Origin of the sequence: Nonlabens antarcticus, assembly GCF_015356755.1 — a bacterium.
Lineage (GTDB): Bacteria > Bacteroidota > Bacteroidia > Flavobacteriales > Flavobacteriaceae > Nonlabens > Nonlabens antarcticus.
Genome location: NZ_JADFCO010000066.1, coordinates 288,357 through 346,027 on the forward strand (window position 1 = coordinate 288,357; position 57,671 = coordinate 346,027).

Genomic DNA, 57,671 nt, shown 5'->3' on the forward strand with positions numbered 1-57,671 from the left:
AAACTGCTACCTTTTTACCTGAAGCTATTAATTGCTTGCCTAAAGATTCAATAAAAGTGGATTTTCCAACGCCTGGAACACCTGTGATTCCTAAACGAAAGGATTTTCCAGAGTGGGGAAGGGCCTTGCTCAAAATTCCTTTCGCGAAAGCGGAATCATTTACAGCGGTACTTTCTACTAATGTAATGGCCTTACTTAACGCGCTAATTTTCCCATCCTTTAAATCACTGTAAAGTGCTGAAATGTGAACAGTGCTTTTCGTGCGTTTGAGAAAGGGATTAATGTGGGGAGAATCCAATGGCGGTTTATTAAGATCTAAAGATCGCAAATCTTATGGTAAGTTGCGAATAAGGTTGTGCCTATTGCTGGCTTACATCTGGTTGATGGTTGCGATAATTATTACTGTTATCGAAATCAAGGAGCATATGAAAAGGGGCATGGTAAATTTGTTTTTTATTCTCCTAATCATGAAATAAATACTGAAGGGTAATGAGAGAAATGTGACAGCTATTAGCGGCAAGGTGATAATCTCACCGATGACTTGAAGCGCTTGCGGGCCCCAATTCATAGAAGAAGCAACTACCAACAAACAGAAATAGAATAAAGCGAACACATTGACAATAAAAATAATCTTGTTCAGTTTTGAGCTATTCATAGTTCTCGTTTAATCTATTATATTAAAACTTTTAGTAAAATTAGACGTCCTACATTTATTATCAGATATGATCCTGGGTAATTTATATCATATTATCATACAGTCAATAAAAAATAGTTAGCAGATTGAGTTTTATCAGTAACAATAGTTTCACAATACCCTTAGTGTCAATACTGTTTTTCATTACAGCCAATTCATTATATGCTCAAAGCTTGAAAGGAACTTTGAGTGTAGAAAATATTCCAGTCCAATATATTGTTGTTTCTAACATTTCAAATGGAACTGTAACATATTCAGATCAAGAAGGCTATTTTGAAATTAAAGCACAAGTATTTGATACTGTTTCATTCACATCAATATTCTATAAAACAAAAACCATCGTCCTCAAGGAATACCATTTCGAAGAAAAAATACTGATTAATTTGACGGAAAGTATAAACAACCTAGCTGAGATAACCGTAAATACTCAAAAATTTGACAAAGAAGAGTATAATATGATTCTTGCTAAACAACTAGCTTATGACATTGATAAAAATATGCAAGCCTATGAAACACCGTCAAATGGACTGGTAGATGTTGTAAAGATCATAAAACGGATTAACAAATTGTCGAATAAAAAACAGAAAAAACCGATACAGGAAGAAAATTACGCGTCTTACCCAGAGTTGAGTTCCCTTTTTGAAAAAGCTGTTTTTTTGAACAATAAGAAACTAAATGAGCTACTGATAATTAAGGACGATAGAGTTTCATCATTCTTGGATTTTTGTACTGAAAAAATTAATAAAGAATTACTCAAAGAGAACAATCAATTCCTGTTGCTGGATAGACTAATTACCTTGTCACTTGAATTTGATAGGAATTAATGAATCTAAGTATTTGTTGTATCTAGTGTAATTATACATCAATACCTTTTCTTAGATCTAACCATACTTGATCTTTATAGTCTACTTATCGCTGTCGTAATGTCTGTAGAAATTGATAAGTAACGATATCAAGAATACAGAGACATGCAGACGTACATCGGCACGAAAGTAGATGGAGTTAATCCTTTCACGATCAAAAAAAAGCCTGAACTCTCGTACAGGCTTTGTATAATTATTACGCTTTCGCGAAAGCGAACAAGAACTAATTCTAATGCTTCTCTAAAACCCATTCTCCCTTATTGATCAAAGGAATAGCAGCTTTGTATTTACATTCCTTAGACTCACCTGTCATTACATTCTTGATCGTTACCTGATCGTTGCGACCTATTTTAGGTTGGTCACGAGTAATGGTTTCCGTGATAGGTTGACGTTGCTGTTGCTGACTTGCTCCAGCACCTACAGCTCTAGATTTTGCTGCTTGCTCGTCGCTGTTTAGAATTTCGTCTTTACTGGTAGTTGTCTTTTCTGCTTTTTTCTCTCTTGCCTCTTGAATGGCTCTAGAATCTTGAGTAGGAAGTTCACCTTTAAACATAAATCCTACCACCTCTTTATTCACCTTATCAATCATTTCCTTAAACAATTCAAAGGCTTCAAATTTGTAGATCAGTAACGGATCTTTTTGCTCGTGAACGGCTAACTGCACACTTTGCTTCAACTCATCCATTTTACGCAGGTGCGTTTTCCAGGCTTCATCTATTATAGCAAGAGTGATATTTTTTTCAAAATCAGTTACTAGAGAGCGTCCTTCTGTATCATAAGCTTCCTTAAGATTTGTAGAAACATTCAAAGTCTTCATTCCGTCTGTAAATGGAACCGCGATGCGCTCATAGTTGCGCTCATCATTTTCCACAACGTTTTTAATCACAGGAAAAACCTCAGTCGCTGTACGTTCCATTTTTACCTTATAATGGTCGTAGGCTGCTTTGTAAACAATGGCAGAAATTTGTTTCTCTGTCTTACTCTTGAACTCCTCTTCTGTAATCGGACTGCTCATCGAGAAGTAGCGAATCAACTCAAAATCAAAGTTTTTGAAGTCTTGTGATATCTTATTAGATTCTGAAATGTTTTCTGAAATATCATAAATCATATTGGCGATATCGACCGCTAAACGCTCGCCAAAGAGTGCATGGTATCTACGTTTATAGATTACCTCACGTTGCGCGTTCATTACGTCATCATATTCCAGCAAACGTTTACGAACTCCAAAAGCATTTTCCTCTACTTTTTTCTGAGCACGCTCGATAGATTTAGAAATCATGGAATGCTGGATCACTTCGCCTTCCTTCATTCCCAGTCTATCCATGGTTTTTGCCATACGTTCAGAACCGAACAATCGCATCAAGTTATCTTCTAAGGATACATAAAACTGCGAACTTCCTGGATCTCCCTGACGACCGGCACGACCACGCAGCTGTCTGTCGACACGTCTGGAATCGTGACGTTCTGTACCGATAATAGCAAGACCACCAGCAGCTTTAACTTCTTTAGATAATTTAATGTCTGTTCCACGACCTGCCATGTTTGTAGCGATCGTTATTTGTCCAGGATTACCAGCTTCCGCAACGATTTCTGCTTCACGTTTGTGTTGTTTAGCATTCAATACATTATGGTCAATTCCAGAACGTTGAAGTGTGCGACTCAGTAATTCTGAAATATCAACAGAGGTTGTACCTATCAAAACTGGTCTTCCAGCTTCTTTTAGTTTTGTAATTTCATCGATAACAGCACCGTATTTCTCACGTTTGGTTTTGTAAACTAGATCTTGACGATCGTCACGAGCAATAGGTCTATTGGTTGGGATTTCCACAACATCGAGCTTATAGATCTCCCAAAACTCTCCTGCTTCAGTTACCGCAGTACCAGTCATACCCGCCAACTTTTTATACATACGGAAGTAGTTTTGCAATGTAATGGTAGCAAAAGTCTGTGTAGCATCTTGAATGGTAACATTCTCTTTAGCTTCAATTGCCTGGTGCAGTCCATCGCTGTAACGACGGCCATCCATAATACGACCAGTTTGCTCGTCAACGATCATTACTTGCTGCTCACTAACCGTTTTTATCGCTCCGGTTACTGAGTCTCTTGTTTTTTTGTCCTTAGACATCACCACATACTCCGTATCACGCTCAAATAAGGTATAAGCTTTCAGCAGCTGATTCAACGTGTGAATGCGCTCAGATTTTATCGCAAATTCACGGAAAAGATCCTCTTTGCGTTCTGCTTCTTCCTCTTTAGAAAGTCCAGATTTTTCGATCAAACCTATTTCCACACCTACTTCTGGCATGATGAAAAATTCAGGATCGTCGGCTCCCGATAAGAAATCAAGACCTTTGTCAGTTAATTCTACTTGGTTGTTTTTTTCATCGATCACAAAATACAAATCTGCATCCACCGTAGGCATTTCACGGTTGTTGTCTGCCATGTAATGGTTTTCGGTTTTCTGCAGTAGCGATCTAATTCCTTCCTCACTCAAGAATTTGATCAACGCTTTATTCTTAGGTAATCCACGGAATACGCGCAATAGTTCTAATCCTCCTTCTTTTGTATCTCCTTCTTGAATAAGCTTTTTCGCTTTCGCCAAAGTCTGCGTCAATTCTTTACGCTGCACATTTACGATATCATCGACAGGACGTTTTAAAGTATCAAATTCTTGACGATCTCCTTCTGGAACTGGTCCAGAAATAATCAATGGAGTACGTGCATCATCAATAAGAACGGAATCCGTCTCATCTATTATCGCATAATTAGGTTTGCGTTGTACTAAGTCTGCCGTGGCATGTGCCATGTTATCACGCAGGTAGTCAAAACCGAATTCGTTATTTGTACCATAAGTTATGTCTGCTAGATAGGCACTGCGTCTCTCTGGAGAATTAGGCTTGTGGTAATCGATACAATCGATGCTCAATCCATGAAATTCAAACAATGGTCCTATCCACGCACTATCACGTTTAGCCAGGTAATCGTTCACAGTTACTACGTGAACACCATTACCGGTCAAAGCGTTTAAATATACAGGTAGGGTTGCAACAAGGGTTTTACCTTCTCCTGTTTGCATCTCTGCAATTTTACCCATGTGCATTGCCGTTCCTCCTATGAGTTGAACGTCATAATGGATCATATCCCAAGTGATGGGTTTTCCGGCAGCATCCCAGGAATTTGACCAGACGGCGTGATCTCCTTCAAGGCTTACATAATCCTTGTTAGCACTCAATTCTCGATCCCTAGAACTCGCAGAAACCTTTAGTTCTGTGTTGTGGAAAAAACGTTTTGCAGTTTCCTTCATCACGGCAAAAGCTTCTGGCATAAGATCATTAAGAACAGCTTCCGCTTCTACATAGGCCTGATCTCCTAATTTATCAATTTGTTCATAAACCTCTTCGCGCTTATCAATATTCTGTTCTGCAATTGCATCTTCTTTCAATTGTGCAATTTGTCCTAGCGTATTCGCTTTTGCCTTAGCGATCCTCTCCTTAAACTCAATGGTTTTATGCCTCAGTTCATCTAAAGTCAACGCTTCCATTGCCGACTCAAACGTCAGAGTTTTGGTTGCGGTAGGTTGTAATTCTGCGACGTCTTTCTTTGACTTGTCGCCTACAAATACTTTTAAAACGGAATCTAATAGTCCCATGAATGGTAAATAATTGATTAATAGTCTAATAAGTTAATTAAACTGCTCTTGTAAAGTTCTTAAATTAAAAGCAAAAAAAAAGCCTCTCACGAGACTTTTATAGGGTTATGATGTCTAATATTCATCCTCATTCCAGAGGTAATCATCGTCAGTTGGGTAGTCTGGCCAGATTTCCTGGATAGACTCATACATATCTCCTTCATCCTCAATGGCTTGTAGATTTTCTACAACTTCCAATGGCGCTCCAGTACGGATCGCATAGTCGATGAGCTCATCCTTTTCTGCTGGCCAGGGTGCATCACTCAAATAAGAGGCAAGTTCTAGTGTCCAATACATAATTTTACTCGTTTTATTATTTTGCAAAAATAGACGTATTGCTGAATCTTGCAAGTTTTTTTGATAATTTAAGTTTCAAGATTTAAAAGAGCGGTTAAGCTTCTGGAAATCAATTGTTTTTGCAAAATTGTGAAGTACGTATTTCCATCTTATGACCGCCATATTTTTGAGTAATGTTGTACATATTTCAAAAGGCGCAGTCTAATGTTTTTTAGGAATCCACTTGATCTCTTCTGCTTGTAGATCTTTTGACAATTTGCGTGCCAGCACAAATAGGAAGTCAGAAAGACGGTTTAAGTATTTGATCACTTGTGGATCAATAGGTGAATTTTCATTAAGTGCTGATGCTAAGCGTTCTGCACGACGACAGACTGTTCTTGTGATGTGACAAAATGACACAGAGGGATTCCCTCCAGGCAATACAAAATGGGTCATAGGCGGTAGGTCTTTCTCCATGTTATCCATATTGTCTTCCAGACTAGTGATGTCAGTATCTAATATTTTAGAAATATTAAGTCGCTCTTTTCCGTTTTTGAGCTTTTCTTTCTCAGGTGGTGTTGCCAGTATGGCTCCTATCGTGAACAATCGGTCTTGAATCTGGATAAGAAAGGATTTAATCGCGTCATCAACGGGTTGATCCCGCATCAAACCTATCCAGGAATTTAATTCATCCACGGTGCCATAGCTATCAATGCGTAAATTATGTTTAGAAACTCGCGTTCCACCGAAAAGTGAAGTCTCGCCGCTGTCGCCGGTTTTTGTATAAATTTTCATCGGGTTGTATTAAGTATTAAGTATAAAGAAGTTTTGTGGAGATATCAAGTTAATCGTAAAAATCTAATTGCCAATTATTGATTTGCTGTCGCAAATCGTGATTGTTAATTGCCTTTACCAAATCTCAGATCCCTGATTCCGAATCGCGAATCCCAAATCCCAAACAGAGCGTAAACGTACTTTGCCTGCGGCATGCATTCCTCTTGCAAGAGCTCGTCGGATGCAAGAAAGAAAACAAGTTTTATTTCACTTATTTTAAGGTTGTTGAACTTGCCGTATTTACCGTCTTCCCTGCTAGTGAAGATAAGAGATGGGTGTTCTGGGGAGTTAAAAATAAATTTGAATTTAGGACTATAACAAAGCTACTATCAACCTCAACATATCCGTCCCCCCACAAAGCCGAGATCCTCCTTTCCCATTTCTAGGAAAGGAGTTTTTTCCCTCCTGTGGAAGACCCATTGTTCTTTGGCTTGATTTCCTCTAAAAAAAACCATCGTTTGAAAGTAGAGAAACAAGCTTTATCTAGTTTGTTTTAAGGTTGTTGAAACTATCAGAATTATCGTCTTCCCTGTGAAGTGTTACGATGAGTCAATCGCAGTGGAAGGTGGGGAATGTGAGTTTGCTAGTTTGCTGAAATAAACAATTCATTTCCGATAGAAAGTTCGTTTTACTTAAACCTTAAACTACAAACCAGAAGCCGCTTCCTGCTCCACAGCATCCCAGTATTCATAGGCACGTCTTAAGTGAGGAATTACAATGGTTCCACCTACTAAGGTCGCTATAGAAAGCGCTTCTATCACTTCTTCTTTACTTAATCCAGCCTTGTGACTTTCTTCTAGGTGGTATTTCACACAGTCATCACATCGCAAAACGGTGCTGGCGACCAGCCCCAATAATTCTTTTGTTTTCTTATCTAAAGCACCAGCCGTGAAAGCGTTTGTGTCCAGATTGAAAATTCTTTTGATAATTTTATTGTTGTCTTCCATGATGGCGTCATTCATTTTGGCGCGGTAGGAATTAAATTCTTCTACTATGTTGTTACTCATTGCTGATTATTGAGATTGTTTTGCTAATTTTCTTTTTGCTCGTGCTTCTCGGCGCAATACAAATTTTGAGATATAAATACTAATCTCATATAATATAAGGACAGGAATTGCTACTATAACTTGGCTTGCAATGTCTGGAGGTGTAATAATGGCAGCGACTATCAGTACAATTACTAATGCAAACTTGCGGTACTTGCGCATTCCTTCTGGAGTGGCCAGTCCTATTTTTGTTAGGAAGTAAATAATAATAGGAAGCTCAAAGAGAATACCGCTGGCAAGGGCACTGGCCCTGATGTAAGCAATATAACTCTGTATACTGGGTTGGGTCTGGACAAAATCACTTAGTTGATAAGTCAACATAAAGTGGACCGACAATGGCGCGATGACATAGTACCCAAAAACGACCCCTATAAAAAATAGAATGCTACTCACGATAATGAAACCGCTGCTATACTTGCGTTCTTGGTTTTTTAATCCTGGAGAAATAAAGCGCCAGAACTGCCATAATACGTATGGAAAAGCAACAACAAAACCTACAGTAATAGAAGTCCAAATATGAACACTGAACAAATCTGACATTTCTCGTGACTGCAGAATAAAGTTGAATTGTGGATCACAAAACTCACTCTCGATACCAAAGAACCTACCTATTCTACAGAAGAATTCGTAGGTAACAAAATCTTTTTTAATAGGCCCAAACATGACCGTATCAAAAATAAACTTACGTGCAAAAAAGGCTGCCGTGGCACCCATAAGAATACCTATGATGGAGCGTATCAAACACCAGCGCAGTTCTTCCACGTGGTCTAAAAAAGACATTTTATTTGGGTCAACTTTTTTACGTGCCATCTAAACGATTCCTTCTCTAATAACATCATGAATATGCACGACACCATAATATGTACCACTTTCATCAACAGCAATCAATTGAGAAACGTGTAGTTCTTCCATGAGTTCGCGGGCTTGTATTGCCATAGAATCTGCAGTTATGGTTTTGGGATTGCTACTCATGATGTCTTTTGCGACCAGGCTATCAATGTCCTTGTAACTTGTGAGCATGCGTCTCAAATCTCCGTCGGTAATGACGCCTAAGACTTTCTCACTTTCCACAACAACTGTCATTCCCAGCATATTTTCAGAGATATTCACGATCACTTCTCGCATAGAAGTTTCCAGGCCCACTTGCGGTTTACTACGTTGCTGCGTTAAATCACCTACTCTTAAATATAATTTTTTACCTAAAGCACCGCCAGGATGATATCTAGCAAAATCTGCATCTGTAAATCCTTTAAGTTCGAGAAGGCTTATTGCAAGTGCATCACCTATGACTAATTGCACTGTGGTACTGGTAGTAGGAGCAAGGCCATTGGGACATGCTTCTTCTTGAATGGGAGCATGCAGCACAAAATTAGCTTCCGTTCCCAGAAAGGAATCCCGATTACTGGTGATGGCAATTAATTTATTACTGAAATTTTTTATGAGCGGCACCAGTACTTTGATTTCCGGTGTGTTTCCGCTTTTAGAAATGCAAACGACTACGTCATTTTCTTGAACGATTCCCAGATCTCCATGGATGGCATCTGCGGCGTGCATAAATATAGCTGGTGTGCCGGTTGAGTTCATCGTTGCTACGATTTTCTGTGCGATGATAGCACTTTTCCCTATCCCAGTAACGATGACTCTGCCTTGCGAATTGTGGATGTGTAGTACCGCTTTCGCGAAAGCGGAATCCACCACATTTTCCAGCTCCTTAACAGCATTTGCCTCAATACGGATGGTGCGTTTTGCGACTTCTAAAATCTTATCTGCGGTACTCAATGGCATTTCAAATTTTATGTATTTGTATAAAACGAATTTAATCGTAAATTGTAGCATACAAAGATAAACAAAAAGAGAGCAGCCGTATGGCATTTAAGCATTCTGGATTACAGGAAAACCTGAAGAAATACTTCGGTTTTGACCAGTTTAGAGGACTTCAAGAAAGTGTAGTAACCTCATTATTAAACAAGGAAGACGTATTTGTGATTATGCCTACCGGTGGTGGGAAATCGCTATGCTACCAGTTGCCTGCATTAATGCAGGAGGGTACCGCAATTATCGTGTCGCCATTAATCGCATTAATGAAGAATCAGGTGGATGCGATACGTGGTATTTCTGATCATGATGGCGTTGCACACGTACTTAATAGTAGTCTTACCAAAGGAGAGATCCAGCAGGTCAAAGAAGATATTGTGAGTGGTGTGACTAAATTATTATACGTTGCTCCTGAATCATTGACAAAAGAAGAATATGTCGAATTTCTCAAGGAGCAAACGATTTCTTTTCTAGCAGTGGATGAAGCGCATTGTATCAGCGAATGGGGACATGATTTCCGTCCAGAGTATCGAAACTTGCGCAGAATTATCGATCGCATAGGTGATAATATTCCGATAATAGGGTTGACGGCAACCGCAACTCCTAAAGTCCAGGAAGATATTCTCAAAAATCTACAGATTCCCAACGCGACTACTTTCAAAGCGTCCTTTAATAGACCCAATCTTTATTATGAAGTGCGGCCCAAAACAGATCAAGTAAACTCTGATATTACTAGGTTTATCAAACAAAATGAAGGTAAATCCGGGATTGTCTACTGCCTTTCTCGCAAGCGTGTAGAGGAGTTGTCGCAGATCTTACAAGTAAACGGAATTAAAGCGGTGCCCTACCACGCCGGTCTCGACGGAAAAACCAGAGCTCTACATCAGGATAAATTCTTGATGGAAGATGTGGATGTGGTGGTTGCAACCATCGCTTTCGGGATGGGAATCGATAAGCCAGATGTAAGGTTTGTGATCCATAATGATATTCCTAAAAGTATAGAATCCTATTATCAAGAAACCGGTAGAGCAGGTCGCGATGGTGGTGAAGGCCATTGTCTGGCTTACTACAGCTATAAGGACATTGAAAAATTAGAAAAATTCATGTCAGGTAAACCTATTGCAGAGCAGGAGATAGGACATGCACTTCTTCAAGAAATGGTAGGTTATTCTGAAACCAGTATGAGTAGGCGTCAGTTTATTCTGCACTATTTTGGTGAAGAATTTGACCCAGCAACTGGGCTGGGTGGTGATATGGATGATAACATGCGCAACCCTAAACCACAACGAGAAGCTATTGATGAGGTTAAAAAACTCATAAGCGTGGTAGATGCTGCTGGAGAGCGTTATAAATCTAAGGATATAGTGAAAATTCTAGTAGGTAAAAGCAATGCCATGATTGCTAGTCATAAGTTGGATACTCATGAATATTTTGGTAGTGGTGATAATCATGAGCCGGCATTCTGGACAGCTTTAACCAGACAGGTTCTGGTAGCGAGATATTTGCGCAAGGACATTGAATCCTACGGAACACTCAAAGTGACAGATGCAGGACGGGATTTTCTAAAAACAGGAAATTCCTTTATGATGAGCGACGACCATACTTATAATGTGGATTCTAATTCTATAGTAAGTGCAGGCAATGAAGCTGCACTTGACGAGAATCTTGTCAAAATGTTGAAGATGCTGCGCAAGAAAGTTGCAGATCAGAAGAAAGTACCACCATATGTAGTATTTCAAGACCCTTCTATTGATGATATGGCAACAAAATATCCTATTACTCTCGAAGAGTTGGCAAATATAAATGGAGTAGGAGAGGGAAAAGCAAAGAAATTTGGTAAGCAATTTGTGGAATTGATCTCACAATATGTAGAAGATAACGATGTAATGAGAGCTGACGATCTTATCATAAAATCTACGGGAACTAAAAGTGGGAATAAACTTTATTTCATAACAAGCATCGACCGTAAGCTTTCTTTTGAAGATATAGCAGATGCTAAAGGTATGGAGATGGTGGATCTAATCAAGGAATTAGAAACTATCGTTTACAGCGGTACAAAGCTAAACGTAGGTTATTGGGTGGATGAAGTTCTTGATGATGATCAACAAGAGGAGCTTCATGAATATTTCATGGAATCTGAAAATGATAATATACGTGCTGCAATGGACGAATTTGATGGCGATTATGAGGAGGAAGAAATCCGCTTGTATCGATTGAAATTTATTAGTGAGGTGGGGAATTGATTAACGATGAGAGATGGAGCAATTTTTGATTTTTAGATTTATTTTTTTGGAAGCTGATTGTTCAGTACTGATTTTGTGAGTCTGATACAGGTTTTAGATAGCCTCATATTTACAAAAATATATATATTTCCAGCGGCTAGGATTACTTCTTTCGATGAAGTCTAACACTATGTCGCTAGTGAACCAATCACCATATATGGTTCTCATCTTTCATTGAATAAATTCTTATTTTAATTGAGAAGATAGAGACAATACAGTATCAAAAAAAAACTCAGTTCAAGACTGGCTTCAGTTTTAATGCAGACCTCATTACTTTCGACAATTCTCCAGCGGAGTAAGTAAAATTTGATTTGATTTGAAGTTTTATTGAAAATATTTCTACAGCTAGGACGAATATTTTTTAGTGAAGGCTCACACTATTTGTCGGCGAATTAAAACTTTTTCTTGATTCTTATAAAAAACGAGAGTCGGGAAAGGGAACTCGCCAGTATAATCATGATACCATAATTGTATTTTAAGTATAGCTCATTATAAGTGTAACTCGTTAATTGACAGCTCCTACCAATCCTACCAAAGTAAACCTCTTAAAAGCTCCTTTCCTAAGAATAGTATAGGTCGATCTCGAAAGACTCAACCATTCGGGAAACGAAAAGGTTGAAGTAATTCAGAATCCAAATCCATTTGAGAATTTTAAACATAAACTGAAAGTTCCGACTGCCACTTCAACTGAGTGGGTAAAATTTCCTTTTGAAACTTGACTTTAATGTCTTTAGGAATTCCATTCCTCAAGATCCTCCATCCAGACTTTCATATTCGTCTTTTTCTGGATGGTTCTCATATGATGGGATTCCTCTGGAGTGACCAGAGAGATAACGGTTCCAGGATTTTCTGCACGACCGGTTCTTCCTATTCTGTGGATGTAATCTTTGGGCGATCGTGGCAACTCGTAGTTGATGACAAATGGTAAGAATTCAATATCAATACCGCGAGAAAGTAAGTCGGTTGTGACTAGACATCTCACGTCACTCTCTGGATCCTTGAATTGGTTAAGGTGATCCTGTCGTGTTCCCTGAGCTTTTTTTCCGTGGATGGCTTTAGAGGTGATACCGTTTGTGTTTAGTTTGTCATTTACATGTTCCACTTGGTAAGTGGAAGAACAGAAGATCAAAACCTGCTGCATGTTGTGCTCTTCAATCAATTGACGCAACAGTACCCCTTTTTTCTCATCGATAACACGGTAACCTATCTGCTTAATGAGAGAAAGATCTTCATCAGGCACGGGAAGATTAATAACTACTGGATCCAGTGTCAAATGTTGAATGATCTCTGTAACTTTAGGGGATAGGGTCGCAGAAAATAGTAGTGTTTGAATCTTACTGGGCAATCGTGTAAATACCTGATTCATTTCCTCACGGAAACCCATGGACAACATCTTGTCGGCCTCATCAAGAACAAGGATTTTTGTATTTGCAATCTTAACGGCATTCTTTTCTATCAATTCTATCAAGCGACCTGGAGTTGCTACAAGAACATCCACAGAATTCATATTCATCATCTGGGGATTGATACTCACACCACCATAAACCGCCATCGTAATTAGCGGATTCTTGAGCGCTTTTGAAAAAAGGATGATTGCTTCACTTACCTGCACCGCAAGTTCCCGTGTAGGAACCATAACTAATGCTTGAATTTCCCGGTTTTCAGAAGGCTGGTTCTTAAGCCGATCAAGTAACGGTAATACATAGGCTAATGTCTTTCCAGAACCCGTTTTTGCAATTCCCATTACATCTTTTCCTGCGAGAATAGAAGGAATAGCCTGTTCCTGAATAGGAGTAGGTTTAGGAAATTGGTTTTTCTCTAGATGGCTAACTAATGCGCTAGAAAGTTTGAGTTCTTTGAAGGTCATATGAAAAATTGAAGCTGCAAAGGTAGCGAGTTAAATTACCAATGATTACCAAAGCCGCCATAGATCGTTTGTTTGTAAACCAGCGTATCGTAAATTTGTTTTTTTAGAAAATTATCATGAAACTTTCTGCCAGTTACTATCAGCACAACGACGTTGTTTTTCTTGCCAAAGACTTGATAGGTAAAACCATAATTTCCAGAGTAGATGATCAACTAACCAGCGGTATCATTACAGAAACTGAGGCATACCGCGGCGTGGATGATAAAGCATGCCATGCACACCTTGGAAAATTTACAGAGCGTACTAAGGTGATGTATGAACCTGGCGGTGTTGCCTATGTGTATTTATGCTATGGCATTCACAACCTTTTCAATATCATCACAAACACAGACCAGCAGGCAGACGCGGTTCTCATACGAGCGGTAGAGCCCGTTGATGGCATCGACCTAATGCTGGAGCGTCGCGGTAAGTCAACACTAGAAAAGTCTTTGACTTCTGGACCCGGTAATTTCAGTAAGGCGTTTGCCTTAGACAGATCGCATTATGGGGAAGATCTTACGGGAGATTTAATATGGATTGAGGATGATGCAGAATTTCGCTTTCGCGAAAGCGAGATAACTGCCTGCAAAAGAATAGGAATCGACTATGCAGCGGAAGACAAAAACCTACCGTGGCGTTTCTATCTGAACACTTCTAAATATGTGAGCAAACGCTAATAGTAGAAATACGCAGGACTGTAAGGCAAAGTTGATTTCCACAGTGTTATTAGGATGAACTAACATTTTAATCAATAGTCGCTTAACGTAAGCATTTCTATCGATACTCAGGATTCTCAAAAGCCCATTTGTTGCCTTTGCTCCATTGCTCTGTGGAATTACCATACGCAGAATACCCGTTATTCGTTTTGAGCAGGTGGGCGAGGTGCATAATATTATAAGTCATAAAAGTAGTATTGCGCTGTGTGAAATCGTTGTCCAAACCCACTTTCCCATCGTCCCCATAACTGGGTCCCGGGCCCGCTTCTCCTATCCAGCCAGCATCTGCCTGTGGTGGGATGGAATAACCTACATGCTGCAGGGAATATAAAATACCCATCGCACAATGTTTGATACCGTCCTCATTTCCCGTGATGATCGTCCCGCCGACTTTGCCGTAGAATTTATACTGTCCCTTTTCATTAGTTAGGCCACTCAAGGCATAGAGCCGTTCAATGAGCAACTGGGTCTGAGACGATTTTTCACCCAACCAGATGGGAGTTCCTATAATAAGTATATCGGCATCCATTACTTTTTTAGAAATGTCGACCCATGCGTCTTTGTCCCAACCATGTTTTGTCATGTCTGGTTGCACACCGCTGGCAACATCGTGGTCTATAAACCGCAGGTGTTCCACGGCGACACCTTCTTTTTCCATAATATTTGCACTGACATCCATCAACATTCTTGTGTGACTTTTCTCGGGAGATTTTTTGAGCGTGCAATTGATATAAATGGCTTTAAGTTGGGAAAAATCTGGAGTGTTCATGGGTGTTGAATTAAAGTGTATTCCTAAATGTCGGAAATCTGGCCGGTTATCTGTGTAGCTTTCTGTCAAAATTCACATTTAAATGACAGCTTGTCACTGGGAATGGTTTGGTACTTGATTTGACCATTGAGACTGAGGACGTTTCCGCTTTCGCGAAAGCGAACTAAACATCAATCTTAAAAACACGATTTATAAATGTCACAAGAAGGAAAAATTAATGTAGCGGTGGAGAATATCTTCCCCCTCATCAAAAAGTTTTTATACAGCGATCACGAGATCTTTTTACGTGAGCTCATTTCAAATGCAACTGATGCCACCCTTAAACTGAAGCATCTTGCCCTGATAGGTGAGGCGAGTGTTGAGGTAGGCGAGCAACAAATTGAGGTGAAGATCAATAAGGAAGAGGGCACGTTACATATTATTGACCAAGGTCTGGGAATGACGGAGGAAGAGGTGCAGAAATACATCAACGATATCGCATTTTCTGGAGCAGAGGAGTTTCTGGAAAAATACAAGGACAGCGCAAAAGACAGTGGAATTATAGGACACTTCGGTCTAGGATTCTACTCGGCCTTTATGGTGGCAAGCAAGGTAGAGATCCTTACAAAATCTTACAAAGACGAGCCAGCGGTGCACTGGAGCTGTGATGGATCACCTAATTATACGATCGAGCCAGGAACCAAGGAAAACTTTGGAACAGAAATTATTCTGCATATTTCTGATGACGAGAAGGAATTTCTTGAAGAAAGTAAGATCACTGAATTGTTGACGAAGTACAACAAGTTCATGCCGGTGCCGATTAAATTTGGTATGAAAACCGAAACTTTGGAAAAGCCAGAAGGCGCCAAAGAAGAGGACAAAGCTCCTACTAAAGAGGTTGATAATATCATTAACAACCCATCTCCAGCCTGGACAAAACAACCAACGGAATTAGAAGATCAAGATTATAAGAATTTCTACCGTGAGTTGTATCCCATGCAATTTGAGGATCCATTGTTCCACATTCACTTGAATGTAGATTATCCATTCAACCTGACGGGAATCCTTTATTTCCCTAAGATGACCCAAGACTTGAATGTACAGAAGGATCGCATCCAGTTGTATCAAAACCAGGTTTTCGTAACGGATAATGTGGAAGGGATCGTACCAGAATTCTTGACCATGTTGCGCGGTGTGATCGATAGTCCAGACATTCCATTGAACGTTTCCCGATCTTACCTACAATCTGACGGTGCGGTTAAGAAAATATCCAGCTATATCACTAGAAAGGTGGCAGACAAATTAAAGTCTCTATTTAATGAGGATCGCAAAGCTTTTGAAGAAAAGTGGAACGATATCAAGATCGTTATTGAGTACGGAATGTTGAGTGAGGATAAATTCTTTGAGAAGTCAGATGCGTTTGCCTTGTATCCTACCGTTGATGGTTCCTATTATACATGGGATGAGTTGATGGAGAAAATCAAACCAACTCAAACCGATAAGGACGGTAAGACGGTTGTTTTATATACATCAAACAAAGAAGCACAGCACAGTTATCTAGCTGGTGCGAAGGCAAAGGGTTACGAAGTCCTATTATTAGATTCCCCAATCATCTCGCACTTGATGCAAAAATTAGAGCAATCTAAAGAGAACGTCACTTTTGCTAGAGTAGATGCAGACAGCGTAGATAACCTGGTTAAGAAAGAGGAAGAGCAAATTTCCAAACTTTCTGATGAAGAGAAAGAAGCGCTTCAAAAAAGCATCACTGAAACTATAGGAGATTCTAGCTATAGCGTGCAAGTAGAAGCAATGAGCAGCGATAGCGCACCCTTTATGATTACCCAGCCAGAATTTATGCGTCGCATGAAAGAGATGCAAGCGACTGGTGGCGGTGGCGGTATGATGGGCTTTGGTAATATGCCAGACATGTACAACCTTGTGGTTAATGGTAATCACGAGTTGGTTCAAGAGATCTTCAACGCTAAAGCAGGAAAGAAAAAAGACCGATTGATCAAACAATCAGTTGATCTAGCTAAACTTTCTCAGGGATTGTTGAAAGGTGAAGCCTTGACACAATTTGTAAATAGAAGTTATGAGCTGATCAAATAACGATTTGTATTTTTAGTATAGGAAAGCCCTCAATATTGAGGGCTTTTTTTATTTAAATGAAATTTAGAGATTACGTTTATAATAATGTGAGAAAAATCTTATGAGATATGTTAAAAATTAACATTTTGTGATTAACAAATGTTATTAGCTTCCTACAAAATAATGTTAGATATCGGAGATATGTGCTTTAACAATAAATTAACAAAAGAGTGCAAAGTGTTGTAATTACACTTGTTACGTTATTGTTTTATCTCGATTATTAGATTAGTAGACTAACGACAATTTGTTTTTCCTACAAAGACATGCCTATATTTGGATAACTTTAAGAAACACGCTTCCCTACAGTTTCTTAAAACGACAGCCCTCCCCTAAACTGTCATAATTGATCCCCTAGAATAAATTGACATATTGATTGTTCGATAGCAAAGCAGAAGCGTAAGGTCTGTTGTGTTAGCTCCTGAAAATGTATTTATTAATTCTAAATATTTTAATTATGAAGAGAGTAATTCTTTGTGTTTCGGCACTACTAGCAGGAGGATTTGCGTTTGCGCAGACTCCAAAAACCGTAACTCCACAATCAAAACAGGCTTTGGCACCCAATGCAGCTGTAGGAGGTAACCTTTCAACCATTGACCAAGTAGGGATTGGTAGTGATGGACTTGCAGTTCAAGAAGGAACTATGAATACATCATACATCAACCAGACTGGAACAAGTGCTTCTAACAGAAACCTTGCTATTGTAGCTCAATCGGGTAATGTAGGAGATCCTGGAATCGCAAGAAGTGGTTTTAAAAATTATGCAGATTTAACTCAAGATGGTGAAGGAAACCAAATGGGAGCTTTGCAATTAGGCGATAAGAATACCGCTTGGGGTAATCAATTAGGTAATGACAACGTTGCATTGATGGAGCAAGGAGCTGTTAACGCTCGTCAAGCTCAGAACAACTATGCTGAGGTTGCTCAAACTGGAAACGGCAATGAGGCTGAAGTTCAACAACGTTTTGATAACAATATCGCTTCTTCCACTCAAGATAATACCGGATTTGCTACTGGAAACAGATCTTATCAGGAACAAGTATCTGCTGGAAACCAAAGTAATGGTCATACTGCAATCTCAACACAACGTGGTGGGGATAACGAAGTAAGACAATTTCAAACGGGTCCTAATTCTGCAGTAGGTAACTATGCAGAAGCAAATCAAGGGGATATCAATGGAACTGATACGGCAACTGGTGCTTATGCTCAGCAAATTCAATCCGGATCTGGACAACAAGCTTATATCAATCAAAAGTTAGCTGGTGACGAGGCTTATCAAGAGCAATTAGGTGCAAACAACGTTGCTGTTGCTGATCAAAACCTAGGTGGAGTTGTTAGTGGAGGAGATAATTTTTCTTCCCAATATCAAGATGGTACTGGTAACGACGCTGAAGCAAATCAGAACGGAAACAACAACGAATCTTTCCAAGAGCAATTTGGAGTAGGAAACTCAGCTTTAACCGTTCAAAAATTCGGTCAATCTGCTGGTAACTATGCGCAGTCTATCCAAACTGGAAATGACAATGACTCTCAGATCAGACAAAATTCAAATGGTAACTTTGCACAAGTTGATCAATTTGGTTCTAATCACATGAGTATTGTTAATCAAAACCAATTGGGTACTCAATTAGGGAATGCTTCATTCAATGGTTCAAATACTGCATCTGTTCTTCAAAGAGATGCTAACGGACTTTCAAATGCTGTACAGACTTTATTGAAATCTAGATCTGGTCTTTCTCCAGCTGCTAAGACTTTGAGCAGACTATAATTAACGAGTGTTAATTGTATAAAGTAAGTTATGGTAGAATCGAGTACATATTTCTCGATTCTACCTATTACTTATTAAAAGGCAAACTAACTCTGAATTCCTATTATTCATCAATAGATTAATCTAAAACCCCACTAAAATGAAATATGCGCTTTCTATTTTTTTATTATTAGTGATGTCAACTATCTCATTAAGTCAGACTTATAACGATGATAAGGATTTAATTAATCAGAATACATCAACTAGTTCAAATGAACAAATTAATATAGTTCAAAATCAAACGTTTTTTAAAACGGATACACGCCGTCTACCGCCTACAGGAAATTCGGTTTTTATTGAACAAGTTGGCTTTAATAATACAGGATCAGTAGCTATAACATCAAATCAAAGTGATGTCAATCTTTTACAAATAGGATCAAATAACGAAGCTTTTATAAATTTAAGAGCTGGAATCATCAGAGAAAATGTTGCCCAAATAGGAAATGACAATTTATTTAGGGATTATAGTCTGCACGGTGCACAACTTCATACAGCAGACATTATTCAAAATGGAAGTTACAATGAGATTATCAGTGTGGGCAGAAATAGTCTTTCTGAACAGATCAAGGTTACCCAAAGTGGAATAGGCAAACAAGCCTACATTATTCATAATTAATGAAATATGTTATTATCATATTTCTAATTACAATGGGTTTTTCACAAGCTCAAGAATCCTTATACAATCAATCTGTAAAAGCAGAAATATTGATGGAAGATCAAGGAGGTTTTTTAAATATCACAGGAATGGCATCCAACCTGACAAATGCGGAGCAAAGTATTCGATATGAACTTGCGGTAATTAAAAAGGATACAGCAAGCAATAATAGTTCTAAAAATAATCAAACGGGAAGAGGAGTACTTAAAGCAAAATCGCAGGGAGTCCTTTCAACTACAAGTGTAAACTTAAATATCCCAGATATTTTAACCATCATGTTACTTATTTATGATCAAGATGATAATTTAATAGGTAAGGATTTGAAACGAATTGAGCCTAACACTTTTCATCTAGAAACTAAACAAGTAGACACATATGACGGTATCGAGATTAAAGGATTAGTTACGAGAAATTTAAGAACCGCACCAGCTAGAAAATTCTATGATTACTTTTTTAAAGAATATAAAAGATATCAAATTAATGGCAATAGGGTGGTCTCGATCAATGAAAAATTTGGTCAAGGTCGTAGCTCTAGAATAGAGGTACTTGTAGGAACCGAAATAGTATATCAATTTTTCCTTAATCCCACTGATGATTTTATAAAGGAAATGGGTGATTACTGTGTACGTCTTGTCTATCAACAATTTGAAAAGCTTAAGGCTATAGAAGCCTCCATTAATAACTAATAATTCAACAATGTTTAAAAAAATCACGACACTGCTCCCGTTGTTATTTGCTCTCTGTTTTATGACAGATCTTAGTGCTCAACAACTTGTTTACAGACCTATCAATCCAGCATTCGGAGGAGATACTTTCAATTATCAATGGCTCTTACAAAGCGCGGAAGCGCAAAATAGATTTGAGGACCCGGCTAATGCTGCGAGCCTAGATGATTTATCAGACCTAGATTCTTTTGCAGATGGATTGAATCGCCAATTATTAAGTCAATTGTCTAGAGCCTTATTGAATGCACAAATCAATATTAATGATGGATTACAGCCTGGTACATTTACTTTTGGAAATCTGGAAGTTGAAGTGTTGGAAACTCTGAATGGTTTGGTAGTTAATATTCTAGACACCAATACTGGCGATACAACTCAAGTAGTTATACCAAATAACTAGCCCATGGTATCTGCGAAAAAAACTTTACGGTCCTTAGGACTGTTCTCGATCTTATGCCTCATTTCAGGCTGCGGCTCTTATTTTAGCCAGCCGCTTGATACTCAGAATGCACGTATAGGTGAAACAACAGATGCGACTTATCTCTTGCGAACCCTACCACCACCAACTACAAGGGCTGTCGTTGGGGTTTATAAGTTTGAAGATCAAACTGGCCAGTTCAAACAAACGGATGCCGGATCAACCTTTAGTAATGCTGTTACTCAAGGTGGAACTACCATTCTAGTAAAAGCCCTGGAAGATTCAAAATGGTTTACACCTATTGAACGTGAAAACCTGGATAATCTTCTTAATGAAAGAAATATAATCAGTGCTACTCGTAAAGATTATTCTGTGCAAACGAATACACAACCGCAGCCACTGCCATCCTTGCTATATGCTGGTGTACTTATTGAAGGCGGTATCGTTTCTTACGATACAAATGTATTAACTGGTGGTGTGGGAGCCAGATACTTTGGTGCTGGTGGATCCAGTAAATACCGTCAGGATCGAGTTACCGTTTATTTAAGGGTAGTATCCACAAAGAATGGAGAAATACTCAAAACAGTTTATGTTTCTAAATCTATTTTCTCTCAAGCGATTGATGCAAGTCTTTTTCGCTATGTCAATTTTAAAAGATTGCTGGAAGCAGAAACTGGTTTTACTAGGAATGAACCAGGACAGTTAGCCGTTAAGGAGGCCATTGAAAAAGCTGTAGAAGCTCTTATTGTAGAAGGTGTAGAAACTGGTTTGTGGTACCCACAAGGTGGGGAGGAAGTTGCAAATAAAATGGTGCTAGACTACCGTACTGAAAAGGAGGTTGCAGAACGAACGGATGTTTACCAACGGGAACTACTAGACCGACGCAGTAGATTGCGACTGGATTTTGGGGTAGGAGGAACATACGCAAACAACGATCTTGCAAATCCATACTACGAATATTCTGCGACAGTAGGGGCAAAATATAACTTCACTCCGTTCATAGGCATAAAGGGACAAGCTAATTTCTATAGAATTAAAAATACAGGTACTCTAAACCGTCAATTTACCAGTGTGGATCTTAATGCCGAGTTTACCATATTACCTTATGAAAAGTTCAGTCCTTATGTATATGCTGGACCAGGACTTAATTTTGCCGATGGCTTTAATACTATTGATTTCAAGGCGCAAGCCGGAATAGGACTTGAATACCTTGTTTCTCCCAGTGTGGGGATCAAGGTTTATGGTGATTATAATGCAGTATTTTCAGATGAGATGGACGGCATTGTTTCGGGTAAAAGGGATGATCAGTACTATAAATTCGGCGCTGGTATCAATGTTTATTTTGGAAATAATCAAGCTAAAGAAAACTCACCCAACTTCATAAGAAGAAGGGAAGCTAAGGAACTCAAACGATTCAACAAATTAGAAAAACAGAATAGAGGCAGTAGGCAGGTGGCTGATACGCTTTTGCAAAAGCAAACTAATATTAATACTCAACAATAAGAATCATGAGAATTATAACATACTTCATCATTGTTGCATTTGCACTTATACTCTCAGGTTGTACGGAAGAAACCTTGGACGTAAACGGCAAAGGAACTATAAGTGGAACCGTAGTTCAAGACGAAAATTTCCAACCATTATCAAATGTGAAAATTTCCACAAATCCGAACACAAGTACTGTTTTTACAGACGAAGAAGGGAAATTTACCTTAAGCGTTGAAAAAGGAACTTATGCCGTGCGAGCTGAAAAGGACGGTTTTCTAGTAAAGTTTGAATCGGCAGATGTGGAGACAGACGAAGAAACCTTAGTAGTTCTTGAATTAAAAATATCAACGGCTAATAATAAGCCTCCGCCAGCAGCAACTTTAAAACTTCCTGTAGATAAATCAACTAATGTTCCCTTTGATGTCACCTTTGATTGGGAAGCGATGGATGTAGATGGAGACTCATTGGTTTATAATCTACAGCTGAGAAATGCCAATACAAATGAAATACAAAACTTTCCTGAACTTGAAACAAGCGAGTTTAAAACTACATTGAATTTTGGGACTACGTATTTTTGGCAAATTACAGCTAACGATGGTATTAATGATCCTGTTAATAGTATTATCAATAGCTTTACAACCACTTCATTTCCTTCAAATCGTTTTCATTTCGTTCGCAAACAAGTTGACAACAACCTAATTTTTAGTGGAGACGCTGCTGGTAATCTAGTGTCGTTGACACCACCATCCAAAAATAGCTGGCGACCTAGAGTAAATCGCACCGTTTCAAAAATTGCATTTTTAAGAAATGTAGGCGCAAATGTTCAAGTATTTACCATGGATATGGATGGTGAAAATGTCAAGCAAGTTAGTAATTCAGTTCCAGTAAGCGGTTTCAATCTGGATGAGGTAGATATCTCCTGGTCCAATAATGGAAATGCTATTTATTACCCAGCACTCAACAAGTTGTATCGCATCAATCCTGATGGCAGCGGGCTTAAACTTATTTATCAAACCACCAATGGCAATCTAATTACAGAAGTGGATTACAACAATGGAGTGATCGCTCTTAAAACAAATGATTTTAATGGCTACAATGTGAATATTTTTACAATCTCTGAATCTGGGCAGTTCCAACAAATGATTTTAAGTGGTCTGGATGGTGCTGCTGGTGGTATAGAGTTGAGTATTGATAATAATCGATTGCTTTACAGCAGGGATATATCTGGATTTGAAAACCCAGCCTACAGACAGATTGACTCTAAAGTATTCGTTTACACGTTCTCAAATAATACTAATGTGGAGTCTTCTATAAATAAACCTGGAGGCACTAATGATTTAGATCCTAGATTCTCTCCTACAGATGCTCAAATAATTGTAACTAACAGACCTAACGATGCCAATATGGGTGGAACGGTCCAAATATTAGATTCTGGAATTACCGATCCTAGAGTGGACTTATTTCAAAACTCCTTTATGCCAGACTGGGAATAGCAGCCTTTTATCTATGAAAGAGATGCGTATCTCTTTCTTCAAATTCGAATCTCTGAGCAAGATTCAATGAATATGGATAACTGAATATGGTACTTACGCGCATCAATATTTGTGGTGCTATTCCCTTACTGGTACAAAAAGAAAGCCAAGCTTGAGATTTAGGGAATCTCTGCTTGGCTTTTATTATTCTAAATATAATAGTAAATATAAGTACATACAATTACTTTAAGCGTAAAACTGGCTAATTTAACCATTATTGGCACTGATAAACAGATTATCGATCGTTTAAATGTTGAAATTAATGTTTTTGGTGTTGATGATAGTGCGTTTTTTAGACTAAAGATTATAACTATGAACGTCTGTGATTACCTAAAAGTCGATTTTCACACTTTCATAGGCACCTATGTCGGGTATATTAGATCTCAAAACGCCTAAGATATCTTTTGTAGAGCTAGTTGTAGGATTTGCTATACCATTTGCACCTCCATCATTATCAATTTGCAGCATGTTTAAAGTTGGATTTTTAAATAAAGGATCTTCATTTAATACCACGTTTTTATAAAGGGCTGTATTCATAAAATCATATTGTGGATTTGAAATAAAATTATCGAATTTATCGTCAAATTTTATTATCGAATTTTCAAATTTTAAGTTAAAGGGTTTATCTTCTATCTTCAATAAACCCAACTCCAGATTACGATCTCCGTAAATAATGCAATTGGTAAATAACGCTTGACTTAAAGGCTCGCTCAACCCTGAATCTGGAATGGTGTTAGAGATAAATAGGGTAGGTTCGTTTCTAAACCCGCTGTTCCAGTAATTTGTGATGGTGCAATTATTAAATTGGTAAGAACCGCCTAATCTAGCAACTAGAGCAGATTGACCCGCATTGTGTATGACTAGGTTTTCAGCTTCTATATTTCCATTTGTTGCCAAAAGTCCCACATTTGAAGAATTATAAATTTGACTGTTATTGATCTTTAAAGTAGCACCGCCAGAATCAGGGTTCTGGCTATCCATAAGAATGCCAATACTTGCATTTTTAATAGTAGCATGAGTTATTTCATGATTTTTACTTCCAGCAGTCAGCCAGATACCAAACCACTGTCCCGCGATATTATTAAACCCAGGCTCTAATCGGTCGCCTTCAAAGATGACCTCGTTTTCTAAATCTTTCGTATTAGACAAAGAGCCGTTAATTTTTAGAGAGGCCTCGTTAGCTGCAATAATGCCACTTTGAGAATGAAAGAATAAGCGGGAACCAGCCGCTATGTTTAATATCTTGGCTGGAGGGATTCCAGCAAAGCCATAGATGACGTAAGGTTTATCGCTGGTAAATTGCAATTGATCATCGTCTAAAAAGAATCCCGAAACTCTAATTTCATTATTTTCATCATCAGTTCCTAACAATAGGGTTTCTTCAATTCCTTGACTGTCGCGCTTAGGGAATAGGAAAACGGCATCTTTAACTAGAGTTACCAGTTGAATTTCTTGCAGATTCCCACCACGATCAAATTCAATGACATCCTCATAAAGAAACTCGGTTGCACTAGAGAAATCTTTGATATCCACAGTGGTTTCAACAAAAATATAGAGTGAATCGCGAGCTAATATTTCAACGTTTTCAAAAATTTGTCCTGGTACACCATCAACGGCCAGTCGGTATCTCGAATTGCTGCCTTGTGCAAGAGCTACGTTTTGGATCACTATATCTTTGCTGCTGCGATTATATACTTTGAAAGTTCTCGTGCTACTACCAATAGTATTGAAAACGGTATCTAAGAAAATAGTATCTTGAGAGAACTCTAAATTACCGGTGCTCTCGCTAAACTCAAAATCGTTGCGACAGGAAGACAAGGCTATAAATAAAATACTTGTTAAGCATGCGATGAATATTTGTTTCATGTTGCTATTTCAAATAAATCCCGCAGCTCTTGAGAAATGCGCACAGGTTTTCCATTCTTATCAATGGCACACCAGTCCGAAGTAGTTTTGGCTAAAAGCTTATTCGTATCCTTGTCGTAAATCTCAATAAAGCGCTCGTAGCGAACGTTTGTAGCGCGACCTACCTGAGTTTTTATAAGAATATTATCTCCCAGCATAGCAGATTGTTTGTATTCAATACAGTGCTTAATCATTACCCAGTCGTAAGTATGTAGCATATCTTCAGAAGCTACACTCGTCCAGTGGTGCATAGCGATATCATTTGCCCACTGCACGTAAACCACATTATTAACATGATCTAAATAATCAATTTCGTCTTTAGAAACCTTTCTGACAACTTCAAAAATGGGGAGCTTGGAATTCACTTATTTCTTAATTTCAATTTCAAACATTTTATTCCATCGCTTTCCTGTTACAAAAAGTCTATTGTTTTGTTTGTCATAAGCAATGCCGTTAAGTACGTTATCATCCTTAGACCAGTTAGGTATTTGATCCTTTAAATCACTCAGATTTATAACTGACTCCAGCGCACCAGTTTTAGGATTGACTATCATTACGGCATTTTCTTGATAGATATTAGCATAGATTTTACCATCAACCCATTCTAACTCATTGATTTCAGTAAAAGATTTTTTATTAGAAACGATCTGTATATACTCAAGTTCTTCAAAAGTTTCTGGATCTAGCTTCCAGATCTTGTCCGTTCCATCACTTTTGTACAAGAACTCTCCATCATTGCATAATCCCCATCCTTCTTTACTGCTGTTATATTTGAAACGATCAATTTCATTCAGATCTAGGTCATAAACGTAACCAAAACGTCCTTTCCAAGTCAATTGATAAACTTTATTTTTTAGAATGGTTAACCCTTCGGCAAATACGGTTTTAGGCAATGTATTTTTCTTTAGTATATCCCCAGTTTCAACCTGAGTAATGAGAACTTTTGACTCACCGTATTGACCTACACTTTCGTATAATTTACCCTCATGAAATTCAAGTCCTTGGGTGTAAGAAGAATCTGAGTGAGGATAAACATTTACCAGGTCATAGCCATAAATTTTAGGCGCTGTAGGATTCGATTTCTTAATTTCTGTGGACGTATGGGTAACTTTTCCATCCTTATATATAGTAGCTTTATAGGTTAGGACACCATACGGTTGGTCAGTCAGCTTTCGCGAAAGCGTGTTTCCCTCTACATTATCAATTACACGAGCATTCTGTCTCCATATAATGCTATCTGCACCTATGGATTGTGCATCTATCAGGGTAATTTTTACCGTGTCATCATCGTTCCATTGCTTTTTATCGTTAGAAATTTCTAAAGAATAATTACTACGGAATTTTTCTAAATCGGTTTTACAACTTGATAATGAGATTACTAGAATCAGTAAAAAAATGGAATTTTTCCAGTTCATGAGAATGAATTATAAAGTGGAAATATACTAAGAAAAAAGCGGCGTAGAAAACCTTGCAAGATCAGAACAAGACCTTATATTTGCACCGGGCAAGTCCTACACAACCAGCTCCTGCTGAACTCCTCCAGGGCGGGAACGCAGCAAAGGTAAGTGGTCGTAGCGGTGTGATGTAGGTAGCTTGCCTTTTTTTCTTTCCTTATAATTAAATGCTTGTATTCGATATTTAAAGGTTTATGAAAAAAGTTATTTTGGTTACTGGCGGTTCATCTGGAATCGGCAAATCAATTGCTGAATATCTCAACACAGCAGGCTACCAGGTTTACGGAACCAGTAGAAATCCAGAAAATTACGAAAGTATTATTCCATTAATAGCAATGGATGTTCAAGACGACTCTTCTATAGCTCTGGCAATTAAAACGCTACTCGCGAAAGAATCAACGATAGATATCTTAATCAATAATGCAGGTGTAGGCATTACAGGTCCTATGGAGGAAACTCCCATGGATGCTGTAGAGCATGCAATGAATACTAATTTCTATGGACCTCTCAGAGTGATTCAGGCGGTTTTGCCTGTGATGAGAAATCAACGATCCGGACGCATTATTAATATAACCAGTATTGCGGGATACATGGGGTTGCCTTATCGAGGGATTTATAGCGCTAGTAAGGGCGCACTTGAGATTGCAACAGAAGCATACCGAATGGAATGTGCGCATTTAAATATACATTTTAGCAATGTTGCGCCAGGAGATTTTGCCACAAATATCGCCTCAGGAAGGTTCCATGCACCGGTCATCGATGGTAGTGACTATGCTCAAGGTTATTCTCACACCTTAAAATTAATAAATGATCATGTGGACGAAGGCCACGATCCCATTGAGGTTGCCCATAAAATTAAGCAGATAATTGAAGCAAAAAATCCTGGTATACATTACAAGGTTGGAAGTTTCATGCAAAAGTTTTCCATAGTTTTGAAAAAAATCCTACCTGAAAAAACTTACGAAAAGATGCTCAAGAAGCATTACGGATTATAAAACGAACTATAGCTTGAATTCTTTCATTACTCTAAGTATTCGCTATCTAAGCCTTGTTTTGTTTTTTTCTTCCAGTATTTTCTCCGTGGCTCAGAATGTTTCTATCTTATATGATGAAACGGGAGAATTAAACCTACTTGACATACCGTTTGAATCCTTTGAAACGATAGAAAGCGGATATTCTAACGGTTTAAATCGTGGAGTTTATTGGTTGCAAATAGATGCAGTAGCTGAGGTTTCTAATTTCCAATTAGAAAACAATCATATTCATGATGTTCAAGTCTATCAAAGTTTTACAGAAGTAAAAACTTCTAATAATAACGGTTTTATAAGTTTTGTTTTAAAGCCCAGTACACCTGTATTTGTAAGGCTAGGCGTTCAAAAAGAGGCTTACTTCCCCTTTACTATCGCTACCCAAAATATCTATGAGCGGCTGAAAATTCAGAAAGCTGTAGGTTTAGGAATGTTTTATGGTTTTGCGCTTGTGGTCTTTTTGCTCAACCTAGGATTGTTTGTTACTTCCAGGGACAAGGCGTTTTTGTATTACAGTGTTTTTCTAGTGTTTATCCTTGCCGTCTTTGCTCACAGAGACGGATTTGCAGAGATTTTGGGAATGACACCTGCAGTTAAAGATATAACAGAGCCTCTTTGTCTTTCCATAGGAGGTCTCATGTGCGCTGTTTTTACGGTTAAAAGCTTACGGTTGCATACACATTATCCATTTATTGCATTCACATATTGGGGAGCAGCTGTTATAAGTGCATTGTTCCTGTCGTTGTATTTTGCGTTACATGATTATGCTTATGTGGTAGGCATTTATTTTGTATGCTTATACATTTTCGTGTCTAGCTGGCTGTGTTCTTTGCTTCTAATTAGAGTGCAGCGTTTTGCGTATATCTTTTGTTTAGCCTATTTCTTTATGATGATCACGGCTATTTTATTTTATCTAGGCCCGACTTTGAACTTACAGATTTTTGAGGTGAAGCAGATACATCTTAAAATAAGTGCTTTTGTTGAGATGATAATTATAACGTTTGCTATTGTTTATCGTATGAAAACTTTAGACCGGAAACAACGTAAAATGAGAAAGGAGATGACTCAATACCTTTCAGAAATTGCCTTCCTAAGCGACGAGTTAGAAAAAAACCAGCATGGTCAGGAAAATATATTTACCAAGTTTAACCTGACCAACCGGGAAAATGAAATACTGGACTTAATTGCTGATGGGAAATCGAACAAGCAAATTGCAGATGAGCTCTTTATTTCCATAAATACAGTAAAATATCACGTTAAGAAAATCTACGAAAAGCTCGAGGTCTCGAACCGAAAAGAGGCGTCTAAACTAATGCACCAACAAGAATTAGGTTAGAAAGTAATTATTTTAGGACAATAGTCATTCAGCCTATAAACAAGTATTACAACGACTATTATCTCATGATTTGTCTCAGACTACCCGTTTACTACCCGGTATTTTTATACGCTTTTGCTCAGGACCTATGTAAATTTGATCACCAAATAAAATTAAGGGGTTTATTTGAAAGTGGGACTGCAAAACAACAAACGTAGGGTACGTTGTTAAGCATCCCACTTTTTAGTTGGTTTAAACGGAGCAAGCATTTGTTTGCCTAAATCCTCAGGAAAGTCTTCATCACCTGGAAAACCTAATTCTAGATTTGCGTCGTGATAAGGAACATGAGCTGTTCCAAAAAGGTAATCCCAGATGCTCAAGGATAATCCATAATTCATCCCGTATTTGTATCCTTTCGGTAATTCTCTTGCATGATGCCACAAATGCATTTTGGGATTGTTCAATATGTATTTGAAAGGTCCATAATCCCAGTTTAGGTTTGCGTGGTTCAAATGTCCTATAAACACACCTATCATGTGAACAATGAAGAATTGTTGAATACCAAATCCAATCATAGCTAATGGCGCATATTGGAGTGTTTTATAGACAATTGTTTCCATAAAGTGAAAACGAAACTGCGCTGCAAACCCCATTTCTTTGACACTGTGATGAACTTTATGAAACTCCCATAACCAGGGAACTCTATGTAACAATCTGTGGATATTCCATTGTATAAAGTCTGCAATAACAAACATGATTAGCAATTGAGACCACACGGGCAATGTTTGTACCTCTAAAGCAATAATATTATCTATACCTATACTATTAAGTCCATCCGTAAAAATCCTTACGCCTATATTAGAAATGGCATTGTAACCTACGAGTGAAAAAAGAAAGAAATTAAAAAACAGATAAAATAGATCTAACCAAAAGTCCTTTCTCAATAATTTCTGATCTTTTCGCCAAGGCAACCAAATTTCTAGTGCAAAAACCAACAAAGACAAACCCACCAACCAATAGAAGTAGTTGTCCCATGCAGGTTGTGTAATTTCCTGCCATAGGTAATTCCCGTAATCTGTAAAGGAATTTAAAAAGAGATCTTTATAGGTTTCCATGTTTCTTTAAGTCGGTTAAAGCTACGCAGGTTTACGATGGCTTTATTGTTTACGTTATAGGAAGTATTAATGGCTTCACTATTTTTGATGATACCTTATAATAAAGATTCATGAGAAATATTCTTGTCCTCATCCTCATTTGTTGTTCACTCAATAGCTGTAAAAACATAAAACCTATTTCAAGTAAAACCTCATTGGAGACAAAACCACATTTTGACTGGCAAGCGGCAAACGTGTACTTCTTACTTACAGATCGTTTTGCTAATGGTGATACCAGCAATGATAATTTGGTAAAACGAGATAAGGAAACCGGGACTTTACGTGGATTTGAAGGCGGTGATTTTGCAGGAATTGAGCAAAGAATAGAGGATGGATATTTTACAGACCTAGGTGTGAACGCCATCTGGCTAACTCCCATTTTTGAACAGATTCATGATGGTGTTGATGAAGGCACTGGCTTCACGTATGCCTATCATGGTTACTGGGCAAAGGACTGGACGGCAGTAGAGCCAGCCTATGGAACCATAGGAGAATTTAAAAACCTAGTACAGCTTGCGCACAGTAAAGGCATAAGAATATTGCTGGATGTGGTTATCAATCACACGGGTCCAGTAACACAAATGGATCCACAATGGCCAGAGAGCTGGGTTCGCACAGGGCCTACTTGCTCCTATCAGGATCAGGAATCTGCAGTGAGCTGTACATTGACAAATAATCTTCCAGATATTAGAACGGATAGTAAAGAAGAAGTTGATTTGCCTGAAATTCTAGTAAACAAATGGAAGGCAGAAGGTAGGTATGAACAAGAAGTTAAGGAATTGAATTTATTTTTTGAAACTTCTAAACTACCACGAACACCCGCAAATTATCTTATAAAATGGGTCACTGACTATGCTAGGGAAACCGGTGTTGATGGGTTTAGGGTCGATACGGTGAAGCATGTGGAAGAATCTGTATGGGCGACTTTTAATGAGCAGGCTAAACTGGCTTTTAATGAATGGAAAGAAAATAATCCAGAGAAGAAAATCCATGACGACGAGTTTTTTATTATGGGTGAGCTATATGGCTACAGCGCAGCTAGTGGTCGCGGCTATGATTTTGGCGATGCAGTAGTAGATTATTTTGATTTCGGTTATGATGCGATGATTAATTTTAGTTTTAAAAGCGATGCACAAAGCGACTACAAAACGCTGTTTAAAAAATATGATCAGATAAGAAGTAATTTGTTATCAGAAAAAGAAGATACTGCCGTATTTGTGAACTACATAAGCTCTCATGACGATGGTCAACCATTTGATCCTGCAAGAGAAAAAATGATGGAATCTGGATCCAAATTATTGCTGACTCCAGGGATCTCGCAAATTTATTATGGTGATGAAACGGCAAGATCGTTAGAGGCAGAAAATGCTAACGGCGATGCTAATCTCCGTACAAACATGAATTGGGATAATGTAGATCAGGGAACGCTGGCGCACTGGCAGAAACTGGGACGTTTCCGCCGCGATCACCCAGCGGTGGGTGCTGGTGAGGTTCTCCCAAGTAATTATAAGGGTTCAGGTTCTGTAACAACACGCTCCTATAGTAAAGATGGGTACAGTGATAAAGTCATCATAGGCGCAGGGCTGCCCAATGGTTTATTGACTCTTAACGTTTCTGAGACTTTCAAAAACAGGATGCAGTTGCGCAATTACTACACAGGCGAGCGGGTTGCTATGAAAAACGGAATGGTTCAAATACAGGTGGAAAATGGTATAATTCTTCTTGAATCTATTAATGAGTAAAAAGGTGGCAATTATTCCGCTTTCGCGAAAGCGAAATACTTATTAGCCCGTTAACATAAATTGGCACTTTTCAATTAAAATTGATATTTCATTAGCTTAATAGCATTGATTTGCACAATATCTTTAAATAAATAAAAAATTAAAGATGAGCACAAACAACCTAAATAACGCAGACGCCCAAAAAAAATATAAGGAACTAGCTTCCAGTATTAATTTTGCAATGATGCTAACGCACCTAGATCAAACGCCGTTGCACGCAATCCCAATGAGCACTAAAAAGGTGGACGACAATGGGACAACTTACTTTTTGAGTAATCAAAACAGCGAGCATAATGCTAATATTGAAAACGACTCTAGATGCCAGCTTCTATATTCTGAAAAGCACAGCATGGAGTTCTTGAGTGCTTACGGTAAAGCGGTAATTTCTAAGGATAGAAAAATTATTGATGAGCTTTATGGCAGCGCAGATGATAACTGGTTTGAAGGAAAAGATGACCCTAATATTACGGTAATCACCTTTCATCCAGAAGAAGGACAGTATTGGGATTCTAAATCTAACGCTCTAGTCAGTTTATTTAAAATGGGCTATGGCGCTATAACAGGAGAAAAAACGGATGTAGGTCAAACAGGAAGTTTAGATAGCCTATAATATTTTTAAACTTGATTTCTGTTGCTTCATTTTATGAGCAACCTTAGTTAAAAACATCATATGAGTTGAGTCCAGGATCATATATTTCAATTTGAGAAAAACTTTGATTGATTTAATATTCTGAATTTCATGAAGTACCTAATAACACAAAACCGATCTGAAAAGATCGGTTTTTTTATGCCAATGGTTCAGTTTTCATTCGAGCCGAGTAAAGAACCCATGCTTTTTAATGATGCAGTAATATATTTTAATATTCCTAGGGATTAGTTTCAAATGAAATTAACTGCTGCAACTTAGTTGCGAGGAACCTGGTTTATTTCTAGCCCAGTCCGGACGTTTTGCGTACCACTTATCATTATTGGGCTGCTCTTTATAAGGATCTTTTAGCATTTCATGAATCTGTTCCAGTAGGGTATAATCTCCTTTTTCTGCATCATTAATAATCAGTTGCGCCATATAATTGCGCAGCACATACTTGGGATTAGTGCTGTTCATTAACTCAACTCTTTTAATCGCATAGGCAGATTCCTGTTTCAACCTTATTATATAAACACTGATCCAGTCCTGCCATTCTTTAGATTCATTTATTGATAAATTATCTAGATCATAAAATGCAACGGAAAGAATTTCGAACGCGTCGGCATCGTTGATTGTAGAATTTAATCGCGCTAGTTCCCTAAAAAATAGTGTCATATCAACCTCTACTTTAGGAAGTAATTCCATTAAATCTGCAATAATGTCAACATCTGAATCGTGCGGAACCGTTAGACCTAATTTGCACCGCATCATTTCCAGATGTTTCTTAACAAATTGTGTTTTGTAATCATTCAGAATCGCTTCCAGTGGTTTAGAATCATCAATCAACGAGAACAACGCATTAGCAAGTTGCCACAAATTCCAAAGCCCTATTTCAGGCTGCGCACTATATCTATATCTTTTATGCTGATTGTCTGTAGTGTTAGGCGTCCAGTCTGGATCATAATCATCAATCCAGCCGTACGGTCCATAATCGATCGTAAGTCCTAGAATAGACATATTATCTGTATTCATAACTCCATGAACAAAACCTACCCGCTGCCAGTGAATCATCAACTCTAAAGTGCTTTCTGAAACCTCTTTAAAGAATTCTAAGTACTTTTCTTTTCCTTCTGATTTAATTTGAGGAAAATGATGTTTTATGGTAAAATCGGTTATTTGACGTAATAAGGAATCATTACCATTTGCGGAAGGAAGTTGAAAGTTTCCAAATCTTAAAAAAGATGGGGCTACCCGGCAGACGACAGCTCCTTTTTCATAGGCAGCATTTCCATCATAAAATGCATCGCGCATTACTTGCTCCCCTGTTAACGCCAGTGATAAAGATCTGGTTGTGGGAATTCCCAAATGATGCATTGCCTCGCTACACAAGTGTTCTCTAATACTTGATCTCAATACAGCATAACCATCGCCTCGCCTGGAATAGGGAGTGGGTCCCGCACCTTTAAGTTGTAATTGTTGGGAAGCATCATCAATCTCAATTTGACCTATATTAATCGCTCTGCCATCGCCCAATTGACCTGCCCATTGACCAAATTGATGACCACCATAATTCATGGCAAAAGATGGGTTTTTAGAATCAACCCATCCACCTGTCACCATCTTTTTGAATTCTTCCAATTCAAGGTATTCTTCTGTAAACCCTAGATATTTTGCAACCTCTAGAGTCACGTGAATAATTTCACGATTTTTGAATATGATAGGTTCGACGAGACTGTAAGCAGCATCAGGAACTTGTCTGGGAACATTGTTAAGAACAGGGTCAGGTTTTAATGCAGTAGTTAGTAAAGAAGCTTTAAGTTTTTCCATTGAACGTTATGTTTGAAGAGCAGTAAAGTATAGTTACGTTTTAACTGGGGACTGTTAATTTTAAGTAAACTTATCTGTATATTTAGTTCGTTTGTAGTGATTTTAGGTTTTTAATAGATAAAAACTATTTTGGCACAATGAATGTAATCCCTTCTCATTCAATATTTCCCCTATGAAAGTCCTTGAGTCTTTATTAAATATCCAAAGTATAACAAACCTACCTTGTGCAGATTTATATTTTACGGATGACATCGTTATAGCTGAAGTTAATCAACATGTTATTATCGGCGTTGAAGAAGCTCAGGTAATTATGAAAGCTATTGAGGATGAAATAGGAGATATCTCCAGAGTCCACTACATTTCAAATAGGGTTTACGATTATTCCCTCAAACCCGCCGAACTTACAAACATTAAAAATAGGTTAGATAAATTTAAGTCGTATTCTGTTGTGACTTACACAAAGGCAGGAATGACGATTCTAGTTTTTGAGCGCATGTTCCTCAAAAAAACTATTGCAAGATACAGCTCCCTAAAAATGGCAATTGAGGCAGCGGGTGTTTTAAATTCTGTCAACGACAATAAAACTTCAGTAGCATAATTATTTTTTATTTTCTCACTTTTTTATTACTGGCCTCAAGTTGGATAGGTTACCAGGGTTGCTGTGCGTCGATTTAAAGATTTCCTATATAACAACAATGCTGTGTGTTCATTTTTTTAATGGAAATTGAATTAATGATAAGATCAAATAGGATTTGCAAAACCACAATTAAGGGATTAGTAATCTGTTCAATTACGTCGTTTTCATAATTACTATTGTCTATCCAGAGGAATTGCGAACTGTAAACTTTGAGTCTAACAACAAATTCAATGTGTTTTTCAAACAGAATATTTTAAAACCACACAACATGGGTTCTTAATTGGCTTACTTTACGGTAAACCTCAGTGACAATCGAGTGTAAAATGTGCATAATACCCTTCGAGGTCGTTAATCTTATGGGAAGCACCACATTCAATTGCTGATAATTGATTTATTTCGAACCATGAACACCACAATTACTCCTCAACCTAAAGAACAGTTTAAACTCGCGCATCTACCTAAATTATTGTGGGAAAGTGCCAAAGAGTGGAATAATGATGATGTGTGGCAATTAAGTGCCAGCATTGCTTACTATGCGATCTTATCGTTACCAGGATTATTGATCATAATCATAAATATTGTTGGCATTATATGGGATCAAGAAATCGCAACGGGTCGATTGACTAATGATCTTGCTGGGTTTATAGGTCGGGATGCAGCAGAAGGTATTAATGACATGTTACAAACGGCAAGCTATGATAATGGAGTAGTAGCAGCACTTGTGGGTATAGGAACCCTCATATTTGGAGCTACTGGATTGTTTTATCAACTCCAGGTTTCTCTCAACAAAATATGGCGTTTGAAGATAAATCCAGATACACCTTGGTGGAAAATTCTCACCGACCGTGCTAAGAGTTTTGGCTTTATTCTGGTAGTGGGTTTTTTAATCCTTGTAAGTTTTGTGCTCTCTACCGTCATAAATATGTTGCAAGAAGTAATTAAGGATAATCTTCCAGAGTACTTGATCTATCTCGCGCTGGGTCTTAATTTTTTAATATCCGTGGGTATTGTGAGTGTCCTTTTTGGATTGATGTTTCGGTACCTACCTGATGCTGAAATGCACTGGAAAATTATCTGGCCCGGTGCTGTGTTAACCGCATTGCTGTTTGAACTTGGTAAATTTTTATTAGAGTTATACTTTTCAAACTCCTCTCCCGCAAGTGCTTACGGTGCAGCTGGAATTGTCGTGTTGCTGCTACTTTGGGTTTCTTACAGCGCACTTATCCTCTTTTATGGAGCAGAGTTTGTGAAGGTTTACGCGCAGCATTATTTTAATGGAATCGAGCCTAATAGTAAAGCGCTCAAGTACCGGGAGGAGATTATAGAAATGTAATCTAAATTAAAAATGTGCTTTAAAGTTGTGATGATGATTAGAAGTTCGCTTTCGCGAAAGCGAACCATCCACCACATTATACTTCCATCAATTCAATGCAATAAAGGTTAGAATTCCAGCTACATAACCAGCGATCGCCAGCAAACTGATATTTTTTACATACCACATAAAGTCTATGTTTAAAATACCCATTATCGCCACTCCTGCGGCAGAACCTATAATCAAAATACTACCACCGGTTCCCGCACAAAATGCCAGAAGCTCCCAAAAAGTGTCATCGACGGGATACGTTTCTAGAGAGTACATTCCCATTGCACCAGCCACTAAAGGAACGTTGTCCACAATGGATGATAGTACTCCTATCGCACTGTTCACCAGATATATATTGTTGAGGTTGTTATCTAAAATTTGTGCAAGATCTACCAGGTGACCGGCAGATTGCAAACTGCCTACCGCTATAAGGATCCCGAGGAAAAACAAAATGCTGGGTGTATCAATTCGCTGTAAAACGCCAGCTATTGTTAATGGTTTTTTTAATTTTGGCGACTTAGATTTATGGATGAGTTCTGTCAAAATCCATACGACTCCTAATCCCATAAGAATTCCCATGAATGGAGGTAAACCGGTGATACTTTTAAAAATAGGTACAAATAGTAGTGCGCCTATCCCGACAGAAAAAACGAGTTTTTTTTCATAATGGGTGACTGGAATCGAATGTTCTGAATGCGGGCTTATACTTTCAATATTTCCTTTAAACCTAAATGTCATAATAATTAACGGCACGAGTAGGCACACTAAACTGGGAATAAATATTTGAGTAATAATATTTCCAGCAGTAATTTGACCACCTATCCACAACATAATTGTTGTAACATCGCCTATAGGTGACCAGGCGCCACCAGCATTAGCAGCGATGATTAGGATCCCAGCAAACATCCAAAGGTCTTCTTTGTTCTTAATCATTTTGCGCAGCAGTGCTGCCATTACAATCGCGGTAGTGAGGTTGTCCAGTGCAGCTGATAAGAAGAAAGTCAAAACTCCGAGAATCCACACGAGCTTGACACGGTTAGTGGTTTTTATTCGATCTGTAATGATGGAAAATCCCTCATGGGCATCTATGATTTCTACAATGGTCATCGCACCCATTAAAAAGAAAAGTATTTCTGCAATATCTCCTAGGTGCTCCTTCAGTCGTTCATCAATCCAGCCCGCAGATTCACCAGAAGCGATCTGTGGAATCAAACTATCGCTACCGTACATAAAAAGTACCCAACAAATAGTTCCAGTTAATAACGCGATAGCAGCTTTATCGATCTTAAGAGTATGTTCAAAAGCGATACAAGCGTATCCTATAATGAAAACTATGATGATAGCGATGTACATATTAATTGCTCAATTTAAGGGATCAAATATGCATTTAAAATTAGCAGATGAGGAAATCCTATCCTAATTATTTGACGGTTTTCACGAATATTTTTTGAATTTTCTAAAGCGCTCGATTCGTTTGATTTTTACATCTCTGGCTTGTTGCATAAAAAGATGTCAGCATGAGTTGATGAAGGAATATCAGTAGTTTGATAACTAGTGATTTGAGCATAATCAATAAAATTATCATTTTACACAACTAGTGGTTTGATGGAGTTCATGTAAATGAGAAAATTTGTTCTTAATCATGTTGACGTCTCATACCTTACGAGCATAGAGTAAATCTAACTCCAGAAAAGCTGTAAAAAGTAAAGTGGAAAAAGTGAAATAGTTTAGGCGCTTTTTAAGAACACTAATTTTGAGTTATGATGATGCATCGTAAACAGACCTCATTTGTATTTTTTACAAACTTGAAGACTGTAGACCTCATTAAGTGAAGGCGATCATCAAATCTTATAGTGGTCTCAATCAATATCAAACGTAAAACTTGAGACACTTTAACATCAATTGTGTAAAGATTTGACCAAGTGTTTAGTTTGTGCTAACTCATCTATCGATCTTAATGTAGTCTATGAATCCCAAAGAGATGTTTAAATTTACATTTTATTAGAATCACCATATGATAGCAGCAGTCACCCTTTTTTTAATAGTTACTCTATCTGCTTTAATTACCAGAGTTGCAACAATTGCTTTGGTGCACACTGGGCTTTCTAGGGATAGCGCAAAATTCCAATCCAGATCTGCATATACTGGCGCGGGTTTGAGTACTATGGAAACGGAAAAAATAATGAGCCATCCGGTACGGCGTAAAATTATATTCCATCTCATGCTCATAGGGAATGCTGGGATCGTGACAGTTATGTCATCTTTGATTTTGACATTTGTTCTTCCTGACTCTGTTACCTCAAAATTATATGGATTAATGATCATTGTAGTGGGATTGAGCGCACTGTGGTGGGCAGTAAAAAGTGACTGGGTTGATCGTGGATTATCTAGGTTGATCAATCGCATGTTGAAAAAATATACTGATCTGGACGTGAATGATTATGCCGCTGTTTTACACCTTAAAGATAATTTTAAAATTATTGAATCAACTGTAGATGACGATGGATGGATGTGCCACCGTACGCTGCAGGAACTGAACCTGCGCGAAGAAGGAATTACCATACTGGGAGTAGATCGTGTGGGTTCTGGTTATTTTGGATCTCCATCGGGTAATTTCAAGCTTCTACCGGCTGACATTATAACGATGTACGGCAAGGCAGAAGGAATGGTAAGTCTCAACAACCGCAAAAAAGATTTCTTCGCAGATTTAGAGCATGAAAAGTTTGTAGAACAAGAAGCGAGCAGAAAAGAACAGGAGCAGGAAAAAACATCTTCTTCCCAAGATTAAAATTTCATTCCGGGTTCTATGACAAACAATTTAAAAGGAGTTCTAGTAAATACAAAATAATAGCAATCATGGTTCTTAAGGTTTTAGCGGTGAGTCTTTGAGTTTATAGTATTTAATGTTTTGTCAAGCCAATTATAGATTCATTGGTTTCTTAGTTTGATCTAGAAGGTTCTGAGGAGGCAAGAGTTACCTCATTACCCACTTCGTCTACATTCCTTGAAAACAGTACATAATTCCATGGGAGAGAAACGATTCTTAATTCAAACAGGTTTATCATAAGTGCGGTAGTGGTTATTTTCCAAAATCGTTATCTAGCTTCGGATCTCTTGACTATTTTTCCTTTTTTGAATCACGGCATCCATCCAGCAAATGGATCGTGCGTGTTCCATAAGAAGCATTTTTATCAGAATGTGTGGCTTGAATGATGGTCACTCCCTCCTTGTTCAAATCCTGAAAAAGCTGCATAATCTCATCACTTTGTGCGCTGTTTAGATTTCCGGTGGGTTCGTCTGCCAGAATCAATTTGGGCTTTGCAATCAAAGCTCTAGCAACGCCTACAAGCTGCTGCTGACCGCCTGAAAGTTGGCTGGGAAATAGATCTTTTTTACCGACGATGTTGAAACGGTCCAGCATGTCTGCTACCAGTGCTTTACGCTCTGAAGATTTGACTCCTTTATAAAGTAACGGTGTTTCTATATTTTCATAAACGGTCAGCTCATCAATCAAGTGATAAGCTTGAAAAACGAAGCCTATGGTTTCTTTATAGAGTTTGGATTTTTGTTTTTCTTTTAAATTGTGAACCGGTTCATCCAGAAATAGGTACTCACCTTCTTGGAATCCGTCGAGCATCCCGATGATATTCAGCAACGTAGATTTTCCAGATCCTGAAGGTCCCATGATGGAGATGAATTCGCCCTGCTCGACGTCGAGCGATAAGTCATTAAGCAGGAAGACCCGTCTGCCTCCTTGATTGACCCATTTGTAGATGTTTTTAAGTTGTAGTAGCATTGTTTTTGTTTTTCTGTTTTCGGCGCAACGCTTGCGCCTTCCTCTGACGGATGCGATCCGCCCTCACCGTTTTCGGCGCAACGCTTGCGCCTTCCTCTGACGGATGCGATCTGCCCTCACCGTTTTCGGCGCAACGCTTGCGCCTTCCTCTGACGGATGCGATCTGCCCTCACCTTTCTAGGCGCAACGCTTGCGCCTTCCTCTGACGGATGCGATCTGCCCTCACCGTTCTCGGCGCAACGCTTGCGCCTTCCTCTGGCGGATGCGATCTGCCCTCACCGTTCTAGGCGCAACGCTTGCGCCTTCCTCTGACGGATGCGATCCGCGCTCACCGTTTTCTGCGCAACGCTTGCGCCTTCCTCTGGCGACTGCGATCCGCCCTTACGGTTCTAAGCGCAACGCTTGCGCCTTCCTCTGGCGGATGCAATCTGCCCTCACCGTTTTCGGCGCAACGCTTGCGCCTTCCTCTGACGGATGCGATCTGCCCTCACCGTTTTCGGCGCAACGCTTGCGCCTTCTTCTGGCGGATGCGATCTGCCTTTCACTTTCGCGAAAGCGATATTGGGTTCTATCCACCACTTTTATTCCATTTTCAAACTATCAATGGGGTTTGCAACAGCGGCTTTTATTGCTTGAAAACTAACGGTAAGCAAAGCGATCAATAGAGCGGCAATACCTGCAAAAGCAAATACCCAAATATTGATTTCGGTACGGTATGCAAAATCCAGCAGCCACTCGTGCATCAACCAGTAAGCGACCGGTGCTGCGATAACAAAGGCAATAATGATGAGTTTTAGAAAATCTTTAGACAATAGCTGTGTTATTCCAGCAACTGTGGCGCCCAGCACTTTACGCATTCCTATTTCTTTGGTGCGCTGTTCTGCCGTGAAAGCAGCCAAACCAAACAGACCCAGGCACGCGATGAAAATAGCGATGATGGAAAAAACGGTAATAGTTTTGGCAGTCTTTTCTTCAGAAGCGTATAACTGCGCGACATGCCGGTCTAGAAACTGATAATCAAAGGCGGTGCTGGGCAGGTTATCAGTAAAAGATTTTTCTATTTGCTCCATGAATTGTGGCAGATTCTGGGAATTGTAGCGCACTAACAACGTACGGATTCCCTCTGGAGCTCTGGTAGATTTGTAATACATATAACCGCCCACATCTTCCTTGAGCGAATTAAAATTAAAATCATCGACCACGCCTGTGATGATGGCTCGGTTTCCCAGCTCTGTGTTTATAATTTTACCTATGGCATCATCTGGTGTTTTATAGCCCAGATAGTTCAAAATATTTTCATTGATCAGCGTGTAGATCGTAGAATCGCCTGCGGCGATGGTTTCAGGAAGCTCGCTCCCTGCAAGAATTTTGAGTTTTAATGTCTCTACGACATTACCGTAAGTACGGCAGCTTGCAATAGGCATTCCGGTAATATCTGTAGCAAGTTTGCGCACTGCCCTGCCGCTTTCAACGCCTCCTGGTATGGACTGCACAGCTGATAAGCTTTCCACGCTTGTTTGACCTTGCAAATTTTGAATCAGGTTTTGAACCTGCTGATCACTCTGGGCAGACTTGATCGAGATAGCGACAATGCCATTGGGGTCGTAGCCTAGATTTTTATTTTTCATAAAATCCATTTGCTGCAAGATGATCGTGACTGAAATGATCAGCACGATAGAGGCGGCAAACTGAAATACCACAAGTCCTTTACGTATAAATTCTGATGCAGCCCCAGCCGACTTTGATTTGTTGACCAAAACCAACGGCGAGATTCCCGACATCGAGATTGCCGGATAACTTCCCGCAATAATGGTAACCACTATCCAGATAACCATTAAACCGAGTAGTAAAGGCGTGGCCACTAAACTGGAAACAGCAAGTTCATTACCTGTGACGCTTTCAAAATAGGGCAGTGCAATAAATGAACCCGCATAGCCCAGGACCATTGAAATGAATACCAGAACTGCCGTTTCTACGTAGAATAACGTTAGCATCTGACTACGGTTTGCGCCCAGCACTTTGTTCATTCCTATTCCTTTGGCACGTTTGCGGGACTTTGCAGTGGCGAGGTTCATATAATTGATACAGGCAATGAATAGAATGAGTAGAGAAAGAAAAAGTAGACTTTTTACAGTATTGCCATTTCCCAGTTTAGTACTGTAACCCTCTCTAACATCTGTAGAGTATAAATGAATATCAGTCAACGGCTGAAAAATAAATTCTGTAAAATACTGGTATTCTTTATCTACATTTTTATCGATTAAGGCCGTTGCGTTTTTTTCTGAATTGGCCACGTCGGCTCCTTCCTGCAACTGTACATAAGTTTCAAAACTGGCATTGCTCCAGGAAACATCAGTTCCCATCCAGGAATCCATAATATTAGACACCATCGCATAATCCATTACGCTATTTTCAGGCATATCTGCATAAATACCGGCTACTTGAAGAGTATCTCTGTTATTGACCGTGATCAGTTCGTCCATGGCGTCCTGCTCGCCGAATAAGCGCTGCTTTGCCGTTTGAGATAGCACGATGGTGTTCGGTTTTGAAAACGCAGACTCCCCAGTTCCTTGCAGGAATTCAAAATCAAACATATCAAATAGCGCGGCATCTGCTAGATAATGGTTGGTTTCGGTAAAATTTTTATCGCCTACTTTGAGAGAAGCGGTGGCGCCAAAATCATTTTTAATAAGCCGTGCCATGCGCTCTACCTGAGGAAGGTCTTGCTGGATGGCAGGGCCCACGGCGTTGGGCATGGTCGCCCAGACCTCATAATCATATTCTTCGGTCGTTTCCATATTGACCCGGTATATCTGGTCTGCATGAGTGTACATTTTATCAAAACCCAGTTCCTTATTGATGAAGGCAAAAAGGAGGATGCAAACGCCCACACCTATGGCAAGTCCAGCAATATTGAGCATTGTGAACGTTTTATCCTTCCACAGGTTTCTAAATGCCATTTTGATATAATTCCTGATCATTGTTTTTAGTATTTGTCCCGATGGCTGTCGGGATTAATTTCATGTTAAGTTTAATGTCACAATAATGCCATAAAAATAATTATCTGTAAATCAATTACTTGACAATGATTTGCCGTGGTTTAAGTGTACGGTTTTGATACAGTAGCGTACGGTATCGGGACAGAATCTGTGCTTTAATGCAATGCTTTTCCTACTATTTACAGATGTGATCTGTATAGTTATCGGCGCAATGCTTGCGCCTAGTGATGAGGTGCAATGCTTGCGCCTAGTGATGAGGCGCAACGCTTGCGCCTAATGATGAGGCGCAACGCTTGCTCTTGATTTTCCGCTTTCGCGAAAGCGAACCCTTACTCAGTTTTCAGACTATCCACGGGATTTTTCATCGCTGTGGTAATGGTTTTAAAACTCATGATCAACATCGCGATTATAATCATACTAATGCCTGCTGCGAGAAAAATCCACAAGCTGACGTCCGTTTTATAAGCAAAGTCTGTCAGCCATAAATCCAGCGCGTAATAAGCGATGGGAGTGGCAATCACAAAAGCAACCAGCACCAAAACCAGGAATTCCCGACATAACAAATTATTGATTTGCAACACCGTTGCACCCAATACCTTGCGGATTCCTATTTCCTTTGTCCGGCGCTCTGTGCTATGAATAACAAGGCCCAGCAACCCCAGGCAACTTATCAATATCGCAAGTCCCGTTGCCCAGTTGAGTAAAGTAGAGATACGTTGTTCTTCCACATAAAAGCGAGCGATGGACTCATCTACAAAAGTTGCTTGAAACGTTTCACCAGGATAAACCTTATTAAATTTTTGTTTTACCAAGGCTAGAGTTTCTTGCCAGCTGGTTGTATGTCTAGCAAGGGTTATATGTGCATATGTAAATTTTGTTCTACGCTTCCTACTTGTATCACCGGTAAACGCAAGCGGAACAATTTCTGACTTAAGGGATCGCTGATTAAAATCCCCCATCACGCCCACGACTAATTTTTCTTTACCACTAAATTCAATGTATTTGTCAATGGCATCCTCAGGGTTTTTAAATCCGAAAGCATGCATAGCAGTTTCATTGATGACATACTCCTCAATAGTGTCATTTCTAATGGTTCTTCCTGCTAGTAGCGGTATTTTATATATCTCGAGGTAATTTGTATCTCCATTAAGAACTTGTATGTCTTTAATGATCTCCTCTTTTCCGGTTTTGTAAACGGCACTGCGTGTAGCCATATTTTGGGAGGCTGGTGGCATGCCGCCCAGACTTATTTGAGATATGCTGGGAATACTTTGGATACTGGTTTCCAATACTTGTCTGCTAGCAAATTGGTCATCTGTCCATGGTGTCTGAACATAAGCAATTGCATCAGTCTGAAAACCCAAGTCCTTATTCATCATGAAATGAATCTGCTTACCTACCAACAGCGTCGCGATGATAAATACCTGCGCTATTGTAAATTGAAATACGGTAAGAACCTTGCGCGTCTCACTGTTTTTATTAGATAAGAATGTATCACCCTTTAAAACTTTTACAGGCTTCAATTGAGATAGCACAAGGCTGGGATAAATTCCAGAAAGAAATGCTACTACCATAAATGTGAGGACGATGAACAAAATTATTTGAGGTTGCAGCATAATGGATGCATTTAGACCTCTAGGGATATATTCATCAAAAACGTCTAGCATCCAAATGGATAACCCTATGGAGACCACTGCGGCAACTCCTGTAATTAAAAACGTTTCCGTTAGAAATTGAAAGAAGAGTTGTTTTCTGGAACTCCCCAAGGTTTTACGCACTCCTATTTCTTTAGCTCTTTGCGTTGCTTGTGCCGTGTTCAGATTGATAAAATTGATACTTCCCAGTAGTAATAGAAAAAGGGCGATCACAGCGAGTGCAATGAGAACTTCCTTACTGGATTGAAGTTCTGTATAGTCATAAACACCATAATCGGCATTTAAGTGAATATCTGATAAGGGCTGCATTTTGAAATGACGTGTCTGCCCAAATTGTTCTGAATACTCATCTTTATGCGCTATGGCTAGTTGATCCAACTGTGACTGGATGGATCCAACACTTGTGTTTTCTTGAAGTTTAATAAACAGCTGACTTGCAGAGCTCGTCATGCCCCAGTCGTCGGTAAAAATCTGATCGGCATCCTCAGTCTGTCTCGCGGTTTCAAGGGAAACAAATTCGTTAAAAACAATATCTGTCCGCTCATCAAAATCTGCTACGATACCTTTTACTTGTGCTGTGATAGTTTCATTATAGATAATATTCTTACCAATGATATCTTCAGGAAGTAAGGTTGGAAAATATTCTTTGGCGCGTTTTGCTGTGAGGACGACTTCGTTGGGCCGGTTCAATATGTCATTCTTGGATCCAGCGATCCATTTATACTCAAAAAGCTCAAAATAAGCCTGATCTGTAAGAATAATTTTCTCTGGATCCATAAATATTTGATCAGAGGAGTCTGCTTTTACTTTACCTACCCACCACTTATAAAAGAAGGCAGACTGCTCGATTCCAGTGATACTTGTATTTGTAGCAAGACGCAAGGTAGCGGTAATGCCACTATTGTAATCTATGCCTTGCGCATCTTCAATATCAGTTACTAACCTGTATATTCTATCGCCGTCTTCATGGAATTTATCAAACGTAAAATCATAATACACCATCATCCCAATCACAAATGATGCGCTCAGCCCTATGGAAAGACTAATGATGTTGATCATGGAAAACGTTTTGCTTTTCCATAAACTTCTCCACGCTATTTTGATATAGTTTCTAAACATAATTCTTGTTGTTAGGTTCCTAGTAAGTCCGCTTTCGCGAAAGCGGACTTTACAGAAGCTCTATTGCTTTATTCGGTCTTCAAACTATTTATAGGATTTGCCATTGCTGCTTTGATGGCTTGAAAGCTTACCGAAAGCAGCGCTATCGATAAAGCGGCCAGACCTGCAATCGCAAAAACCCACCAGCTCAATGTGGTCTTATAAGCAAACTCCTGCAACCATTGCGTCATGATATACCATGATATAGGCACGGCGACCAAAAATGCAATGATCACCAACTTTAAAAAATCTTTATTGAGTAACGTCAAGATCTGTAGAACACTAGCGCCACTTACCTTGCGGATTCCGATTTCCTTTTTGCGCTGTAAAATGGTATATGAAGTCAGGCCAAATAATCCCAGTCCAGCAATAAAAATAGCAAGTCCCGTAAAGAGTTGAAACGCCTGGCCAAACTGCTTATCCTCCCGATACTGCGCTTCAAACTTTTGGTCTAGGAACGTATATTTCAACGTGCTGTTTGGAAAAATTTCCTTCCATTTTGAACTTAGCTCATCCAGATGTTGCTCCATACCAGTGATGGAGGTATTTGTATCATCAAACTTCACTAGAATAGTTTTCATTCCCTTATAGGAGCTTATGATGAGTGGCGCAATTTGCTCTTTGAGTCCAAAATGGTGGTAATCTTCCATCACGCCAGAAATCGTGGAGGTACTCCCCCAGAATTTTACACTTTTACCAATGATCTCCTGAGCATTTTGATAACCCATAATTCTTGCAAAAGTCTCATTGATCACGATGTCTTCACGTTCTTCTGTATTTTTGAAAAAGGGCTTTCCTGCCAGAATTTTTATATCGAGCAGGTCAAAATATTCTGGTTGTGCACCATAGATGTAAAATAGTTGTTGTGGGCGCTCGATACCATCGGGATAAATGATGCCAACTGTAGAGGATAGGTTGTCATAACCGTCACCAGGATAGGTTCTTGTACGACTCACATTTTTAACAAATGGCAATTGTAGCAGCTCCGCCTGAAGAACATCCGCTTTTTGAATGATAAGCGAGTCCCGAACATTTCCCAGCAATTCGCTTTTCAATGCAACAACATTGGAAAGTTCTGCACCTATGGGTTGTTCTCGCAAATAATCGATTTGCTTACTAACTACTAAGGTACCGATGATCAGAATTGCAGTTGCCATAAACTGGACTGTTATCAAGACTTTTCTTATTCCTATACCACCTTTAGCTACTCGTATTTTTCCCTTGAGTGCGCGCAAGGGAGAAAACCCGCTTATCACTACAGCAGGATAAATGCCGGAGAGTAAGGTTCCCGCTAGAATGAATAATAAAAAGGGTATGATGGTGGAAAAGTTGGACAGACCTAGAATTAGTTCTTTACCGACAAACTGGTTGAAAAGTGGCAGTAATAAAAAAACCATTCCTAATCCCACCAAAATGGCAAATACATTGAGCAACAAAGATTCACCAAAGGATTGAAAGATCAACTGATAACGGTGTGCTCCAGCGACTTTTCTTATCCCAACCTCACGGGAACGTTCTAGGGATTTGGCTGTGGCGAGATTGACATAATTGAGCCAAGAAAGCACTAAAATAATAAATGCTATGGCAGATAGAAAACGTATGCGGCTAATGCTACCATTAGCCTCTGCTTCGTAAGGTTTGTTTGAATATAGATGGATATCTGTAAGCGCTTCAATATTGTGTCGCTCGTCGGGATCATCCTCAAAATCGGTATTTTTTATTTTCTCCCGTAACGCAGCGACATCAACATTGGGATCAAGTTTTATGTAGGTAAAAAAATTATTTGCCCTCCAGTTGGGCTCTTCATTGCCAAACTTTGACGCCCAGGTATTCATAGTAGAAAATGAAATAAAATAGGTGGTTTTAAAATGCGTATTATCTGCAATATCATTGACCAGACCTACCACTTCTAGCGTTGCCTCACTACCGTCATAAACGGAAATACGCTTGCCTATGGCTTGTTGGTCACCAAAAATTTTATCGGCCAGACTTTGAGTTAGGATTATGGTATTGGGCTTTTCAAAATCGGTTAGGTTTCCAGCGATTAATGAGGTATTGAAAATATCAAAATAAGTGGCGTCTGCCAGCGCGCCATTATGCTGCTCCATAACCTTCTCGCCATGGACAAAGGTTACTTTATCTAAACGAAACAAACGTACCTGTTCTATAATCTCTGGAAATTCTTTTTTAAAGGTCGGGCCGGAGAGGTTATAGGTTTGGGCATCACCAGGACTAAAAGTATCTCCTATTTTGTAGTCCATAAAAATGCGATATACTTGAGAAGAACCGTCAAAATGGTCATAACTGCGCTCATAACTCACGTATAGCGAGATAATCACAAAGGCAGCGATTCCCAATGCTAATCCCATGATGTTGAGTATAGAATACAACTTATTCTTCATCAGGTAACGAAGCGCTATTTTAAAGTTGTTTTTGAACATGGTTTCTTTGGTTAGGTTATCAATTTTATTGAGGTTGCTTTCGAACCCCATTGAGTGCGGTATCAACTTCCTTTAGATCGCTTTCGCGAAAGCGAAAACATCTCAAATCTTTCATTTACCTTCTAGCTTTTCGTCTCTTTTGCTAAACTCTTTCTTCTTTCCTTTCTATTCTATTTCCAGAGTGCTACTCGTCTTTTAAATCACTCCGTTTTCAAACTATCCACAGGATTTGCAACCGCCGCCGCAATAGTTCGCACGCTGATGGTTAGAATGGCGATGAATAAAGCTATTAAACCCGCAGCGCCAAAAATCCAAATACTCAAATCAATGCGATACGTATAGCCTTGCAGCCATTGGTTTGCAAAGTAGTAGGCGAGTGGTGCTGCGATAACAAAGGCTATGGCCACCAGTTTTAAAAAGTCCTTAGTCAATAAAACCGTGATGGTAGAAATACTCGCACCCACCACCTTGCGGATTCCTATTTCCTTCCTGCGCTGCGCCACTACTAATAATGAAATGGCAAACAGACCTATACAACTAAGAACGATTGCGAGGACAGAACCACTGGAAATCATCGTGGTCATATACCGTTCTTTCATAAGCGTGCGATCAATATTTTCATCCAGAAAGGAACCTATAAACTCATGGTCTGGCTCAATGGTTTCCCAGGCAGATTTTACGGTATTATAAGATGCCTGTAAATTCCCTGGAGCTACTTTTATATAAGCATATCTCATAATGGCATCGTTATTCATAAACAAGGTAAGAGGTTCAATGGATTGATTTAAATCCTGAAAGTTGTAATCCTTAACGACCCCTATAACATTGAATTTTGCCACATCCAGATCTACCACAATATCCAGCGGATTCTCCACATCAAACTGTTTGGCCATGCTTTCATTTATGACTACAGACAGGCTGTCTGCTGCATATGCCCGATTGTGGGTACGTCCGGCAACTAAGTGAATATCCAGCGTTTCTGGGTAATCAAAATCTACACTTAGCATATTTGTTTTTACCTCGCGGCCTTCATATTCAAAGCCCAAAACACTGGTGGATCGGGAACGGTCCTTGCCCATCCCCAATATATTATTTGCAGCGGTAATGCTCAGGATATTTGGTTTACTGGACAACTCATCCCTCAATAATTGCATCAATTTTTCAGGATCCTTGGTGCTTTTTAAGGGTACAGCGATAACTTGGTCTTTATTAAATCCTAAATCCTTAGACCTCAAATAATCTAACTGATTCCATAAAACAAGCGTACCACTGATCAAAACAATGGCAATAGAAAACTGAACGATCATCAACACATCCCGTACATAGTTTTTTCCCGTAACCTGCAATTTTCCCTTTAACGCCTGTAGCGTTTCCAGCCTGCTCATCAATAGCGCTGGGTAGCCGCCGGCAACAAGCGTGATGATTAAAAAGCTAGCGACGGCAGCAACAATAATCGCAGGGTTTGCAAAGGCACTAAAGGTAGCTTTAGTGCGGAATAATTCCTGGAAAGAGGGGAGCAGTAGTAGCGCGATGCCGTAAGCGAATAGCAATGATCCTACAAAAACGAGCATGCTCTCACCCCAAAACTGAAAGAACAACTGCTTCTTACTGGCGCCTAACGTTTTACGCATTCCTATTTCCTTCAAACGCTTCGTTCCCTTACCGATGCTCATGTTGATAAAATTCACGCTGGCGATAAAGATGATGAGTAAAGCAATCCCTAAAATCAGATAGTGCATGGTCTTGTCAACTTCTAGAATCCCGTTGGAGATACTGGTAAAATTGATATCGGTGAGGGGTAATAATTTGATTTGTTGGTACAGCCCGTCTGCATTAGGCTGCGCACCATCGCGTTTTGCATCGTTAATGTCACCTCCATAATGCAGCGACGTAAATGCGATTGTGGACTTCTCAAAGGCTTCTGGATTGATTCCATTTTCTAATTGGATATACACCTCGTGGTTGTGGCGGTCCCATCGGTCCAGGTTGTCACCATAAACACGATTGGGCAAATTCTTAAAATTGAAGACTACGTCAAACGCCATACTGCTATTGTCTGGAAAATCCTTTACCACAGCGGTTATCGTGACGGGCGATTGCTCACCATCCTGGAGCAATACAAAGGTTTTTCCGACTGGATTTTCTTCTCCGTAAAAGCGTTTTGCAGCGTGCTCAGTAATAACAGCAGCATTTTTATCCTGAAGAATTTTATCGCGGCTTCCCTTTACCACTGGAAAAGAGAACATCTTAAAGAAATCCCGATCTGCCCAGGTGGCACTTATGCTAAAACTCTTATCGTCCAGGATGATGGATGATCCTCCCGTCATAATTCGTGTGATGTTTTCAATTCCAGGAACTTCTGCGCGCAAAGCGTCTGCAAACGGTACTGGATTTGAGATGCTGGATTCCATGCCCTGTGGTGTTTCAGAGTTTGTGTATACCTGATAGATCGAACTATTGTTCTCGTGAAATTTATCGTAGGATAATTCGAACAGGGCATAGGTGCACAATAGGAATGCGACACTAAACGCAGCGGTTAATCCTACCACATTCAAAGCGGTGAATGTGCGCTCCTTCCATAAATTCCTGAAGGCTAGCTTTAAATAATTCCTGATCATGATGGTTGTTTTAAGGTGTTAGTTTTATACCGCTTTCGCGAAAGCGAAAATGTTATAATACCAATGCTACTATTCGGTTTTTAAACTATTTACAGGATTTGCAATTGCAGCCTTGACCGCCTGGAAACTCACGGTCAGTAGTGCAATCGCAAGGGCAATAACCGCTGCAAATAAAAATATCCAGAAATTAAACTCAATACGATATGCATAATCCTGAAGCCAATTATCCATCAAGAAATAACCTACTGGTATCGCAATAATTACAGAAATCAATACCAGTTTTAGAAAATCTCGAGATAAAAGTTTAACGATGTTTGTCACACTGGAGCCCAGCACTTTGCGCACACCTATTTCCTTGCGACGCTGCTCTGCAGTGTAAGCTGATAACCCGAACAGCCCTAAACAGGAAATAATTACCGCAATAAGCGCAAAAATCTGGGAGAGTTTACCTACCAAGTTTTCGCTCTTGAATTGCGCGTCAAAACCAGCATCTACAAACTCGTATTCTAACGGGAAAGCTGGATTGTATTTTGTTAAGGTCTGTTCGATCTGGTGTAATGCAGCTGTTACATCTGCTTCTCGAGGAAATCGCAGGTAAAGAAACCGTGCCTGATCTGGAGCATTTAGAAACAATACGGGATCGCTGGTGCCGTACATATCACCATAGAGGTAATCTTCTGCAACGGCTATTACCGTAAAGTCGTCTCCCCAACGATTGATTTTTTTGCCTACGGCGCTGCCTTCACCCATAAGCCTTGCAAAGGTCTCACTAATGATGGCGCTGGTGCTATCTTTAGCAATGTCAGTACTGAACGGCCTTCCATCTATAAGTTTTATTCCTACAGTTTGAAAAAAATCATTACTCACATGGCGATAGCTGACTAAAATATTTTCAGTATCGTTTCCACCTTGCCAGGTTAACCCAGATCCATTATTCCCGCCATTCAGGATTTGGGAATCACATAAGGCGATGTTCTTTATCTGGTTACCAGCCAATAATTCCTGCTGGATAGGTTCAAAATTTTTGACAATATCGCCATTCACGGGAACTCGTAAGAGGTTTTCCTTGTTATAACCTAAGTCGCGGCCTTTCACATATTGTATCTGCTCATAAACCGTAAACGTGCAAATAATAAACACGATGGAAATAGCAAACTGACCTATTACCAGTCCCTTTCTAATAAAACTGGCACTTCCAGATGTCGTTCGAACCCCCTTTAATACATCCACGGGCTTGAAGGAAGATAAATAAAAGGCGGGATACAGTCCCGCAAGAATCCCTAAACCTAGCGTTATGACGACCAGGCCTATAATATGCATAGGGTTGTCCCAACCTATAGTCAACTGTTTTTCAATCAATGTGTTGTAGAAAGGTAAAAGAATGGTGATAAATGCAATGCTAAATAATGACGCGATCGCGGTCGTCATTACCGCTTCTGTAATGAATTGATTTATCAGGCTTCTTTTGTCAGATCCCAAAGCTTTTCTAACGCCTACTTCATTGGCTCTTTTTTCACTGCGAGCCGTGGATAGATTCATGAAATTAATACATGCAATCAATAATATGAAAAGCGCAACAACGGTGAATAGCCTCACGTAAAGAATACGGCCACCGGCCGGCTCCCCATTTTCATAGCTCTCTGTGCCGCGCAAGTGCCAGTCTTTCATGGCGTGCAAGAAGAAAACGGAGTCGTCCTCCCCAAATTTATTCATTACAAAATCACGCACGCCCTGATCCACTGTTTCAAAATCTGAATTGGGAGCTAATTTTACAAAGGTGTTGGCAAAGTTGGCACCATATTCCTTCGTCCATGGATTATCCACTTCAAAGTTTCTAAAGGGCAGCAAACAATCGAAATCATAGGTGACGTTAGGAGGAAGATCTGCTACAACACCAGTGATTTTAAAGATTTCTTGATTGTTGAGTTTGATGCTTTCACCTAGTACATGAACATCCTCCCCAAAAAGCTGATCTGCCATGGTTCTGGTAATCACAATAGATTTAATGTCTTTTAATGCCGTGCTGGCATCACCTTCTAGAAAGTCAAATTTGAAAATGTTTAAATACTCTGGATCCACATAAGAACCCGTTTTATTAATTGATTTATCATTAGCATTAAGCAGGAACCCGCTTTCTCGCACACGAGATGTAAAATCGATTCCCGGAACGTTTCTTTTAAGATCTGCGGCAAGTGGTCCAGGTGTCGCCTGTTTAAAAGTTCTCCATTCCCCATCATATTCTTGATTGCTGGGAACCTCATAAATTAATTCAGAGTCGGCAAAATAGGTGTTGTAGTTCAGCTCGTCTTCCACCCATAGAAAGATCAAGGCCGCACAAGTTATCCCTATCGCAAGACCGAAAATATTCAGTGCGCTATATCCCTTGCTTTTCCAAAGGTTTCTCCAGGCTATTTTAATATAATTTCTGATCATGATTTATAATTTTTTGGCGGTATTGTTGCCTTTATATTTAATAGAGTCCGCTTTCGCGAAAGCTTAATGAAACCCATAACTGTTTTACGCATCAATTTTTAAACTATCTACCGGATTTGCAATGGCCGCTTTTATGGTTTGAACCGCAATGGTTAAAAGAGCAACTATTAAGGTGATCGCTGCCGCAGCTACAAAAACCCACCAGGAAACGCTTGTGCGATAAGCAAAACCTAGAAGCCATTCATTTACAAAATAGTACGAAATAGGAGCTCCTATAAGAGCTGCAATACCTATCAGTTTTATAAAATCTTTAGAGAATAGCAATACGATATTGCTCACTGAAGCACCCAGAACTTTGCGTATTCCTATTTCCTTCATGCGCAAGGCGGTGGCCTGTGCGATTAATCCTAAAATCCCTAAAGCCGCCAGTAACATGCTCAGTCCGCTAAAAAAGCTGAAAAACTGTTGCAATCTGGTTTCCTTGAGATATTGCCTTTGCACGGTTTCATCAACCCAATTCAAATCCAATAGTTTAACTGGATATATTTCCTTCCAAAGTGTCTGTAATTGTGGTAGTGCCTGCTGAATTGCTTCTGGATCCAAACGAATCAACATACCGCCATACTGCGGATTAGATTCTGCTATGATAACAGTGGGCGACATGGATTGACGTAAAGATTCGTTATGAAAATCTTTTAGAATACCGATTGGATTAGTTTCAACACTATGAATAGGAGTGTTCAGGTTTTTAATATCTAAAGCCTTTGAGGTATATTCCGAAATTAAAGATGATTGCAGGTTGATCTCCTGTTCATCATCATCAAAAACGATTTCACTTTCTGATGCTGGAGTATCTGTCGATATCTCTTTATTAAAAAGACGGCCTGTCTTCAATTTTAGTCCTAATGTAACGGGTAGATCTGCATCACCTCTTATAAAATCTACTTCCAAAAACTGATCTTTGTTAAATGGATCCTCTGCTTTTTTTGTCATGTAAGTAGAGCTAGTTCCAGGTAAAAATGAGGTGATGCTGGCATTTGTAATTCCAGGAATCCTGAGCAACCTGTCTTTAAATGTATCTGCCTTATTATCCCAAGAAATATTAGAAACGGCCAAGAGGTTTTCGGTATTATAACCCAGATCTTTATTCTTCATAAAGCTCACCTGATTGTCCACCACAATCAGGGCAATCAAAACCACCGTGGAGATGGCAAATTGGAACGTGACCAGTCCTTTCTGAACAATAGACTGAAAGTTTGCGCCAGATGTTTTCAAAGACCCCTTTAAACTTGCTGCCGCCTTAAGTTTAGACATTAACAACGCAGGATATAAGCCTACAAAAATGCTGACTAATAACACGACCCCATATCCCATTGCTAATAATTGCAGGTCACTCGCAAATGTTTGTTGTAGTTCATGACCTATAAAAGACTCCAATAGCGGTAACGTGAGGTAATAGACGATGGTTGCCATGATGGTTGATATAGCAAAGTATAGGATAGCTTCCACTAAAAATTGTCTGATAATAGCTCGGTTTCCAGCTCCCAATATTTTGCGAACACCTACTTCTTTAATGCGTTGCATACTGCGGGATGCGCTTAGGTTGATAAAGTTGATGCATGCAATGATTAACAATAAGATAGAGATACCTGAAAGGATAAATATCGTGTTATAATCTCCCTGAACTTCTTGTGCGGTTTCAAAATCTGAATGCAGATAGACATCTTCAATGGGTTGAAAATCATATTCCCACGCTCTTTCGGTTGCTATAAAATCTTTGTACCAAGCATTTACTTTTTTTGTCAAAGCTGTAATGTCCGTTCCAGCTTTGGTAGTCATATAATATTGTCGGGTTGTACCGTATTGTTCCTTGACCAGTTGTTCTACTCTGGATTTTTTTATGACAATGGCCTGCGCTCTTAAATGAGTGTTAGCGGGTATATCTTCAATTATTCCCGTGATCAAATATTCATCAGGAGTAGCACCGTAAGTAGGCGCATCATTAATAATTATCCCAACGGGATCACTATTTGGAAAATAGGTGTCTTTAAAAGTTTTGGTAATGACAAGATTCGTCGTTCCCTCGACAAAATTTTGCGGACTTCCTTGTAGAATGTTAAAATCAAGCACATCCCAAATCTTGATGCTTGTATCTAAAATGGTTGTAGAAGTGGTATCATCATTTTCTTTACTGATTTTAAAATTGGTCGTGCCGGAACGAAGATTAACAACTGTTTTAATCTCTGGAAAATTTTCTGGAAGTGCATATTCCAATCCAGCAAAAGAAGACGCCATTTTATCGCCAGAGCCTCCATTTGTGGGTCTTATGCTAAGCAAACGATAAATATTGTCCTTATTTTTCCAGTGGCTATCATATGATAAATCATCGACAACGACAGTTGCAACGCTCAAACAGGCGCAAAGTCCCACAGATAGTCCTAAAATATTGATTACCGAGAAAAGTTTGTTTTTTCTCAAAGCTCTCCAAGCCATTTTTATATCGTTTCTTATCATCTTCTATGTTATAATACTGGTAATTATTCCGCTTTCGCGAAAGCGAAATTATTCTGACCTTAAACTTTTAACGGGATTAGCAATGGCAGCTTTTATACTTTGGTAGCTTACTGTGAGTATGGCGACAACGCTCACAAGCACGGCTGAGAAACCTAATATTTCCCAACTGATTTCTATGCGGTATGAAAAGTCCTGCAACCACAAGTTCATAAAATACCAGCCCAATGGTAGGGCGATTACTGTAGCAATGGCTACTAGTTTCAGGAAGTCGGTAGTCAAGTCAACTGTGATCTGACGCACGCTTGCTCCCAGTACCTTTCTAACTCCTATTTCCTTAGTTCTTTTCTGTGCATTAAATGCGGCTAAACCAAATAATCCTAAACACGCGATAAAAATGGATAAGCTGGTAAATACCATAAAAATGCTACCCAGTCGCAGTTCCTCTTTATAGGAAGTGTCAAAAGCATCATCCATGAATCTATAATTGAAAGGCTGTCCAGGAGCTTGCTTGTTCCATATACTTTGGATTCCTGCAATGGCACTGGCATAGTCATCGGTATTCAATTTAACTGCCATTGAACCTGGGGAGTCTTTTAGGAATAATCCCAGAGCACCTATATTCTCTCTCAGTGATTCAAAATGAAAATCTTTGATTACACCAATTACGTTATAGAAAACTGGACTTCCACGTTCTACTTCTTCAGTAACTCTTTTACCCAATGCTTCTTCTGCACTTAAGCCCATGGTTGTGAGCGTGGATTCATTGATAATAACGGCAGCAGAATCTGCAACAGATCCGCTAGTAAAACCTCGTCCTGCGATGAGTTCCAGTCCAAAGGTTTTCATGTAATCCGTATCCACATCCCAGGTTTGCATCTGTATGGCATATTGTTGGTCCATGGCATCTTCTCTAAAAAAAGAACTGTTAGACCTGAGAGATGAAATAGGCATAAAGCTGCTTATCGTGGCGCTTTTTACCGCACTCAGCTTGAGAACCTCTTCCTTAAAAGTATTTATTTGATCGCCTGCCGCATAGGTGTCATTTATGACTAGAATTTGCTCTTTATTATATCCCAGATCTTTATTCTGTATGAATTTCAATTGCTCAAAAATTACAAGCGTTCCCACAATCAGGAAAACAGCAATCCCAAATTGAAAAACAACCAGCATGCTTCTGACATTCCATTTGCTGCCATTTTTAAACCCGTTACCCTTAAGAGTGTCCACGGGAATGAAACGAGAAATTACAAAGGCTGGATAGCTGCCGGATAAAAGCCCCAGCAATAAGGTAAATAGCAGAATTGCTACATAGAATAATGGATCTGTAAAA

Annotated in this window: 40 protein-coding genes and 1 other RNA gene (2 of these 41 cut by a window edge); 18 read left to right on the forward strand and 23 right to left on the reverse strand. The window is 39.2% G+C overall.

Annotated features, from left to right (window positions below; all coding sequences use genetic code 11):
- Positions 1–298: the beginning of a methylmalonyl Co-A mutase-associated GTPase MeaB gene (gene meaB / locus IQ282_RS12490; RefSeq protein ID WP_228547324.1), read on the reverse strand. Its footprint begins 713 nt before the window's first position; 298 of the gene's 1,011 nt are visible here — the first part of the coding sequence; the start codon lies at positions 296–298; its stop codon lies beyond the left edge, outside the window.
- Positions 299–819: 521 nt separating this feature from the next.
- Here meaB and IQ282_RS12495 point away from each other — a divergent pair.
- Positions 820–1,518, forward strand: coding sequence for a peptidase associated/transthyretin-like domain-containing protein (locus tag IQ282_RS12495; RefSeq protein ID WP_194852210.1), 699 nt, complete (start codon positions 820–822; stop codon positions 1,516–1,518).
- Between the two features lie 268 nt (positions 1,519–1,786).
- Here the strand turns inward: IQ282_RS12495 and secA are convergent, their stop codons facing one another.
- From secA to IQ282_RS12525, 6 genes are all read right to left on the reverse strand, one after another.
- Positions 1,787–5,206: a preprotein translocase subunit SecA gene (secA, locus tag IQ282_RS12500; RefSeq protein WP_194852211.1), complete on the reverse strand. Its 3,420-nt coding sequence runs from the start codon at positions 5,204–5,206 to the stop codon at positions 1,787–1,789.
- Positions 5,207–5,320: 114 nt separating this feature from the next.
- Positions 5,321–5,542 (reverse strand): DUF2795 domain-containing protein, encoded by a 222-nt coding sequence (locus tag IQ282_RS12505; RefSeq protein WP_041496311.1) that lies wholly within the window; start codon positions 5,540–5,542, stop codon positions 5,321–5,323.
- Positions 5,543–5,743: 201 nt separating this feature from the next.
- Complete coding sequence (locus tag IQ282_RS12510) at positions 5,744–6,316, reverse strand: cob(I)yrinic acid a,c-diamide adenosyltransferase (protein ID WP_194852212.1); 573 nt, start codon at positions 6,314–6,316, stop codon at positions 5,744–5,746.
- Positions 6,317–6,999: 683 nt separating this feature from the next.
- A complete protein-coding gene (locus IQ282_RS12515) occupies positions 7,000–7,362 on the reverse strand; it encodes a carboxymuconolactone decarboxylase family protein (protein WP_194852213.1) in 363 nt (120 codons plus the stop codon).
- Positions 7,363–7,368: 6 nt separating this feature from the next.
- Positions 7,369–8,211: a twin-arginine translocase subunit TatC gene (gene tatC, locus IQ282_RS12520; protein ID WP_194852214.1), complete on the reverse strand. Its 843-nt coding sequence runs from the start codon at positions 8,209–8,211 to the stop codon at positions 7,369–7,371.
- Positions 8,212–9,180, reverse strand: coding sequence for a KpsF/GutQ family sugar-phosphate isomerase (locus IQ282_RS12525; protein WP_194852673.1), 969 nt, complete (start codon positions 9,178–9,180; stop codon positions 8,212–8,214).
- A gap of 86 nt (positions 9,181–9,266) precedes the next feature.
- On the opposite strand from IQ282_RS12525, the gene recQ reads away from it, so the two are divergent.
- Positions 9,267–11,459: a DNA helicase RecQ gene (gene recQ / locus IQ282_RS12530; RefSeq protein WP_194852215.1), complete on the forward strand. Its 2,193-nt coding sequence runs from the start codon at positions 9,267–9,269 to the stop codon at positions 11,457–11,459.
- 769 nt (positions 11,460–12,228) lie between these two features.
- On the opposite strand, the gene IQ282_RS12535 is transcribed toward recQ, so the two are convergent.
- Positions 12,229–13,365, reverse strand: coding sequence for a DEAD/DEAH box helicase (locus IQ282_RS12535; RefSeq protein WP_194852216.1), 1,137 nt, complete (start codon positions 13,363–13,365; stop codon positions 12,229–12,231).
- 116 nt (positions 13,366–13,481) lie between these two features.
- Between IQ282_RS12535 and IQ282_RS12540 the strand changes: the two genes are divergently transcribed.
- Complete coding sequence (locus IQ282_RS12540) at positions 13,482–14,081, forward strand: DNA-3-methyladenine glycosylase (protein ID WP_194852217.1); 600 nt, start codon at positions 13,482–13,484, stop codon at positions 14,079–14,081.
- A 97-nt stretch (positions 14,082–14,178) separates the two neighbouring features.
- Here IQ282_RS12540 and IQ282_RS12545 read toward each other — a convergent pair whose 3' ends face one another.
- Entirely contained in the window at positions 14,179–14,889 is a 711-nt protein-coding gene (locus tag IQ282_RS12545; protein WP_194852674.1) for a flavodoxin family protein, read from the reverse strand.
- A 195-nt stretch (positions 14,890–15,084) separates the two neighbouring features.
- Between IQ282_RS12545 and htpG the strand changes: the two genes are divergently transcribed.
- From htpG to IQ282_RS12580, 7 genes are all read left to right on the forward strand, one after another.
- Positions 15,085–16,977 carry a molecular chaperone HtpG gene (gene htpG, locus IQ282_RS12550; RefSeq protein ID WP_194852218.1) on the forward strand — a complete coding sequence of 631 codons (1,893 nt, stop codon included), beginning with the start codon at positions 15,085–15,087 and terminating at the stop codon, positions 16,975–16,977.
- A 493-nt stretch (positions 16,978–17,470) separates the two neighbouring features.
- Positions 17,471–18,781: a hypothetical protein gene (locus tag IQ282_RS12555; protein ID WP_194852219.1), complete on the forward strand. Its 1,311-nt coding sequence runs from the start codon at positions 17,471–17,473 to the stop codon at positions 18,779–18,781.
- A gap of 139 nt (positions 18,782–18,920) precedes the next feature.
- The gene (locus IQ282_RS12560; RefSeq protein WP_194852220.1) at positions 18,921–19,436 is read left to right on the forward strand and encodes a hypothetical protein; all 516 of its coding nucleotides are present in this window, start codon (positions 18,921–18,923) and stop codon (positions 19,434–19,436) included.
- Complete coding sequence (locus IQ282_RS12565) at positions 19,436–20,161, forward strand: CsgE family curli-type amyloid fiber assembly protein (protein ID WP_194852221.1); 726 nt, start codon at positions 19,436–19,438, stop codon at positions 20,159–20,161. The genes IQ282_RS12560 and IQ282_RS12565 overlap by 1 nt, the downstream gene beginning before the upstream one ends.
- Before the next feature lie 10 nt (positions 20,162–20,171).
- Complete coding sequence (locus IQ282_RS12570) at positions 20,172–20,597, forward strand: curli production assembly/transport component CsgF (RefSeq protein ID WP_194852222.1); 426 nt, start codon at positions 20,172–20,174, stop codon at positions 20,595–20,597.
- 3 nt (positions 20,598–20,600) lie between these two features.
- Positions 20,601–22,118, forward strand: a complete 1,518-nt coding sequence (locus IQ282_RS12575; RefSeq protein ID WP_194852223.1) for a CsgG/HfaB family protein — start codon at positions 20,601–20,603, stop codon at positions 22,116–22,118.
- A 5-nt stretch (positions 22,119–22,123) separates the two neighbouring features.
- Positions 22,124–23,596: a carboxypeptidase regulatory-like domain-containing protein gene (locus tag IQ282_RS12580; RefSeq protein ID WP_194852224.1), complete on the forward strand. Its 1,473-nt coding sequence runs from the start codon at positions 22,124–22,126 to the stop codon at positions 23,594–23,596.
- A 369-nt stretch (positions 23,597–23,965) separates the two neighbouring features.
- On the opposite strand, the gene IQ282_RS12585 is transcribed toward IQ282_RS12580, so the two are convergent.
- Genes IQ282_RS12585 through IQ282_RS12595 form a run of 3 tightly spaced genes read right to left on the reverse strand, consistent with a single transcriptional unit; the run spans position 23,966 to position 26,955 of the window.
- Positions 23,966–25,501, reverse strand: a complete 1,536-nt coding sequence (locus tag IQ282_RS12585) for a hypothetical protein (RefSeq protein WP_194852225.1) — start codon at positions 25,499–25,501, stop codon at positions 23,966–23,968.
- The gene (locus IQ282_RS12590; protein ID WP_194852226.1) at positions 25,498–25,905 is read right to left on the reverse strand and encodes an acyl-CoA thioesterase; all 408 of its coding nucleotides are present in this window, start codon (positions 25,903–25,905) and stop codon (positions 25,498–25,500) included. Before IQ282_RS12590 ends, IQ282_RS12585 begins: the two co-directional genes overlap by 4 nt.
- Positions 25,906–26,955 carry a glutaminyl-peptide cyclotransferase gene (locus tag IQ282_RS12595; RefSeq protein WP_194852227.1) on the reverse strand — a complete coding sequence of 350 codons (1,050 nt, stop codon included), beginning with the start codon at positions 26,953–26,955 and terminating at the stop codon, positions 25,906–25,908. It lies immediately after the preceding gene.
- An 87-nt stretch (positions 26,956–27,042) separates the two neighbouring features.
- Here IQ282_RS12595 and ffs point away from each other — a divergent pair.
- The 3 genes from ffs (at position 27,043) to IQ282_RS12610 (ending at position 29,358) form a co-directional block, all read left to right on the forward strand.
- Positions 27,043–27,142: signal recognition particle sRNA small type (ffs, locus tag IQ282_RS12600), an RNA gene on the forward strand.
- A 46-nt stretch (positions 27,143–27,188) separates the two neighbouring features.
- Positions 27,189–27,989, forward strand: a complete 801-nt coding sequence (locus IQ282_RS12605; protein ID WP_194852228.1) for an SDR family oxidoreductase — start codon at positions 27,189–27,191, stop codon at positions 27,987–27,989.
- Positions 27,990–28,074: 85 nt separating this feature from the next.
- Positions 28,075–29,358, forward strand: a complete 1,284-nt coding sequence (locus IQ282_RS12610) for a LuxR C-terminal-related transcriptional regulator (RefSeq protein WP_194852229.1) — start codon at positions 28,075–28,077, stop codon at positions 29,356–29,358.
- A 206-nt stretch (positions 29,359–29,564) separates the two neighbouring features.
- Here the strand turns inward: IQ282_RS12610 and IQ282_RS12615 are convergent, their stop codons facing one another.
- Positions 29,565–30,452, reverse strand: coding sequence for a sterol desaturase family protein (locus IQ282_RS12615; protein ID WP_194852230.1), 888 nt, complete (start codon positions 30,450–30,452; stop codon positions 29,565–29,567).
- Between the two features lie 110 nt (positions 30,453–30,562).
- On the opposite strand from IQ282_RS12615, the gene IQ282_RS12620 reads away from it, so the two are divergent.
- Both IQ282_RS12620 and IQ282_RS12625 read left to right on the forward strand, forming a co-directional pair.
- A complete protein-coding gene (locus IQ282_RS12620) occupies positions 30,563–32,233 on the forward strand; it encodes an alpha-amylase family glycosyl hydrolase (RefSeq protein ID WP_194852231.1) in 1,671 nt (556 codons plus the stop codon).
- Positions 32,234–32,378: 145 nt separating this feature from the next.
- Entirely contained in the window at positions 32,379–32,882 is a 504-nt protein-coding gene (locus IQ282_RS12625; protein WP_194852232.1) for a pyridoxamine 5'-phosphate oxidase family protein, read from the forward strand.
- Positions 32,883–33,161: 279 nt separating this feature from the next.
- Here the strand turns inward: IQ282_RS12625 and IQ282_RS12630 are convergent, their stop codons facing one another.
- On the reverse strand, positions 33,162–34,727 hold the full coding sequence (locus IQ282_RS12630; protein WP_194852233.1) for a protein adenylyltransferase SelO: 1,566 nt from the start codon (positions 34,725–34,727) through the stop codon (positions 33,162–33,164).
- Positions 34,728–34,899: 172 nt separating this feature from the next.
- On the opposite strand from IQ282_RS12630, the gene IQ282_RS12635 reads away from it, so the two are divergent.
- Together IQ282_RS12635 and IQ282_RS12640 are read left to right on the forward strand one after the other, a co-directional pair.
- The gene (locus IQ282_RS12635) at positions 34,900–35,325 is read left to right on the forward strand and encodes a hypothetical protein (RefSeq protein WP_194852234.1); all 426 of its coding nucleotides are present in this window, start codon (positions 34,900–34,902) and stop codon (positions 35,323–35,325) included.
- Between the two features lie 442 nt (positions 35,326–35,767).
- Positions 35,768–36,697: a YihY/virulence factor BrkB family protein gene (locus IQ282_RS12640; RefSeq protein WP_194852235.1), complete on the forward strand. Its 930-nt coding sequence runs from the start codon at positions 35,768–35,770 to the stop codon at positions 36,695–36,697.
- A gap of 87 nt (positions 36,698–36,784) precedes the next feature.
- Here the strand turns inward: IQ282_RS12640 and nhaD are convergent, their stop codons facing one another.
- Entirely contained in the window at positions 36,785–38,080 is a 1,296-nt protein-coding gene (gene nhaD, locus IQ282_RS12645; protein ID WP_194852236.1) for a sodium:proton antiporter NhaD, read from the reverse strand.
- Between the two features lie 661 nt (positions 38,081–38,741).
- Here nhaD and IQ282_RS12650 point away from each other — a divergent pair.
- On the forward strand, positions 38,742–39,515 hold the full coding sequence (locus IQ282_RS12650) for a TrkA C-terminal domain-containing protein (RefSeq protein WP_194852237.1): 774 nt from the start codon (positions 38,742–38,744) through the stop codon (positions 39,513–39,515).
- A gap of 330 nt (positions 39,516–39,845) precedes the next feature.
- Here the strand turns inward: IQ282_RS12650 and IQ282_RS12655 are convergent, their stop codons facing one another.
- The 8 genes from IQ282_RS12655 to IQ282_RS12690 form a co-directional block, all read right to left on the reverse strand.
- Positions 39,846–40,523: an ABC transporter ATP-binding protein gene (locus IQ282_RS12655; protein ID WP_194852238.1), complete on the reverse strand. Its 678-nt coding sequence runs from the start codon at positions 40,521–40,523 to the stop codon at positions 39,846–39,848.
- A gap of 581 nt (positions 40,524–41,104) precedes the next feature.
- On the reverse strand, positions 41,105–43,504 hold the full coding sequence (locus IQ282_RS12660; RefSeq protein WP_194852239.1) for an ABC transporter permease: 2,400 nt from the start codon (positions 43,502–43,504) through the stop codon (positions 41,105–41,107).
- A gap of 347 nt (positions 43,505–43,851) precedes the next feature.
- Positions 43,852–46,236, reverse strand: a complete 2,385-nt coding sequence (locus tag IQ282_RS12665) for an ABC transporter permease (protein WP_262893100.1) — start codon at positions 46,234–46,236, stop codon at positions 43,852–43,854.
- Positions 46,237–46,364: 128 nt separating this feature from the next.
- Entirely contained in the window at positions 46,365–48,827 is a 2,463-nt protein-coding gene (locus tag IQ282_RS12670; protein WP_228547325.1) for an ABC transporter permease, read from the reverse strand.
- 149 nt (positions 48,828–48,976) lie between these two features.
- Positions 48,977–51,394 (reverse strand): ABC transporter permease, encoded by a 2,418-nt coding sequence (locus IQ282_RS12675; protein ID WP_194852241.1) that lies wholly within the window; start codon positions 51,392–51,394, stop codon positions 48,977–48,979.
- 69 nt (positions 51,395–51,463) lie between these two features.
- Positions 51,464–53,827 carry an ABC transporter permease gene (locus IQ282_RS12680; protein ID WP_194852242.1) on the reverse strand — a complete coding sequence of 788 codons (2,364 nt, stop codon included), beginning with the start codon at positions 53,825–53,827 and terminating at the stop codon, positions 51,464–51,466.
- Positions 53,828–53,911: 84 nt separating this feature from the next.
- Positions 53,912–56,320: an ABC transporter permease gene (locus IQ282_RS12685; protein WP_194852243.1), complete on the reverse strand. Its 2,409-nt coding sequence runs from the start codon at positions 56,318–56,320 to the stop codon at positions 53,912–53,914.
- Positions 56,321–56,389: 69 nt separating this feature from the next.
- Positions 56,390–57,671 carry the 3' portion of an ABC transporter permease gene (locus IQ282_RS12690; RefSeq protein ID WP_194852244.1) on the reverse strand. It continues 1,151 nt past the right edge of the window, so only the last 1,282 of its 2,433 coding nucleotides appear in the window; the start codon falls outside the window, past its right edge; it ends in the stop codon at positions 56,390–56,392.

Bases quoted from the DNA above. Each gene is read 5' to 3' on its own strand.
- secA (WP_194852211.1), bottom strand. From the start codon at position 5,206: ATGGGACTATTAGATTCCGTTTTAAAAGTATTTGTAGGCGACAAGTCA.
- IQ282_RS12505 (WP_041496311.1), bottom strand. From the start codon at position 5,542: ATGTATTGGACACTAGAACTTGCCTCTTATTTGAGTGATGCACCCTGG.
- IQ282_RS12510 (WP_194852212.1), bottom strand. From the start codon at position 6,316: ATGAAAATTTATACAAAAACCGGCGACAGCGGCGAGACTTCACTTTTC.
- IQ282_RS12515 (WP_194852213.1), bottom strand. From the start codon at position 7,362: ATGAGTAACAACATAGTAGAAGAATTTAATTCCTACCGCGCCAAAATG.
- tatC (WP_194852214.1), bottom strand. From the start codon at position 8,211: ATGGCACGTAAAAAAGTTGACCCAAATAAAATGTCTTTTTTAGACCAC.
- recQ (WP_194852215.1), top strand. From the start codon at position 9,267: ATGGCATTTAAGCATTCTGGATTACAGGAAAACCTGAAGAAATACTTC.
- IQ282_RS12535 (WP_194852216.1), bottom strand. From the start codon at position 13,365: ATGACCTTCAAAGAACTCAAACTTTCTAGCGCATTAGTTAGCCATCTA.
- IQ282_RS12540 (WP_194852217.1), top strand. From the start codon at position 13,482: ATGAAACTTTCTGCCAGTTACTATCAGCACAACGACGTTGTTTTTCTT.
- IQ282_RS12545 (WP_194852674.1), bottom strand. From the start codon at position 14,889: ATGAACACTCCAGATTTTTCCCAACTTAAAGCCATTTATATCAATTGC.
- htpG (WP_194852218.1), top strand. From the start codon at position 15,085: ATGTCACAAGAAGGAAAAATTAATGTAGCGGTGGAGAATATCTTCCCC.
- IQ282_RS12555 (WP_194852219.1), top strand. From the start codon at position 17,471: ATGAAGAGAGTAATTCTTTGTGTTTCGGCACTACTAGCAGGAGGATTT.
- IQ282_RS12560 (WP_194852220.1), top strand. From the start codon at position 18,921: ATGAAATATGCGCTTTCTATTTTTTTATTATTAGTGATGTCAACTATC.
- IQ282_RS12565 (WP_194852221.1), top strand. From the start codon at position 19,436: ATGAAATATGTTATTATCATATTTCTAATTACAATGGGTTTTTCACAA.
- IQ282_RS12570 (WP_194852222.1), top strand. From the start codon at position 20,172: ATGTTTAAAAAAATCACGACACTGCTCCCGTTGTTATTTGCTCTCTGT.
- IQ282_RS12575 (WP_194852223.1), top strand. From the start codon at position 20,601: ATGGTATCTGCGAAAAAAACTTTACGGTCCTTAGGACTGTTCTCGATC.
- IQ282_RS12580 (WP_194852224.1), top strand. From the start codon at position 22,124: ATGAGAATTATAACATACTTCATCATTGTTGCATTTGCACTTATACTC.
- IQ282_RS12585 (WP_194852225.1), bottom strand. From the start codon at position 25,501: ATGAAACAAATATTCATCGCATGCTTAACAAGTATTTTATTTATAGCC.
- IQ282_RS12595 (WP_194852227.1), bottom strand. From the start codon at position 26,955: ATGAACTGGAAAAATTCCATTTTTTTACTGATTCTAGTAATCTCATTA.
- IQ282_RS12605 (WP_194852228.1), top strand. From the start codon at position 27,189: ATGAAAAAAGTTATTTTGGTTACTGGCGGTTCATCTGGAATCGGCAAA.
- IQ282_RS12615 (WP_194852230.1), bottom strand. From the start codon at position 30,452: ATGGAAACCTATAAAGATCTCTTTTTAAATTCCTTTACAGATTACGGG.
- IQ282_RS12620 (WP_194852231.1), top strand. From the start codon at position 30,563: ATGAGAAATATTCTTGTCCTCATCCTCATTTGTTGTTCACTCAATAGC.
- IQ282_RS12625 (WP_194852232.1), top strand. From the start codon at position 32,379: ATGAGCACAAACAACCTAAATAACGCAGACGCCCAAAAAAAATATAAG.
- IQ282_RS12630 (WP_194852233.1), bottom strand. From the start codon at position 34,727: ATGGAAAAACTTAAAGCTTCTTTACTAACTACTGCATTAAAACCTGAC.
- IQ282_RS12635 (WP_194852234.1), top strand. From the start codon at position 34,900: ATGAAAGTCCTTGAGTCTTTATTAAATATCCAAAGTATAACAAACCTA.
- IQ282_RS12640 (WP_194852235.1), top strand. From the start codon at position 35,768: ATGAACACCACAATTACTCCTCAACCTAAAGAACAGTTTAAACTCGCG.
- nhaD (WP_194852236.1), bottom strand. From the start codon at position 38,080: ATGTACATCGCTATCATCATAGTTTTCATTATAGGATACGCTTGTATC.
- IQ282_RS12650 (WP_194852237.1), top strand. From the start codon at position 38,742: ATGATAGCAGCAGTCACCCTTTTTTTAATAGTTACTCTATCTGCTTTA.
- IQ282_RS12655 (WP_194852238.1), bottom strand. From the start codon at position 40,523: ATGCTACTACAACTTAAAAACATCTACAAATGGGTCAATCAAGGAGGC.
- IQ282_RS12660 (WP_194852239.1), bottom strand. From the start codon at position 43,504: ATGATCAGGAATTATATCAAAATGGCATTTAGAAACCTGTGGAAGGAT.
- IQ282_RS12665 (WP_262893100.1), bottom strand. From the start codon at position 46,236: ATGATCAACATCATTAGTCTTTCCATAGGGCTGAGCGCATCATTTGTG.
- IQ282_RS12670 (WP_228547325.1), bottom strand. From the start codon at position 48,827: ATGGGGTTCGAAAGCAACCTCAATAAAATTGATAACCTAACCAAAGAA.
- IQ282_RS12675 (WP_194852241.1), bottom strand. From the start codon at position 51,394: ATGATCAGGAATTATTTAAAGCTAGCCTTCAGGAATTTATGGAAGGAG.
- IQ282_RS12680 (WP_194852242.1), bottom strand. From the start codon at position 53,827: ATGATCAGAAATTATATTAAAATAGCCTGGAGAAACCTTTGGAAAAGC.
- IQ282_RS12685 (WP_194852243.1), bottom strand. From the start codon at position 56,320: ATGGCTTGGAGAGCTTTGAGAAAAAACAAACTTTTCTCGGTAATCAAT.